Below are 55284 nucleotides of genomic sequence, written 5' to 3'. Positions count from 1 at the left end.
GGCCCGCCTTGTGGGCGAACGCTGACGTCCCGACGTATGCCTGATGGGTGTTCGGGGCGAGGTTGGCCAGCTCGGCCAACGCGTGCGAGGTGCGGGTCAGCTCGCCGAGCGCGCCGTCCGGTAGGACGGGCTTGCCCAGCTTGGTCACCAGGTTGCCGACGACGGCGAACAGATCGGCGTTGCCGGTCCGCTCGCCGTAGCCGTTGGCGGTGCACTGCACGTGCGTGGCGCCGGCCTGGACGGCGGTCACCGAGTTGGCGACCGCCGAGGACGTGTCGTCCTGGCAGTGGATGCCCAGGCGGAACCCGGTGCGGGCGGCCACGTCACCGACCACCTCCGCGATCCCCAGCGGCAGCATCCCGCCGTTGGTGTCGCAGAGCACGGCGACGTCCGCGCCCGCCGTGACGGCCGCGTCCAGCACCCGCAGCGCCGTGTCCGGGTCGAACCTGTAGCCGTCGAAGAAGTGCTCGGCGTCCAGGAACACCCGCCGGCCCTCCGCGCGCAGGAAGGCGACCGTGTCGGCGACCATCGCGCAGTTCTCGTCGACGTCGGTGCGCAGCGCCCGCTCGATGTGGCGCCGGTCGGACTTCGCCACCAGCGTCACCACCGGCGCCGCGCTGTCCAGCAGCGCCCGGACCTGCGCGTCGTCCTGGACCGCGACCCCCGCCTTGCGGGTCGAGCCGAACGCCACCAGCGCCGCGTGCCGCAGCTCCAGCTCCCCCGCCGCCGCCCGCGCGAAGAACTCGGTGTCCTTGGGCAGCGCCCCCGGCCACCCGCCCTCGATGAACCCCACCCCGAGCGCGTCCAGCTGCCGCGCGACCGCCAGCTTGTCGGCCACCGAGTAGCTGATGCCCTCGCTCTGCGCACCGTCCCGCAACGTCGTGTCGTAGACGTGGAAGGCGTCGCCGAGCGGGGTTCCGGCCGGTTCGGTACGGCTCATCGGGGGTGCTCCTGGTGTGGTGGGGCGTGATCGGGCAACAAAAAAGACCCCTCGCGGGTGCGAGAGGTCTGCGCGTCGGCCGTGGTGCTGGTTAGCCGACGCGCTCGTCGATAATGATCACGCAGAGGTGCTGCACGCCCCGAGTGTTGCACGGACGTTCCCACGCTGTCACACCGGCCTCCCAGGAAGTGGGACGGTCTGTTCAGACCGTTTCCGATCCACTAGGCATGGACCCGGAGTCCGCGGGCACCGGCGCCCGCGGGCCCGCAACCGGAGGGTGCCCGTGTACCAGCTCACCGTGCTCTACCACCACCCCGACGACGCCGCCGCGTTCGACAAGCACTACAACGAGGTCCACATCCCCCTGGCGTCGAAGATGCCCGGGCTGCGCCGCTACTCCGTCTCCCACCCGGCCCCCGGCCCCGACGGCAGCAAGCCCGCCTACCACCTCATCGCCGTGCTCGAGTGGGACGACGAGGCCGCCTTCGGCGCCGCCGTGACCAGCCCCGAGGGTGCCGCCGCCACCGGCGACGTGGCGAACTTCGCCACCAACGGCGCCACCATGCTCTCCGGCTCCGCCACCCTCGCCACCTGACCGCCCCTCCTCCCCTTCCCCCTTCCCGTCCCTCGCCGCCCCTCCCACGGGGGCGCCCCCACTCACCCGAATGTCAGGAAAGCCACCATCAGGACCTCTGGCGTCCTGATGGTGGCTTTCCTGACATGGGTTTGGTGGATCCGCCCACGACAGGGGTCGGGATGGCTCAACATGCTGGGCCATGACGCGCGTTCTCGGGGAGCGGCACGGTGAGTTGCGCAGGGCGTTCCCGACCGGGGTCGCCACAGCGCGGCAGTTGGCGATGTTCGGGTTCACCGAACGAACCGTCTACCGTCGCTGCCTGGACGGAGGGCCATGGCAGCGGATCCTCCCCGGGATCGTGCTGCTCTTCACCGGGACCCCGACCCGCGATCAGCTGGTCTTCGCGGCGCTGCTGCTGTGCGGAGCGGATTCGGTGATCACCGGCGTGGAGGCGTGCCGGCGCCACGGGATGCGACGCAGCCCGAGTCGGCTCCACGACGAGCTCGAGGTGCTCGTCCCGCACCACCGGCAGGTCCGGTCAGTGGGGTTCGTGCAGGTCCAGCGGACCGAGCGGCTACCGGCCCCGATCAGCAAGGGCGGGATCCCGCTGGCGCCGCTGCCCCGCGCTTGCATCGACGCGGTGCGCCGGCTGCGGTCCGGCTCCGACGTCGTGGAGCTGTTGTCCGAGCCGGTCCAGCGCGGCAGGTGCACCGTCGCGGAGCTGGGAGCTGAACTCGAAGCCGGTTCACGTCGGGGCACTGCGGTGCCCCGACGGGTGCTCGCTGACATGGGTGAAGGTATCCGATCCGCCGCGGAACGGGCCGCGCAGCGGCTCTGGCGATCAGCGGGTCTGCCGGAGCCCTGGTGGAACGCCGAGATCAGGACCGCCGACGGCGAGTTCCTCGGGATCGCCGACTGCTGGGTCGACGATGTGGCGATGGTGTGGGAGATCGAATCCACCGAATGGCACCTGAGCCCATCCGACCACGATCGGACGGTGCGCCGCGCAGCGGGCTTCACGGCAGCCGGCGCCGTCTACACCGCGACCAAGCCCAACCGGGTGCTCCGCGAGCCGGAAGCGGTCGCGGCTGTCCTGCGCGCGACCTACGAGCAGGCCAGGGCCCGTCCCCGGCCACCTCTCAGAGCGACACCCGCGCGCTCCTAGCCTCCAGGCCCCACCGGCCCCTCCACGGGCGCTGCGAACCCCGCGATCGATGTCAGGAAAGCCACCATCAGGACGCTAGAGGTCCTGATGGTGGCTTTCCTGACATTCGGGTTGGCGGTTGTGCGAGCGAGCGCCGCGGGTGCGGGGCGGGAGGGGTCAGGCGGTGGAGGGGGTGGGCGAGTTGGCGTGGGCGCTGACCAGGGCGGCCAGGCGGTCGCCGATGGACTGGGTGTGGCCGGTGGCGGCGTGGTCCCGGGTGGCCAGGTCGAACGCGACCGCGGCCTCGATCCGGCCGGCGGAGGCGCGGTCGCCGAGGTGGTCGAGGAGCAGGGCCACCGACAGAACCGCGGCGGTGGGGTCGGCGATGCCCTGGCCGGCGATGTCGGGCGCGCTGCCGTGCACCGGCTCGAACATGCTGGGGTTCTTCCGGCTGACGTCGAGGTTGCCGCTGGCGGCCAGGCCGATCCCGCCGGTCACGGCGGCGGCGAGGTCGGTGAGGATGTCGCCGAACAGGTTGTCGGTGACGATGACGTCGAAGCGTCCGGGGTCGGTGACCATGTGGATGGTCGTGGCGTCGATGTGCTGGTAGGCGACCGAGACCTCGGGGTGCTCCAGGGAGACCTCCTCCACCAGGCGCGACCACAGCCGCCCGGAGTAGGTGAGCACGTTGGTCTTGTGCACGAGCGTGAGGTGCTTGCGGGGGCGCCGCTCGGCGCGGTTGAACGCGTCGCGCACGACCCGCTCGACGCCGAAGGCGGTGTTGACGCTGACCTCGGTGGCGATCTCGTGCGGGGTGTCCTGGCGGAGCAGGCCGCCGGTGCCGACGTAGGGGCCCTCGGTGCCCTCCCGCACGACGACCATGTCGATCTCGTTCTGCCCGGTCAGCGGGCCGCGGACGCCCGGGTAGAGCCGGGCGGGGCGCAGGTTGACGTGGTGGTCGAGCTCGAAGCGCAGCCGCAGCAGCAGTCCGCGCTCCAGGATGCCGCTGGGCACCGACGGGTCGCCGACGGCGCCGAGCAGGATCGCGTCGTGCTGGCGCAGCTCGGTCAGCACGGACTCCGGCAGCAGTTCGCCGGTCGAGTGCCAGCGCGCGGCCCCGAGATCGTAGGTGGTGGTCTCCGCTCCGGGAGAGACCTCGGCGAGGACCTTCAGCGCCTCGTCGATGACCTCCGGCCCGATGCCGTCGCCGGGAATGACCGCAAGGCGCATTGCCGGTGTCCTCTCTCCAGTTGGCTGTGGCAGCCGCGCCGCACGCTACCGCCTGCCACTGCACCGATTACCTCGTCAGCCACCCGTACGGGCGCACCCGGGCGGGTGGTTCTGCCGCAGCGCCCGCTCCACCGGACGGCGGAGAGGCCCGCGAATGCCCCGAGCGGGGGCCATTGTGCCGCGCCGAGTGCCGGGACCCGACGCCGCCCCGCCGTTGCGCGACGGGGCGACTTCACTCAGTCGTCGAAGGAGATCAGCCGGACGGTGGTCGCGCCGACCGAGGCACCGATCGGTTCGAGCACGCCGGGGTCGACCGCGCGGTCGACGCGCAGCAGCATGAGCGAGTCGGCGCCGTCGGTCGTCTGGCTGATCTGGGCGGCCTCGATGTTGACCGCGGCCTCGCCGAGCAGCGAGCCGACCCGCCCCATGACGCCCGGGCGGTCGGCGTACTCCAGCAGCAGGACGTCGCCCTCGGCGCGCAGGTCGAAGTGGCGGCCGTTGACCTCGACGAGCTTCTCGACCTCGGCGCGGCCGGTGAGGGTGCCGGACACGGTGACGGCCTCGCCGTCGGGCATGGCGGCGCGCAGCTGCACGACGCTGCGGTGGTTGGGGCTCTCCGGGGCGGTGGTCAGCTCGACGGAGACACCGCGCTCGTGGGCCAGGCCCGGCACGTTGACGAAGGTCACCGGGTCTTCCACGACGTGGGTGAACAGCCCGCGCAGCGCGGCCAGCTGCAGCACCGACACGTCCTCGGCGGCCAGCTCGCCGGCCACGTCGACGGTCAGCGACGTCGGCACCCCGCCCGCCATCGCGTGCAGCATCATGCCGAGCTTGCGCACGAGCGCCAACCACGGCCGGACCTGCTCGCCCACCTTGCCGCTGAGCTGCACGTTGACCGCGTCCGGCACGAACTCGCCGGCCAGCGCCAGCTGCACGGAGCGGGCGACGTCGGTGCCCGCGCGGTCCTGTGCCTCGACGGTGGAGGCGCCCAGGTGCGGGGTGACCACGACCTGCGGGAGCTCGAACAGCGGGCTGGACGTGGTGGGCTCGGTGACGTAGACGTCGATGCCCGCGCCGCCGACGTGGCCGCTGCGCACGGCCTCGGCCAGCGCGTCCTCGTCGACCAGGCCGCCGCGGGCGGCGTTGACGACCAGCACGCCGGGCTTGGTCAGCGCCAGCTGGTCCTTGCCGATGAGGCCGAGGGTCTCGGCGGTCTTGGGCAGGTGGATGGTGATGATGTCGGCCCGGCCGAGCAGCTCGTCCAGGGAGACCAGCTCGATGCCCAGCTGGGCGGCCAGCGCGGGCGCGACGTACGGGTCGTAGGCGATGAGCTCGACCCCGAAGGCCTCCAGCCTGCGGGCCACCAGCTGGCCGATCTTGCCCAGGCCCACCACGCCGACGGTCTTGCCGTTCAGCTCGACGCCGGAGAAGGAGCTGCGCTTCCACTGCCCCGCGCGCAGGCTGGCGTCGGCGGCCGGGATCTGCCGCGCGGTGGCCAGCAGCAGGGCCAGGGCGTGCTCGGCGGCGGAGACGATGTTCGAGGTGGGCGCGTTGACCACCAGGACGCCGCGGGCGGTGGCCGCCGGGACGTCGACGTTGTCCAGGCCGACGCCGGCCCTGGCCACGATCTTGAGCCGGGTGCTCGCGGCGATCACCTCGGAGTCGACCCTGGTGGCCGAGCGCACGAGCAGCGCGTCGGCGTCGGCGACGGCGGCGAGCAGCGCCGGCCGGTCGGTGCCGTCGACGTGTCGGATCTCGACGTCGTCGCCGAGGAGCTGGACCGCGGACGGCGCGAGCTTCTCGGCGAGCAGGACGACTGGGCGGGTGGCGGCGTTGCTCACGACGGCTGCAGGGCTCCCGGATAGGTGGCTGTTACCCGCAATTCTAGGTCCGGGACACCACCGCGTTGCCGGGGGCGTGAGGACCGCGGCCGATTCGCCGGGAGGAAACGCCCATTCCTCGCCGGCGAAGGCCCACTGGTCGCGCCGTTCCCCAGGTTCAGGAAAGCCACGATGCTGCCCTCTGCGGGCAGCATCGTGGCTTTCCTGAACTCCGGGGCGGGCGCGGCACGGCACGGGGACCGCCGCGCAGAGGTGGGGCGGGTGGCTCAGGTGGCCTTGCTGCCCACCCAGCTCATCAGGCCGCGCAGCTTCTCCCCGACCTGCTCGATCGGGTGCTCGGTGCCCTCCTTCTGCAGCCGGGTGAAGTTCGGCCGGCCGGCGTCGTCCTCGGCCACCCATTCGCGGGCGAACGTCCCGTCCTGGATCTCGCCGAGGATCTTGCGCATCTCGTCCTTGGTCTGCGCGGTGATGACGCGCGGGCCGCGGGTGAGGTCGCCGTACTCGGCGGTGTCGGAGATGGAGAACCGCTCGTTGGCGATGCCGCCCTCGTACATGAGGTCGACGATCAGCTTGAGCTCGTGCAGGCACTCGAAGTAGGCCACCTCGGGCGCGTAGCCGGCCTCGGTGAGCACCTCGAACCCGGTCTGCACCAGCGCCGCGGCGCCGCCGCAGAGCACCGCCTGCTCGCCGAACAGGTCGGTCTCGGTCTCCTCCTTGAACGTGGTCTCGATGACGCCCGCGCGGGCGCCGCCGATCGCCGCGGCGTAGGAGAGCGCGAGCGCCTTGGCGCCGCCCGACGGGTCCTGCTCGACGGCGATCAGGCAGGGCACGCCCTTGCCGTCGACGAACTGGCGGCGCACCAGGTGGCCGGGGCCCTTGGGGGCGACCATCGCCACGTCGACGTCGGCCGGGGGCTTGATCAGCTCGTAGCGGATGTTGAAGCCGTGGCCGAAGAACAGCGCGTCGCCGGGCTTCAGGTTGGGCGCGATGTCGTCGGAGTAGATGTGGCGCTGCTTGGTGTCCGGCGCCAGGATCATGATCACGTCGGCCCAGGCCGACACCTCGGCCGGCGTGCCGATCTGCAGGCCCTCGTCGGCGGCCTTCTTGCGGCTCTTGGAGCCCTCGGGCAGGCCGATGCGCACCTCGACGCCGGAGTCGCGCAGCGAGAGGGAGTGCGCGTGGCCCTGGCTGCCGTAGCCGATCACGGCGACCTTGCGGCCCTGGATGATCGACAGGTCCGCGTCGTCGTCGTAGTAGATGTTCACGCTCATGAGGGGTTGCGGGTTCCTTCCGGGGTCGGACGGGGTCGTGCGCGGGACATGGTCACGCACGACCGGTGGTTGCGGTGATGGAGCGCGGTCCCCGACCGACGGCGATGGTGCCGGACTGCACCATCTCCCGGATCCCGAACGGCTCCAGGTTGCGCAGCAGCGCGCCGATCTTCTCCACGGTGCCGGTGGCCTCGATGGTGACGGCCTCCGGGGTGACGTCCACGGCCCGGGCCCGGAACAGCTCGATCACCTCGAGCACCTGGCTGCGCACCGTGGCGTCGGCGCGCACCTTGACCAGCAGCAGCTGGCGCTGCACCGAGGCGTTCGCGTCCAGCTCGACGATCTTGATCACGTGGACCAGCTTGTTGAGCTGCTTGGTGACCTGCTCGAGCGGCAGGTCGTCGACGGTGACGACGATCGTCATCCGGGAGATCTCGGAGTGCTCGGTCGGGCCGACGGCCAGCGACTCGATGTTGAACCCGCGCCGGGAGAACAGCCCGGACACCCGGGCCAGCACGCCGGGCTTGTCCTCCACGAGGACCGACAGGGTGTGCCGCTCGATCACTGCGCCGACTCCTCGTTGATCTCGGCGGTGACCGCGGCGATCTCGTCCACGCCCGCGACGAGCTCGTCGCCGTCGAACAGCGGGCGGATGTTGCGCGCCGCCATGATCTCGTCGTTGCCGGTGCCCGCGGCGACCATCGGCCACACCTGCGCGTCCGGGCCCACCACGAAGTCGATCACGACCGGCTGGTCGTCGATCTCCATCGCCTGCTTGATCACCCGATCGACGTCGTCGCGCGACTCGGCGCGCAGCCCGACGCAGCCCATCGCCTCGGCGAGGAGCTTGAAGTCGGGGATGCGGTGCTTGTGGGTACCGAGGTCGGTGTTGGAGTAGCGCTCGCCGTAGAACAGCTGCTGCCACTGCCGGACCATGCCCAGGTTGCCGTTGTTGATGATCGCGACCTTGATCGGGATGCCCTCGATCGCGCAGGTCGCCAGCTCCTGGTTGGTCATCTGGAAGCAGCCGTCGCCGTCGATCGCCCACACCACGGCGTCCGGGCGGCCCATCTTGGCGCCCATTGCGGCCGGCACGGCGTAGCCCATCGTGCCGAGACCACCGGAGTTCAGCCACGTCCGCGGCTTCTCGTAGCCGATGAACTGGGCCGCCCACATCTGGTGCTGGCCGACGCCCGCGGTGTAGACGGCGTCCGGCCCGGCGATCGCGCCGATCCGCTCGATCACGTACTGCGGCGACAGCGAACCGTCCGGCGGCCAGGTGTAGCCCAGCGGGAACGTGCCGCGCAGCTCGTCGAGCTGGGCCCACCACGCGGCCAGGTCGGCCTGTCCGCGCTCGGCGCGCTCGGTGCGCACCGCGTCGAGCAGCTCGACGATGACCTCCTTGCAGTCGCCGACGATCGGCACGTCGGCGCGGCGGTTCTTGGAGATCTCGGCCGGGTCGATGTCGGCGTGCACGACCTTCGCCGTCGGGGCGAAGCTCGCCAGCACCCCGGTGACCCGGTCGTCGAACCGGGCGCCCAGCGCGATGAGCAGGTCGGACTTCTGCATCGCGGCCACCGCGGCCACCGTGCCGTGCATGCCGGGCATGCCCAGGTGCTGCGGGTGGCTGTCGGGGAAGGCCCCGCGCGCCATCAGCGTCGTGACCACCGGGATCCCGGTCAGCTCGGCCAGCTCCCGCAGCTGGTCCGACGCCTCCGCCTTCAGCACGCCGCCGCCGACGTAGAGCACGGGCCGGTGGGCCGCCGAGATCAGCCGGGCGGCCTCGCGGATCTGCTTGCCGTGCGGCCGGGTCGTCGGCCGGTAGCCGGGCAGCTTCATCTCCGGGGGCCAGGTGAACGTCGTCTGCTCCTGCAGGACGTCCTTCGGGATGTCCACCAGGACCGGGCCGGGTCGGCCCGTGCTCGCCAGGTGGAACGCCTCCACGATCGCCCTCGGGATCTCCGTGGCGTCCGTGACCAGCGTGTTGTGCTTCGTCACCGGCATGGTGATGCCGGTGATGTCGGCCTCCTGGAACGCGTCGGTGCCGATCAGCGGGCGCGACTGCTGCCCGGTGATGGCCACGATCGGCACCGAGTCCATGTAGGCGTCGGCGATCGGGGTGACCAGGTTGGTCGCGCCCGGGCCGGAGGTGGCCATGCACACCCCGACCTCGCCGGTGGCCTGCGCGTACCCGGTGGCCGCGTGGCCGGCGCCCTGCTCGTGGCGGACGAGCACGTGCCGCACGCGGGTGGAGTCGAGGAGCGGGTCGTACGCCGGGAGGATGGTGCCGCCGGGGATGCCGAACACCACCTCGCAGCCCACCTCCTCCAGCGAGCGCACGAGCGACTGCGCGCCGGTCATCGGGACGGCGTCGAAGCGCCGGCCGGGCTGCGCCTGGTGGGCGCTGCCCTCGGTGCGGCTGCCACCGGTCTGGTGGCCAGGCCGACCCGGCGGCGGTGCCGGTTTCGGTCCCGACGGTCCGGGGACCGGGCCGGGACGGGGCGTGGCGGTGGTCATGGGCTCCTCAGCTCACCTGCGACTGCGTGCGACTAAGACGGGTCCGAACATGAAAAAACCCCCGACCGCCCGGCGGGCGGAACGAGGGTGGCGCGTCGACGACCGAGACTCACTCAGGCGTGGACGCGCCCGGTAAGTACGAGGATGTCGACGGAGGACATGGCCCCGACGGTAGAGGCCGGGCGGCCCGGCCGTCAAACCTGTGGGACGCGTGTCCCACATCCTGAGCGGACGGGACACCCGATCGGCGGCCCGCACGACCACTGCGAGTGTCAGGAAAGCCACCATCAGGACGTCTGGCGTCCTGATGGTGGCTTTCCTGACACGGGACGAGGCGGGGCGGGGCGGGGTGGGTGGGGTGGGTGGGGTGGGGTGGGGTGGGCGTCGGTCAGAGGCCCTTGCCGATGACCGGGGTCAGCATCGTCAGCTCGGGGCGCCCGGCCGCGAACTCGCGCAGCGTGGCCCCGATCTCCTTGAACCGGTCGCTGGACCCGTGCGCGGTCAGCGCGTCCTGGTCGGCGTAGAGCTCGTAGAAGAGCACCGCGTCGGGGTCCTTCGGGTCGGTGTGCAGGATGTAGAGCAGGGTGCCGGCCTCGGTGTTGGCGTTGTCGATCGCCGCCTGCAGCGCCTCGACCAGCGCGTCGCGCTTGCCGGGCTGGGCGGGGATGCGGGCGAGGACGGCGACCTTGCCGCCGGTGGGTGCGCTCATGGTCAGCAACGTAAGCGGTCGTGAGCGGGTTTCATGGCCGGAGCCGTGAAACTCACTCACGACCCCGGCGGTGGGACGATGGTCCGGTGAGCTCCACTCCCCCCGAGCCGGCGCCGCGCGCGGTGTTCCGCCCGTCGTCGCTGCAGGTGCTGGCGGCGGTGGCGGTCGCCTTCTGCGCAACCCCGTTCGCGTTCGGCGCGCCGCTGTTCTTCCTGGTCTACCTGGTCCCGCTGGGCTTCGTCGTGTGGACGCTGCGGGTGCGCACGGTCGTCGACGCCGAGTCGCTGACCGTGCGCCGCCTCCTGGGCGGGCGGCGCGTACCGTGGTCGGAGATCAGTTCACTGCGGCTCGTCCGCGGGAGCCGGCACACCAGCTCCCGGGTGAGCGCGGTGCTGACCGACGGCGCCGAGCTACCGCTGCCTGCCGTGACCGTCCGCGATCTTCCCCAGCTGGCCGCCGTCAGCGGTGGTCGGCTGCCCGACCCGGCTGGAGAGTGAGCCGATGCCGGCCCTCCGTTCCCGCGTGACCACCCACGGCCGCAACGCCGCCGGAGCCCGTTCGCTCTGGCGCGCCACCGGCATGGGCGACGACGACTTCGGCAAGCCGATCGTGGCCATCGCCAACTCCTACACCCAGTTCGTGCCCGGTCACGTGCACCTCAAGGACCTCGGCGACATCGTGGCCGAGGCCATCCGCGAGGCGGGCGGGGTGGCGCGCGAGTTCCACACGATCGCCGTCGACGACGGCATCGCCATGGGCCACGGCGGGATGCTCTACTCGCTGCCCTCGCGCGAGGTGATCGCCGACGCCGTCGAGTACATGGTCAACGGGCACGCCGCGGACGCCCTGGTCTGCATCTCCAACTGCGACAAGATCACCCCGGGCATGCTGAACGCCGCGATGCGGCTCAACATCCCGACGGTGTTCGTGTCCGGCGGGCCGATGGAGGCGGGCAAGGCGGTCGTGGTCGGCGGGGTCGCCCAGGCGCCCACCGACCTGATCACCGCGATCTCCGCGTCGGCGTCGCCGGACGTGGACGAGGCCGGGCTCAGCGCCGTCGAGCGCTCCGCCTGCCCCACCTGCGGCTCGTGCTCGGGCATGTTCACCGCGAACTCGATGAACTGCCTCACCGAGGCACTCGGGCTGGCGCTGCCGGGCAACGGCTCCACGCTGGCCACGCACGCCGCGCGGCGCGAGCTGTTCGCGCAGGCCGGGCGCACGGTGATGGACCTGGCGAAGCGCTGGTACGAGGACGACGACGCGAGCGCGCTGCCGCGCTCGATCGCCACCCGCGCCGCGTTCGAGAACGCGATGGCGCTCGACGTCGCCATGGGCGGCTCGACGAACACCGTGCTGCACGTCCTGGCCGCCGCCCAGGAGGGCGAGGTCGACTTCGACCTGGCCGCCATCGACGCGGTGTCCCGCCGCGTGCCGTGCCTGGCCAAGGTCTCGCCGAACTCCGACTACCACATGGAGGACGTGCACCGGGCCGGCGGCATCCCGGCCATCCTCGGCGAGCTGTGGCGGGCCGGGCTGCTCCACACCGACGTCCACACGGTGCACTCGCCGTCGATCGAGTCCTGGCTGGGCGAGTGGGACATCCGGGCGGAGTCGCCGTCGGCGACGGCGGTCGAGCTGTTCCACGCCGCGCCCGGCGGGGTGCGCACCACGCGGGCCTTCTCCACCGAGAACCGCTGGTCCTCGCTCGACACCGACAGCGCGGGCGGCTGCATCCGCGACGTCGAGCACGCCTACACCAAGGACGGCGGGCTCGCCGTGCTGCGCGGCAACATCGCCCCGGACGGCGCGGTCATCAAGGCCGCGGGCATCCCCGAGGAGCTGTGGCACTTCGAGGGCCCGGCGCGGGTCGTGGAGAGCCAGGAGCAGGCCGTCTCGGTCATCCTCACCAAGCAGATCCAGCCCGGCGACGTGCTGGTCGTGCGCTACGAGGGCCCGTCCGGCGGGCCCGGCATGCAGGAGATGCTGCACCCGACGGCGTTCCTCAAGGGCGCCGGTCTGGGCAAGGTCTGCGCGCTGATCACCGACGGCCGGTTCTCCGGCGGCTCCAGCGGCATCTCGGTCGGGCACATCTCCCCCGAGGCCGCGGCGGGCGGCGTCATCGGGCTCGTCGAGGACGGCGACCGCGTCGTCATCGACGTGCACGAGCGGACGCTGCGGCTCGACGTGCCCGACGACGTGCTGGCCGAGCGGCGGCAGAAGATGGACGCGCGCGAGCGGCCATGGCAGCCGGTCGACCGCGAGCGCCCGGTCTCCAAGGCGCTGCGCGCGTACGCGGCATTGGCCACCAGCGCCGACAAGGGGGCTGTCCGCCGGGTCCCGTAGCTGCGACCATGGCGGGATGACGACCGACCGAAAGGGCGATGCGGCCTGAGCCGCGCGGGCGCGGGCGCGCCCGCCGCACTGGGCACTGCTCGTCCCGCGGCCCTACCTGGACCGGCGGTCGGGCCGCGGGGTCCTCGTCGCGATGCGGATCGCGCGCGAGCACACGTGGCCGCTCGGCCTGCCGCGGGCCCTGCGCGCGCGGCGGATCCCGGTCGAGGAGCGGTGCGGCGGTCCGACGTCGGCCACGGCTGCCGGCTGAGGCGCGCGCCGCACCACCGGCGGCCGGTGGTGGCCGATGAGCCGCAGGCCACCCGGGCGCGTGCGCGCCGACGCCCCGCTGCGACGCGACCAGGGCGACGGGCTCCTCCGCGGTGAGGCGCCCGACTGGCTCTCCGCCCGTGGCGCGCTCGCCCTCGCCCGCCTGCACCGCGACCAGCCGCGGCCGTACGGCCTGCGCACGGCCCTGCGCAGCTGGGAGCACCTCCTGCGCAACCCCTTCCACCGCCTGATCGAGCCGGGCAGTGGCTGCGGCCACCCGCAGTGCTGCCCGGAGGTGACCCGGCTGCGGGCGTACCTGCTGTCGGTCGCCGCGGTCCTCCCGCCCCGGGACGCCCGCCACCTGCGCCGGCTCGTGGCCGACCTGGAGAGCCGCTGGTGACCCGCGCCGAGCGGCCGGGACACCCGCTCACCACCCCAGGCGAACGAGAGCGGCGGAGGCGGTGGCGGCCATCTCCGCCACCCGGGCGGGACCGAGGTGCTCGGCGGCGAAGCCCATGTACTGGACGTGCACCTGCAGCGTGGCCCAGGCCGACTCGAGCGGGCCGGGGGCGCTGCGGGTCGCGGTATAGGCGGCGGGCGTGGCGGCGCCCTGCGCGTCCAGAACGGCGAGGTCGAGGCCGGCGGGAGCGGCCCGGGCGTTGCCCCAGTCGATGATCACGGTGCCGTCCGGACCGGCCAGCAGGTTGCCGCGGTGGGGGTCGCCGTGGACGAGGGTGCGTGGTAGCGCCTCCAACGCGGCGGCCACCCGCCGGTCGTCGCGCCAGCGCTGCAGGGCCCGGGCGGTGTCGACGAACCGGGCGTCGCCGGTGCGGGCCGACCCGCTCCGCACGGCGATCACGATGTGGTCGCACAGCCCCGCCCACCACGCCGCGTCGACGACCGGGACACCGGGCGGGAGGCGCCCGGCCCAGTGCGCGTGCACCCGGGCCAGGGTGGCGAACACCTCGTCGTCCACCGGCTCGTCGTCGGCGGGCGGGCTGCCCGGGTAGAACGGCGTGACGATCCAGTCCGGACCGGCGGCCAGCAGCCGGGGCCGCGCGACCCCGCGCACCTCGTCGAGGGCGCGCATGGCGGCGACCTCGACGGGCCCCGCCGCCTTGACCACGACGGCCAGCACGCGCCCGGCGGACTCGAGGTCGACCCGCTGCACCGCGTCGGCGACGAACCCGCCGGCCAGCCGGTGGCGACCCCGTACGACGACCGGCCCGCCCGCCCACCGCCGCACGGCGGGCAGCCACGCCCCGTCGGCCGGCGGGGCCGGCGCGCTCACCCGCGAAGCAGGTAGTACACCACCGCCGCGATCCCGACCGCGATCACCAGGCAGAGCCAGGAGTAGGGCAGCGGCCGGCGCTGCCAGGTGCGGCCGCGGTCGAGCGCGACGCGCCCGGCCCCGGTGAACAGCAGCGCCAGCGCACCACCGCCGAGCAGCAGGTCGATCTCCAGCGCGTCCGGGGCCGCGGCCGCGTACAGCGGCACGGTGCCCCACTTGACCGCCACCGCGACGATCTTGATGGACACCAGCCCGGCCGCGGCCAACGGCGTGAGCAACCCGAGCACGACGAACGCCCCGGCGGCCATCTCCGCGATGCCGAGCGCCCAGGCGAGCGCGTCGGCCTGAGCGACGAACCCGTAGCCGCGCAGGTTCTCCGCGGTGGCGGCAGGCCCGAGCCCGCCCCACATCCCGATGACCTTCTGCGCGCCGTGGGCGAAGAACAACCCGCCGATGACGAACCGCAGCACCAGCAGCCCGATGTCGGCGCTACCGTTCCAGGCGACCGGGCGGCGCCCGTCGGCGCGGTCGCGGTCGGGGATCACCGGCGGTTCGGCACCGCCGAGCGAACCGATGTCGAACGGACGGGTCTGGCCGGTGCTGCTCATGACGACGCCCCCGGATCGCTCGTGCTCGCGCTGCCTGCCCCCATGCTCGGACGATAGCGCTGCCGGAGCCCACCGCGCCGGGATCGGACCGGTTCAGTAGCCGTTCTGCACCAGGTTGGGGGGCATGCCCCCGCAGGCGAAGTGGGCCAGCTGCCCGGCGGCCACCCGGTAGGCCCTACCCAGCGCGAGCGGCACGGCGCCGCCCACGTGCGGGGTCAGCAGCAGACCCGGCGCCGTCCACAGCGGGTGCCCGGCCGGCAGCGGCTCCGGATCGGTGACGTCGAGCGCGGCCCGCAGCCGTCCGGCGACCAGTTCGGCGGTGAGCGCGTCGGTGTCGACCACGGGCCCGCGGGCCGCGTTGACCAGCAGCGCGCCGTCGGGCATCGCGGCCAGGAACCGGGCGTCGACCAGGCCGCGGGTGGCGTCGGTCAGCGGGACGAGCAGGACGCAGGCGTCGAAGCCCGGCAGCAGGTCGTGCACCTCGTCGATGCCGTGCACCCCGGCCCTCGGCCGGCTCGCGACCAGCGCCGTCGTCACCTCGAACGGCTCCAACCTGCGCACCGCGTGCTCGGCGACGTCACCGGCACCGACGATGAGGATCCGTTTGCCCGCCAGCTCCTCGGTCCGGCTGTAGTCCCACCGGGCCCGCGCCTGGGCGGCCGCGAAGCGCGGGAAGTGCCGGTACACCGACAGCAGGGCGGCCACGACCCACTCGGCGGTCGCCCCGCTGTGCGCCCCGCGGCAGTCCGAGAGCAGGACGCCCTCGGGCAGCCTGCCGATCCAGCGGTCCGCCCCGGCGCTGAGCAGCTGCACCAGCCGCAGCCCCGGCAGCCGCCCGGCCGGCGCGACCAGCTCGTCGGGGCTCTGGAACGGCGGGACGAACACCTGCGCGGCGTCCGCTCCGTCGGGGAGCTCGCCGGTCGCGCCGCGGCGGCCGGGTCGTACACCAGCGGCGCGAGGCCGGGAACCGCGGCCAGCGGCCCGACCCCCTCCTCGTGCGGGACCAGGACACCGATGTCGACCACGGGCCGACCGTACTCACCGGCCGCTCACTCGGCCGCGCCTAACCTGGCGACCGTGGCAGGACGGATGCGGCGCGCGCTCGCGGCGGCCGCGTTGGGCGTGCTGCTCGCCGGGTGCGCCGAGTTCCCCGACTCCGGGCCGCGGGAGTGGCGCGACAAGGTCGAGGGCAGCGGCGAGCTCGGCGGCCCGCCGCTGGTGCCCACCCCGAACCCGCCGAGCCCCCAGCAGCCGCCGCAGAGCGCGCCCGGCCCCAGCGGGGCCCCGCAGCCGCCGTCGGGCTGCGTCGACCCCGATCCGCAGGTCGTCGCCACCTGCCTGAACCCGGTGGGCGCGATCGCGGTCCTGCCCGACAGCGTCACCGCACTGGTCGCGGAGCGCGCCACCGGCCGCGTCCTGCAGGTGCGCCGCGGCGTCGCCCCGGTGCTGGTCACCACGGTCCCCACCGACACGAGCGGCGGCGGCGGGCTGACCGGGCTCGTGCTCTCCCCGTCCTACGTCGAGGACCAGCTGCTCTACGCCTACGTGACCACCCCCACCGACAACCGGGTCGTGCGGATCGCCGCCGGTGAGCCGCCCAAGCCGGTGCTCACCGGCATCCCGCGCGGCGCGACGAACAACATGGGGGCGCTGAGCGTCGACGTGGACGGCTCGCTGCTGGTGGCCACCGGCGACGCCGGCCGCCCGGCCGACCCCGCCTCACTGGCCGGCAAGGTGCTGCGGATCGACACCCTCGGCCGACCGGCCCGCGGCAACCCCGACCCGGCCTCGCCCGTGCTGAGCTCCGGAGTGCGGGCCCCCGGCGGCATCTGCACCGACCCGGCCACCACGATGACCTGGGTCACCGACCGCACCGCCACCCAGGACGTGCTGCACCTGCTGGTGCCCGGCCCGCTCCCGGCCCCCGCCTGGACCTGGCCCGACCGCCCCGGCGTCGCCGGCTGCATGGCCCAACCCGGGGTCGTGACGATCGCCCAGGTGAACGCGGCCTCGTTGTTCGTGCTGCGCCCCTCGGACAACGGCGCCTTCACCGGCGCCCCGGAGACGATCCTGCGGGGCACCTACGGCCGGCTCTGGGCCGCCGCCCTCGCCCCGGACGGGCTCCTGTGGCTGGGCACGGTCAACAAGGACGGCGGCAACCCCGTCCCCGCCGACGACCGCGTCATCCGCATCCAACCTCCCTCCGGCGGCGGCGAGAGCCGGGCTTGATCCCAGGTCGTGAGTGGAGAACGGTGCTCTGACCCGGTTTCCCACTCACGACGGTTATCCACAGATCCAGATCTCGGCACCAACCGCGGTGGGCTCGCCTCCACTGTTGCGCATCCCTTCCTCGATGCGAGCGGTGCCCGCCGCCCTGCCGGTCGAGCGGACGAGCACGTGGCGACGGATCTGCCAGCGGCGGTCCGGAGCGGTCACGCTCAAGCAGGCCCTGCAGTGCGGGTTCACCGCTGACGCCGTGTCGGCCCAGGTCACCGCCGGGTGGTGGCAACACCCCGGCCGCAGCGTGTGCACGGGCGCCGCGGAGGTCGTCACGGTGCTCCCGCGCTGGGGATGGGAGGGCGTTCCCACCCGGTGCGGCCGCTGCCCGGGTCGTGAGTGGAGAACAGGGCTACGACCCTGTTCTCCACTCACGCGGTGGTGTGGTGTGCCCCACGGGCCACCCCCCGGCCCCCCCCCCCCCGACTTCCTACGCCCGCTCCAGGATCAGCTCGCGGACCCGCTTGGCGTCGGCCTTGCCGCCGGTGGCCTTCATGACCGCGCCGACGATCGCGCCCGCGGCCTGGACCTTGCCGCCGCGGATCTTCTCCACGACGTCGGGCTGGGCGGCGAGGGCCTCGTCGACGGCGGCGACGAGGGCGCCCTCGTCGGAGACGACGACCAGGCCGCGGGCGGCGACGACGTCGTCGGGCGAGCCCTCGCCGGCCAGGACGCCGTCGACGACCTGGCGGGCGAGCTTGTTGTTCAGCTCCCCGGAGCCGACCAGCGCGATCACCCGGGCGACCTGCTCGGGGGTGATCGGCAGGGCGGCCAGCTCGACGCCCCGGGTGTTGGCCTGCTGGGACAGGTAGGCGACCCACCAGGAGCGGGCCTCACCCGCGGGGGCGCCGGCGGCGACCGTGGCCTCGACCAGGTCGAGGGCGCCCGCGTTGACCAGGTCGCGCAGCTCCTCCGGGGACAGCCCCCACTCGCCGGTGATCCGCCTGCGGCGCTCCCACGGCAGCTCGGGGAGGGTGGCGCGCAGCTCCTCGACCCACGCCGCGGACGGCGCGATCGGGGTCAGGTCGGGCTCGGGGAAGTAGCGGTAGTCCTCCGAGGTCTCCTTGCGCCGCCCGGCGCGGGTGGTGCCGCCCTGCTCCTCGAAGTGCCGGGTCTCCTGGACGATCGCGCCGCCGTCCAGCAGCACCCCGGCCTGCCGGGACATCTCGTGGCGGACGGCCCGCTCGACCGAGCGCAGCGAGTTGACGTTCTTGGTCTCGGTGCGGGTGCCCAGCTCGCCGGAGCCCTTCGGGGCCAGCGACAGGTTGACGTCGCAGCGCAGCGAGCCCTGCTCCATGCGCACGTCGGAGACGCCGAGCGCGCGCAGCAGGTCGCGCAGGGCGGTGACGTAGGCGCGGGCGACCTCGGGCGCGCGGGCCCCGGTGCCCGGGATCGTCTTGGTGACGATCTCGATCAGCGGCACGCCGGCCCGGTTGTAGTCCAGCAGGGAGTACTCGGCGCCGTGGATGCGCCCGGTGGCCCCGCCGACGTGCAGCGACTTGCCGGTGTCCTCCTCCATGTGGGCGCGCTCGATCTCCACCCGCACGGTGCTGCCGTCCTCCAGCTCGACGTCGAGCCAGCCGTCGACGGCGATCGGCTCGTCGTACTGGGAGGTCTGGAAGTTCTTCGGCATGTCCGGGTAGAAGTAGTTCTTCCGAGCGAACCGGCCCCACGGGGCGATCGAGCAGTTCAGCGCCAGGCCGATGCGGATGGCCGACTCCACCGCGGTGCGGTTGACCACCGGCAGCGCCCCGGGCAGGCCCAGGCACACCGGGCAGACCTGGGTGTTGGGCTCGGCGCCGAACTCGGTCGGGCAGCCGCAGAACATCTTGGTGTTGGTGTTGAGCTCGACGTGCACCTCGAGCCCGAGCGTCGGGTCGAAGCGCTCGACGACCTCGTCGAAGTCCACGAGCGTAGGAGCACTCATCGCTCTCCCTCGCTTCGCTCGGTCGGCGCTTCGCGCAAAGGGCGCTGTGTCGATGATTCGCTCGCGAGCTCGCTCATGCGGTCACCTCCGGAACGCGGTGGATCAGCGGGCCGCCGTCCTCGGCGTCGCGCGCGGCCTCGTAGGCCGCGGCCACCCGGTACATCGCGGCCTCGCCGAGGGCGGGCGCCATGACCTGCAGCCCGACCGGGAGCCCGTCGGCCAGGCCGGTGGGCACCGAGATGCCGGCCGTGCCGGCCAGGTTGGTCGGGATGGTGGCCAGGTCGTTGAGGTACATGGCCAGCGGGTCGTCGACCTTCTCCCCGATGGGGAAGGCGGTCGTCGGGGTCGTGGGCGAGACGAGCACGTCGGCCTTGGCGTAGGCGGCGGCGAAGTCGCGCGCGATGAGCGTGCGGACCTTCTGCGCCTGGCCGTAGTAGGCGTCGTAGTAGCCGGCGGACAGCGCGTAGGTGCCCAGGATGATCCGGCGCTTGACCTCGGGGCCGAACCCGGCCTCGCGGGTGGCCGCCATGACCTCCTCGGCGCCGGCGCCGGAGTCGACGCGCAGGCCGTAGCGCATCGCGTCGAAGCGGGCCAGGTTGGACGAGACCTCGCTGGGCAGGATCAGGTAGTACGCGGCCATGCCGTACTGGAAGTGCGGGCAGCTGACCTCGACCAGCTCGGCACCCAGCTTCTCCAGCCGGCGCAGCGCGGCCTCGTAGGACGCCTGCACGCCGGGCTGGTAGCCCTCGCCGCCCATCTCCCGCACGACGCCGACCCGCACGCCGGTCAGGTCGCCGGTGGCGCCCGACCGGGCGGCCTCCACGACCGAGGGCACCGGGGCGTCGATCGAGGTGGAGTCCATCGGGTCGTAGCCGCCGATGACCTCGTGCAGCAGGGCCGCGTCGAGCACGGTGCGCGCGCACGGGCCGGCCTGGTCGAGCGAGGACGCGCAGGCGATCAGCCCGTAGCGGGAGACGCCGCCGTAGGTGGGCTTGACGCCGACGGTGCCGGTGAACGCGGCCGGCTGGCGGATCGAGCCGCCGGTGTCGGTGCCGATGGCCAGCGGGGCCTCGAACGCGGCCAGGGACGCGGCCGATCCCCCGCCGGACCCGCCGGGCACGCGGGCGGTGTCCCACGGGTTGCGGGTGGGCCCGTAGGCCGAGTACTCGGTGGACGAGCCCATGGCGAACTCGTCCATGTTGGTCTTGCCCAGGATCGTGATCCCGGCCGCCCGCAGCCGGGAGGTGACCGTGGCGTCGTAGGGCGGGCGCCACCCCTCGAGGATCCTGGACCCGGCCGTGGTGGGCATGTCCGTGGTGGTGAACACGTCCTTGAGCGCCAGCGGCACCCCGGCCAGCGGGGACGCCGGCGCGGTGCCGGCGTCCAGCGAGGCGTCCACCAGCGAGGCGGACTCCAGCGCGGACTCCCCCGCCACGTGCAGGAACGCGTGGACCGTGTCGTCGACGGCGGCGATCCGGTCCAGATGGGCGCGGGTCACCTCGACGGCGGAGACCTCGCGGGTGCGGATCCTCTCGGCCAGCTCGGCCGCGGTCAGCCTGGTCAGCTCGTCCATCACGCCTCCTCGCCCAGGATCCGCGGGACCCGGAAGCGCCCGTCCTCGGCGGCGGGCGCGCCGGCCAGCGCCTGCTGCTGGCTCAGGCCGGGGCGGCGCTCGTCGGCGCGGAACACGTTCTCCAGCGGCACGGCGTGGGACATGGGCGGGATGTCGTCGGCGGCGACCTCGCCGACGCTGGCGACCGCGCCGAGGATGACCTCGAGCTGGCCCGCGAGCACGTCGAGCTCGTCGTCGGTGACGGCGAGCCGGGCCAACCGGGCGAGGTGCGCGACCTCGTCCCTGGTCAGGCCCGACGTATCGGCGGGCCCTTCGGTGGAACTCAAGAAGTCCTCCAGGCGAGAAGGGCAGGAGCCTGCGATGGGGGGCCGGCCGGTCGGGTCCCGCGACGGACACGCCATGGAGCCGGCTCCTGTCGAGTCTAGGGAACCGCCGCGGACCGGTCGCGCGGGTATCCACAGCCCGGACGCGCCCGGTCTCGACGATGTTGGGCCTTCGGGCCCCCGGGCTGACACAATCGCGAACCGGGGTGCCACGTCGGCCCGGCCGGCGCGCCGTCGGCCGTCCGATCGGGGTGGACGCGCCGTGGGTGTGCTGGGATCGGTCGAGGAGGCTTGGCGCGTGTCGTTCCTGCTCCGGGTCGTGCTGCCGGACAAGCCGGGCAGTCTCGGGGCGGTGGCCACCGCGCTGGGCAACGCCGGGGCCGACATCCTCGGCATGGACGTCGTCGAGCGCGCGCACGGGCTCGCCGTGGACGACCTCGCCGTCGAGCTGCCGCCGGGCCGCCCACCGGACGTGCTGATCACCGCGGCCGAGTCGGTGCCCGGCGTCGAGGTCGAGTCCGTGCGCCCGCACTCGGGCCGGCTCGACACCAGCCACGAGCTGGAGCTGATCGAGGAGATCACCGGCGACCCCGAGCACGGCATGCAGCTGCTGGCCGAGCAGGTGCCGCGGATCTTCCGGGCCGGCTGGGCGCTGATCGCCGTGCGCGAGGGCTCGCGGTCCTACCGGCTCGCCGAGAGCTCCGCCGCCCCCGAGACCAGGGCGGGCGACCTGCCCTGGCTGCCGCTGGCCAAGGCCGTGGTGATCGACCCCGCCGTGCACTGGGTGCCCGAGCCGTGGAGCGCGCTGGACACCGAGCTGGCCGCGGCGCCGTTCGGCCCGAACGCCACGGCGCTGGTGGTCGGCCGGCCCGGTGGACCGGCGTTCCGGCCGTCCGAGCTGGCCAGGCTGACCCACCTGACGGGGATCGTGACGACCGTGCTGGGCGGCTGACCGGTGGGGCACCCGTGGACCAGCGTGCCCGACTGGGTGGGCGCGGCGCTCCGCCCCGAGTTGGAGGGCGCGACCGACGACATCATCACCGCCGTCCGGGCCGAGGTGCCCGACTACGCCCGGCCGCTGACCGGCCGCTTCGGCATGCGGATCACCGAGGGGGTCTCCGCGGCGCTGGGTCAGTTCCTGGACCTGCTCGGGCGCGACGAGCCGCTCGGCGACGACCGGGTCTACCGCGCGCTGGGCCTGCTGGAGCACCGGGAGGGGCGCACGCTGGCCGCGCTGCAGTCGGCCTACCAGGTGGGGGCGCGGACCCTGTGGCGGCGGATGTCGAGCACCACCACGGCCCGCACGCTGGGCCCGGAGGCGATCTTCAGCCTGGCCGAGGCGGTGTTCGGCTACATCGAGCGGCTGTCGGCGGCCTCGGTGGCCGGCTGGGCCGACGAGGAGGCCAACCGGGCGGGATCGCTGCAGGCGCGCCGGCACGCCCTGGTCGAGGTGCTGGCCCGGTTCCCCCCGGCCTCGGCGATCGAGGTGGAGCGGGTGGCCGCGGCGGCGGGCTGGCCGCTGCCGCCGCGGCTGGCGGCGCTGGTCGTCGACGAGGCCGTGGCGGTCGCGTCGCGGCTGCCCACGACGATCGCCGCCGACCTGGACCCCGTCGGGGTGGCGCTGGTCGCGGTGCCCGACCGCACGGGGTGGCTCGACCGCGTGCGGACCGGGCTGGCCGGGCGCACCGCGGTGCTCGGGCCCGTCGTCGAGCCGGGCCAGGCCCACCGCTCCATCGCCAGGGCGCGGGCCGCGTGGCCCCTGCACCAGGCCGGGTTGCTGCAGCAGCCCGGCTCGACCGAGAACCTGGTGCGCGCCGAGGAGCACCTGCTCACGCTGCTGCTGGCGGCCGAGCCCGAGCTGACCGCCGACCTCTGCGGGCGCGCGCTGGCCCCGCTGCGGGCCATGCCGGAGGGTGCCGCGGGGCGGGCCGAGGAGACGCTGCGGGCCTGGCTGGACGCGCACGGCGACGTCACCGCGGCCGCGGCGACGCTGCACGTGCACCCGCAGACCGTCCGCTACCGACTGGCCGGGCTGCGTGAGGCCCTCGGCGGCGCCCTCGACGACCCCGACCAGCGCCTGGAGCTGACGATCGCGCTGCGCGCCGGGCGGCCGACCAGCTGAGCCGTGCGCCCGCTCCCCCGTTCGGGGAGGCTGGGCCCGTGGCCGATGCGATCATCGAAGACGACACCGACGACGGCACGTACGACCTGGACGCCGGGTGGGACCTCGACGCCCTCCGCGCGCAGACCCCCGGGTGCGCGCACCGGACCCACCTCAACAACGCGGGCGCGGCCCTGATGAGCACCGCGACGCTGACCGCGATGACCGGCCAGCTGCAGCTGGAGGCCACGATCGGCGGCTACGAGGCCGCCGCGCACGCCCGCGAGCACATCGACGCCACCTACTCCGCGCTCGCCGAGCTGGTGGGCGGGCGGCCCGACGAGATCGCGCTGTTCGACAACTCCACGCACGCCTGGAACGCGGCCTTCTACTCGCTGCCCCTGCGCCCCGGCGACCGCATCCTGACCGGGCGCGCCGAGTACGGCAGCAGCGTGCTCGCCTACCTGCAGGTGGCCCGGCGCACGGGGGCCGAGCTCGTGGTGGTGCCCGACGACGCCGACGGGCGGATCGACCTCGACGCGCTGGCCGGCCTCGTCGACGAGCGCACGAAGCTGATCGGCCTGACCTGGGTGCCGACCTCGGGCGGCCTGGTCAACCCGGCCGCCGAGGTCGGCCGGATCGCCCGCGACGCCGGTGCGCTCTACCTGCTCGACGCCACCCAGGTCGTGGGGCAGCTCCCCGTCGACGTGGCCGCGCTGGGCTGCGACGTGCTGACCGGCACGGGGCGCAAGTTCCTGCGGGGCCCGCGCGGCACCGGTTTCGCCTGGTTCGGTCCCGGGGCGCTGCAGCGGCTCGACCCGCACGTCGTCGAGATCAGCGCGGCCACCTGGGACGGGGGCCGCGGGTTCCGCTGGGCCGAGGGCGCGCGCCGGTTCGAGACCTGGGAGAACAGCTACGTCAACGTGGTGGGGCTGGGCAGCGCCGTGCGCCAGGCCATCGACCTCGGGCTCGACGCCGTCGCGCGCCGGGCCGTCGCGCTGGGCGAGCGGCTGCGCCGCGGCCTCGACGACGTGCCCGGGGTGCGGACCCACGACCGGGAAGCCGAGCGCTGCGCCATCGTCACGGCCGACGTGCGGGGCCGGGACACCGCCGACGTCGCCGCGGCGCTGGGCGCCGAGGGCATCAACGTCAGCACGACCGTGCCCGGGCACAACCAGCTCGACGAGCGCGGGGTCCACCCGCTCGTGCGCTTCTCCCCGCACTACTACAACACGGTCGAGGAGCTGGACCGGGCGGTCGCCGCGGTCGCGGCGATCGCCCGGTCCGCGGGCTGAGCGCGGTCAGCCGGCCAGGCGGACCGGTGCGCCGTTGACCGGGCGGGCCGGGCCGGTCTGCACCGGGAGCGCGGTGACCGGCGCGCCCTTCTTCTTGCCGCCGCCGGGGAAGGCCAGCCGGCAGATGGTGCGCACGACCTTGCCGTACTGCTTGGGCAGCGAGCCCGCGGTGTAGGTCAGGCCGTAGCGGTCGCAGATCTCGCGGATCCGCGGGGCGATCTCGGCGTAGCGGTTGCTCGGCATGTCCGGGAACAGGTGGTGCTCGATCTGGTGGCTGAGGTTGCCGGTCATGATGTGGAACAGCGGGCTGCCGGTGAGGTTGGCCGAGCCCAGCATCTGCCGGACGTACCACTCGCCCTTGGTCTCGCCCTCGAGCCGGTCCTCCTCGAAGGTCTCGGTGCCGTCGGGGAAGTGCCCGCAGAAGATCACCGCGTGCGACCAGACGTTGCGGATCACGTTGGCGGTCAGGTTCGCCAGCGCCGTGCGCAGGAAGTTCGGCCCGGACAGCGCCGGGAACAGCAGGTAGTCCTTGGCGAGCTGGCGGCGCAGCTTGCGCCAGAGGACCTTGAGGTCGGCCTGCAGCTCCGCCTTGGTCTTGGTGCCCTCCTGGACCCGGTCGAACTCCAGGTCGTAGAGCGTGATGCCCCACTCGAAGATCAGCGACAGGCCGACGTTGGTCAGCGGCTGGATCAGGTCGACGGGCCGCCAGTCCTGCTCCGGGGTGATCCGCATGATCGAGTAGCCCAGGTCGCGGTCCTTGCCGCGCACGTTGGTGAACGTGTGGTGCTCGTAGTTGTGCGTCTTCTTCCAGGCCTCGGCCGGGGTGGTGTGGTCCCACTCCCAGGTCGTGGAGTGGATCCGCGGGTCGCGCATCCAGTCCCACTGCCCGTGCAGGACGTTGTGGCCGATCTCCATGTTGTCCAGGATCTTGGCCACGGCCAGTGCGAGCGTGCCGGCCACGAAGGCCGGGGGGAACCGGGAGAACAGCAGGGCTCCGCGCCCGGCCATCTCCAGGCCGCGCTGCACCGCGATCACCTTGTGGATGTAGGCGGCGTCGGCCTCGCCGCGGCTGTCCATGACCTCGGCGCGGATCGCGTCGAGCTCGGCGCCGAGGGCCTCGACCTGCTCGGCCGTCAGGTGGGCGGCGGCGCTGGGCTTGATCTGGGGGCTGAAGGTGATGGGGGTGGGGGGCACGGGGGTCTCCTCAGAGCTCGATCTCGACGTCGCCTGCGGCACCGGATACACAGGTGCGCACGGCGAGGCCGGGTGTGTCGGTCAGGTCACCGGTGTGCAGGTTGCGGATCGCGCCGGAGCGCAGCTTCCCGACACAGGTGTGGCAGATGCCCATGCGGCAGCCGTTGGGCAGCAGCGCTCCGGCTGCCTCCCCGGCCGCCATGAGCGGGGTTCCCGGGCCGGCGTCGGCGGAGATCCCGCTGGTCGTGAACGAGACGCGCCCACCGGTGAGGCCGTCGGCGACCGGGGTGGGCGGCACGAACCGCTCCAGGTGCAGCGCGTCCGGGTCGCCGGCGCGCGCCCAGTGCTCGGTGAGGGCGTCCAGCATGGCCGTCGGCCCGCAGGCCCAGGTCTGGCGGGCGGTCCAGTCGGGCACCACGTCGGTGAGCGTCTCCGGCGTCAGCCGGCCCTCCAGCGCCGTGTGCCGCTCGATCAGGGTGAGGCCGGTGGCCGCGGCCAGTGCGCGCAGCTCGGGCCCGAAGACGAGGTCGGCGGGCGTGCGGTCGCAGTGCACCAGCACCGCGCCCGACAGCGACTCGGACCGCCCGGCCAGGTCGCGCAGCATGCTCATCACCGGGGTGATGCCGCTGCCCGCGGTGAGGAACAGCAGCTTCTCGGGCACCGGGTTCGGTAGCACGAACTCGCCGGCAGGCGGCCCGATCCGCAGCAGGGCGCCGACCGGGGTGCGGTGCGCGAGCGCCCCGGAGACGGTGCCCCCGGGCAGCGCGGTCACGGTCACCGCGAGCAGGCGGTCGCCGGGGGCGGAGGTCACCGAGTAGGTGCGCCACTGCCACACGCCGTCGATCCGCAGACCGACGCCGACGAACTGGCCGGCGACGTGCTCGGGGTGCGAGGGGCCGGGCTGCAGCAGCAGGGTGGTGGTATCCGCGGTCTCCCTGCGGACACCGACGACGCGGGCGTGCGGCTCGCGCCGCGACCACATCGGGTTCAGGGTGCCGAGCAGGTCGTCTGGCAGCAACGGCTGGGTGAACCACCCCGCCACGTGCCGTGCGCGCTGTCCGATCGAGCCGAGAACTCCCATGACTCGACGCTATGGCCCGGTCCCGATCGACGCCCACGCTCTCGCACACGTTCGCGGCCGGGTTTCTTTGGCCTCAGCCACAATCGCCGGACACGCCGGATTCGACCCGCCGATCAGGTGGGGATGCCCCCACCAGCGGGTACCCGGTAGTCCCGACCATGCGACGGCGGGCCTCAGACGCGGATGGCCAAGGCCGCGCGGGCGAGGTCGTCGTTGCCGGTCGCGAGCCACCCGTCGGGCCGGTTGAGCACGTCCTCGAAGCCGATGCGGGTGTCCATGCCCATGCGCAGCGCGTACTCCAGGACGGGCCAGGCGCCGTCCTCCTCGCCGTGCAGCAGGATCGGGACGCGCAGCGTGCCCAGCGCGCGCAGGATGCGGATGGCCTCGGCGACCGAGGTCTCCGGGTCGGAGACGGTGGACTCGGCCAGCACCCTGGTGGTGCCCGGCGGGATGCCGTGCTTGGTGAGGGTGACCGCGTCGCCGCTGGTCCAGACGCCGAGCTCGACGCCGATGCGGGCCTGGTAGGCCGCGGCGCAGACCTTCTCCCAGCCGCTCTCGTGCACGTTGACCGAGCACACGTCGGGTTTGCCGACCCCGAGGCGCCCCCAGGACAGCACCGCCTCGACCCGCTTCTCCGGGTCGGGCTGGATCCACCGCCCGGTGGCCACGCCGATCTCCATGTTCGGCACCTCGGCGCGGATCGCCGCGACTGCGTCGCCGACGTGCATCGGGTCGAGCGTCTCCTGGGCCTTGGCGTCGCGCGGGTGCACGTGCACCGCGGAGATCCCGAGCCGGGCCACGGCGCGCGCGTCGCGGGCGAGGTGGCGGGCCAGGACGGGGAGGGCCGGGTGGGCGTCCTCCGGGCGGGATCCATTCAGAACCGCCTGCAGCACGGACCCGCCCCCTTCGTCGAACCTTCAATGAAGATCATACGTGCGACCAGTGGGGCACCCGTGCGGCGTCACCCGCGGGTGACCCGGCTCACCCGTTCAGCCTGCGCCGACCGTGGCGATCTGCCGCGCCGCATCCGGGCCCTGCTCCAACAGGACGCCGAAACCGGCCTCGTCGAGCACCGGGACCCCGATCTCGATGGCCTTGTCGAACTTGGAGCCGGGTGCTTCGCCCGCGACCACGAACGCCGTCTTCTTCGAGACCGAGCCGGCCGCCCGACCGCCGCGCGCCATGATGGCCTCCTTGGCCTCGTCCCGGGACCAGCCTTCCATCGAGCCGGTGACCACGATGGAGAGCCCTTCCAGTGTGCGGGGGACGGAGGAGTCCTGCTCGTCGACCATGCGCACGCCCGCGCGGCGCCACTTGGCCACGACCTCACGGTGCCAGTCGACGGTGAACCAGTCGCGCACGGCGGCGGCGATCGTCGGGCCGACCCCCTCGACGCCCGCGATCGGGGCCAGCGCCTCGGCCAGCGCCTTCGCCTTGGCGCGGGCCGCGGCGCGGGCCGCCTTCTCCGCCGCCGCGACCCGGGCCTCCTCGGCGGCGGCGCGCTCCTCCTCGGACGGCTCCGCGGAGCCGGCGGGCTCGGCGGAACCGGCCGGCCCGGCGCTCTCGGCGGCCTCGGCCGACCCGGCGCCCTCCGGCACCTCCCCCGCCGCCACGGCGTCGGCCGCCGCGGCGTCCGGGTCGGCCGCCGAGCCGTCGGAGATGATGGCGACGCCGGCGGCCTCGGTGGCCCGCGCGGCCTCGGCGGCGGCCGCCTCGATGGCGTCCATCGAGCGGAACTCCCTGGCCAGCGCCTGGGCAGCGGTCGGGCCCACGTGCCGGATGGACAGCCCCACCAGCACCCGCCACAGCGGGCGCTCCTTGGCCGACTCGAGGTTGGCCAGCAGCTTGCGGGCGTTGGCCGAGAGCTCGCCCGCCTTCGTGCGGAACAGCTCGACGCGCAGCAGGTCGTCCTCGGTGAGGCCGAAGACGTCGCCCTCGTCCTGAACGACGCCGGAGGTGAGCAGCGCGACCGCGGCCTCGTAGCCCAGGACCTCGATGTCGAACGCGCCCCGGCCGGCCACGTGGAACAGCCGCTCGCGCAGCTGCGCGGGGCAGGACCGGGCGTTCGGGCAGCGCTGGTCGACGTCGCCCGCCTTCTGCCGGACGAGCGCCGTGCCGCACTCGGGGCAGTGCGTGGGCATGACGAACTCGCGCTCGGTGCCGTCGCGCAGGTCGACGACGGGCCCGAGGACCTCCGGGATGACGTCGCCCGCCTTGCGGATGACGACCCGGTCGCCGATGAGCACGCCCTTGCGACGCACCTCGTCGGCGTTGTGCAGGGTGGCCAGCGCGACCGTCGACCCGGCCACGACCACCGGCTCCATCTGCGCGAACGGCGTGACCCGACCCGTGCGCCCGACGTTGACCTGGATGTCGAGGAGCTTGGTGGTGGCCTCCTCCGGCGGGTACTTGAACGCGATGGCCCAGCGCGGGGCCCGCGAGGTGGACCCCAGCCTGCGCTGCAGGGCGACCTCGTCGACCTTGACGACCACGCCGTCGATCTCGTGCTCGATGTCGTGGCGGTGCTCGCCCCAGTGCTCGACGTGGGCGACGACGTCGTCGACGCCGGTGAGGACCTTCGTGCGCTCGGAGACCGGCAGCCCCCAGGCGCGCAGCGCGTCGTAGCCCTGCGACTGGCGCTCCAGCGCGAACCCGCTGCGCTTGCCGAAGCCGTGGCAGATGAGCCGCAGGTGGCGCGAGGCGGTGACCCGGGGGTCCTTCTGGCGCAGCGAGCCCGCCGCGGTGTTGCGCGGGTTGGCGAAGGGCGGCTTGCCCGCCTCCACCAGCGAGGCGTTGAGGGCCTCGAAGTCGGCCAGCCGGAAGTACACCTCGCCGCGGATCTCGACCAGCTTCGGCACCGGGAACTCGTCGGTGCCGGTGAGGCGCTGGGGCACCTCCTCCAGCGTGCGCATGTTGAGCGTGATGTCCTCGCCGGTGCGGCCGTCGCCGCGGGTGAGGGCCCGGGTGAGCGCGCCGTCCTCGTAGAGGAGGTTGACGGCCAACCCGTCGATCTTGAGCTCGCACAGGTAGTGCAGCTCGCCCTCGCCGACCTCCTTGGCCATGCGCTCGGCCCAGCCGCGCAGCTCGTCGGTGGTGAACGCGTTGTCCAGGCTGAGCATGCGCTCGAGGTGGTCGTGGGCGGTGAAGTCGGTGTTGAACCGGCTGCCGACGTTCTGCGAGGGCGACTCCGGGGTGACCAGCTCCGGGAAGCGCTCCTCCAGCGCCAGCAGCTCCCGCCACAGCTCGTCGAACTGGCCGTCGGAGACGACCGGGGCGTCCAGCACGTAGTACCGGAAGCGGTGCCCGTTGATCTCCTGGGCCAGCTGGGCGTGCCGCTGGGCGGCCTGCTCCGGCGATGTGGCCTGCGACGATGTCGAACTCACGCGGGTGAGGTTACCGAGCGGGACCGACAGCCGGGCGACGTCAGCGCGCGTCCGGCTCCAGGTGGCCCAGCAGGACGCGCAGCAGCCGGTCCAGCTCGACCCGGTCGGCCGGGGTGAGCGGGTCGAGCAGCCGCTGCTCGTTGGCCACGTGCTCGGCCACCGCCGCGTCCACGGCTCGCCGCCCGTCGGCCGTGAGCTCCACCCGCATGCTGCGCCGGTTAGCCGGATCGAGCGAACGCGCGATCATCCCGGCCGCCTCCAGCCGGTCCAGCCGGTTGGTCATCGCCGCGGGCGAGAGCATCATCGTCCGGGCCAGCACGCCGGGGGTGAGGACGAACGGGTGGCCCGCCCGGCGCAGCGCGGCCAGCACGTCGAACTCGCCGGTGGTCAGCCGGTGGCGGGCGAACACCGCCTCGATCGCCGGGCCCACGAGCCCGACCAGCCTGCCGAGCCTGCCGAACAGCGCCATCGCGGCCAGGCCCTCCTCGGGGAGGTCCGGTCGCTCCGTCCGCCACTGCTCGATGTGCCGGTCGACTGCGTCCACCGGGAGATCCTACATCGTCGAACTCCTTGACCTCATACATTTCGATGTCGTACTTTTCGTCCATGACCGTAGACAACTTCTGGAAGGCCGTCGTCCGATGATCGGGTTGCGGGTGGAGACCGAGGTGGACGGGCCGGCCGCACGGGTGTGGGAGCTGCTCGGCGACTACCGGCGCGACCCGGAGTGGCGGGCGGGGGTGACCACGATGGACCCGTCCCCGGCCGGACCGGCCGCGCCGGGCCAGACCACCGACGAGCAGATGCGGTTCGCCGGCCGGGCCTACCGCAACGGGGGCCGGGTGGAGTCCGTGGGGCCGGGCCGGACGCTGTCCTGGCGGACCACGTCGGGCATCGACGCCGACGGCAGCCGCACCGTCGAGGAGCTGCCCGGCGGGCGCAGCCGGGTCCGGGTGCAGACGAACGTCCGCCCGGACGGCGTCAACCGGCTGCTCGCGCCGGTGCTGGGGGTGCTGCTGCGCCGGCAGCTGGTGGGCGACCTGCGGCGGCTGCGGGCGCTGGTCGAGCGGGCGACCGCGGGGTGACGGGGGGGCGGCCGCGGGGACGGCCGGTCGGCGCGGGCGCATCGGGGGTGCGCCCGCGCCGTCAGGACTGCTCGTCGGGCGGGTCGGTGAACAGCACGGCGATCTCGCGGGTCAGGGTGAGCGCCCGACGGGCCCACTCCGGGGACGCCCCGGCCAGGCCGCAGGTCGGGGTGGGCACGGCCAGGGTGGCCAGCCGGTGCCGGTCGAAGCCGAGGCGGTCGGCCAGGTCGAGGGCGGGCCGGGCCAGGGACTTGTCGCTGACCCGCCCGCGCGGGGCGGTGCTGGGCACCAGCCCCAGCAGCAGTGGGGTGCCGGCGTCCCACGTCTCGCCGATGGCGTCGAGCTGAGCGGTCTCGGCGGTCCGCCCGGCCACCCCGGGCAGCGTGGCGTCGATGCCCACGGCCGCGGCGCCGACGTCGGCCAGCAGCCGCAGCGGCGGGCGGTCCGCGCAGCAGTGCAGCACCACGGGCACGCCGACCGCGGCGATGATCTCCCGCAGCAGGTCCTTGGCGGCCGGTTCGGCCACCACGCGCACGGTGCCGTAGCCGGAGGGGGTGGGCAGCGAGCCGGCCAGCACGGCGGGCAGCGTGGGCTCGTCGAGCTGCAGCAGCACCTGCGCCCCGGTGCGGGAGGCCACCTCGGCCACGTGCGCCCGCAGCCCCTCGGCCAGGCTGGTCGCGAACTCCCGCACGGCGCCCCGGTCGGTGAGCACGCGGTGGCCCGTGCGCAGCTCCACCGCGGCCGCGAGGGTCCACGGGCCGGCCGCCTGCACCTTCACCCAGCCCGGGCGGACGGGGTCGCAGGCCTCCTGGAAGGCGTCCAGGTCGCGGCGCATGAAGTCGACGGCCCGGCGGTGCTCGTGGCCGGGCCGGGCGGCCACCCGGTAGCCCGACGGCCGCACCTCCACGGCCAGGTCGACCAGCAGCCCGGCGGCGCGGCCGATCATGTCGGCGCCGACGCCGCGGTCGGGCAGCTCGGGCAGGTGCGGCAGCAGCGGCAGCTCGCCCACGACGACAGCGGCGGCTTCCAGGGGCTGGGTGCCGGGCATCGAGCCGACGCCGGTGGCCGCGCCGTCGGGCCAGCGCGGGGCGGGCCCGGTCTCCTCCCGGTCGGGCTCCGCGGTCTCGGGGACGGTCAGGGGCCCGCTTCCGACCGTCTCCCCTGGCCGCGCGCCGGCCAGTCCGGCCGCGGCCAGTGCCGCCGCGATGGGGTCGTCGGTGCTCACCCGCGGTGTGTACCAGGTGCGGGCCGGGTCGGCGGGGCCGGGCCGGGTGCTAGTGGTCGCAGGTGCCGCCGCAGTGCCGGTCGTGTGCCTGTCCCCGACGGCCGTGCCCGGGTTTGCTGCGGTCGCACCACGCGGCGGCCGACCGGTCGCCGCGCACGACCGAAGGGACACCGCACCGATGTCGACCCTCGCCCGCCGGGCCGCCCGCGCCGCCGCCGTGATGGGCGGGCCGGGATGGTGTCGGTGGACGGCTGCTCCGGCGAGTGCAACCCGCTCGCGCACGACGTCGGGACCGACACCGACCGGATCGTCAGCGGCCAGACCGGCCTGGCCAAGGGCACCGGGTACTGCACGGCCAACGCCAGCTGGGTGGACGACCGCGGCAACCGGCACCTGGGCGTCACCGACTGAGCACCCGGCGGGCGGGCGCGCCGGGGTGACGTCCCGGCCGGGCCGGCGGTGGCGCCGCCGGCCCGGTCAGTCCTCGCGGTAGCGCGCGTCCACCAAGCAGTAGACACCGAAGGCGACCAGGCCGGCGGCCAGCGCCACCAGCACGGGGGCGCCGAAGGGCTGGCGGCCCAGCGCCTGCAGGCCGGCGTCCAGCCCGACCGGCTCCTTCGGGTCGTACTGCAGTCCGGCGACCACCAGCAGCGCGCCGGGCAGCCCGTAGACCACGCCGAGGGCGCACCAGCCGACCTGCCCCAGCCGGGTGATCAGCCGCCGGCGGCGCGCACCCTCGCCGCTGAGCTGCAGGTCGCGCAGGAACTCCTTCTTCACCCCGCGGTAGACGGCGTAGGCGCCGCCCGCGACCAGGGCGAGCCCGCCCAGCGCCACCAGGTACCGGCCGCCGGGCAGGTCGAACACGGCCGCGGCGAACGATTTGGACAGCGACGGGGCCCCGCCGGTGGCCGCGATCGAACCGGCCGAGTAGGCCAGCACGGCGAAGAGGGCCGCCTCGGCCGCGTTGATGGCCCGCCGCACCGCCTGCTCGCGGGCCGGGACCCCGCGGTGGCCCCAGATCGCCTCGGCGAGCTGCCAGAGCACCAGTGCGGCCAGCCCGGCGGTGATCACCCAGAGCAGGACGGCGCCTGCCGGGGTGGACGCGACCTGCCCGAGCGCACCCTTCTTGTCGGCCTGCTCGGGCTCGCCGAACGGCACCTGCACCACCAGCCCGGCGATCAGCAGGTGCACCACGCCGTAGGCCACCAGCCCGACCCTGGCGAGCAGCTTGACGGGCTTGCTGTCGGCGACGTCGTGGACGGCGTCGACCGGCTGCGACAGAGCGGACAAGGCGCACCTCCTGGGGCGGACGCCGCAGAGTGCCCGATTCCCCCGGGGACTACTCCCTGCAACCGGCCGCCCGCCGTACCCGCGCTACCGGGTGGCGCTGATGGTGGCCGAGCCCAGCACGACGTCGCCGTCCGGGTCGGGCCGGTAGAGGGCGATCGCCTGACCGGGCGCGACCCCGCGCAGCGGCTCGTCCAGCTCGACGACGACGCCGTCGCCGTCCACGACGGCCGTGGCGGCGGCCAGGCCGCCGTGCGCGCGGACCTGGGCCACGCAGGCGAACCGGTCGCCAGGGGCCTCGCCCGCCGACCACACCGGGCGCCGGGCCTCGACCGTGCGGACGTCCAGCGCGGACGCCGGGCCCACCCGGACCGTGCCCGAGACCGGCTCGATGCCCAGCACGTAGCGCGGGCGGCCGTCGGGGGCCGGGGCGTCGATGCCCAGGCCCTTGCGCTGCCCGACGGTGAACCCGTGGATGCCGTCGTGGCGGGCCAGCTCGGCGCCGGTCTCGGCGTCCACCACCGCGCCGGGCCGGGGGCCCAGCCGGGCCCCGAGGAAGGTGCGGGTGTCGCCGGAGGGGATGAAGCAGATGTCGTGGCTGTCGGGCTTGTCGGCCACCCGCAGCCCGCGCTCGGCCGCCTCGGCCCGCACCCCGGGCTTGGGGGTGTCGCCGATCGGGAACACGGCGTGCGCCAGCTGGTCCCGGGTCAGCACGGCCAGCACGTAGGACTGGTCCTTGTCGGCGTCGACGGCCCGGCGCAGCTCGCCGCCGAGGTTGCGGGCGTAGTGGCCGGTGCACACCGCGTCGAAGCCCAGGGCCAGCGCGCGGTCCAGCAGCGCCGAGAACTTGATCTTCTCGTTGCACCGCAGGCAGGGGTTCGGGGTCTGGCCCTGCGCGTAGGCGGCCACGAAGTCGTCGACGACGTCGGCGCTGAACCGGGCCGCGAAGTCCCACACGTAGAACGGGATGTCGAGCACGTCGGCGGCGCGGCGGGCGTCGGCGGCGTCCTCGCGGGAGCAGCAGCCGCGCGAACCGGAGCGCAGCGCGTCGGGCGTCTCGGACAGCGCCAGGTGCACCCCGACGACGTCGTGGCCGGCGTCCACGGCCCGGGCCGCGGCCACCGCCGAGTCGACACCGCCGCTCATCGCGGCCAGTACGCGCACGGCTAGTGCCTGCCCGCGGTGACGTGCTGGCCCGCGCGCCGGGCCCGCTCGACGACCTGTCCGATCACCGCGGCGACGGCGTCCACGTCGGCGTGCGTGGAGGTGTGGCCGAAGGAGAACCGCAGCGAGCCGCGGGCGGTGGCCTCGTCGGCGCCCATCGCCAGCAGGACGTGGCTGGGCTGGGCCACCCCGGCCGTGCAGGCCGAGCCGGTGGAGCACTCGATGCCGTGCGCGTCGAGCAGCATGAGCAGGCTGTCGCCCTCGCATCCGGGGAACGACAGGTGGGCGTTGCCGGGCAGCCGCGACGGGCCGCCGTCGATGACGGCGGTGCCCGGGTCGCCGTTGAGGGTGGCGTCGGGCACCGAGGCCAGCACCTTGCCGATGAGGTCGTCGCGCAGGCCCGACAGGGTGGCGGCCCGGCGCGGCATGTCGGCCACGGCGACCTCGACGGCCTTGGCCAGCGCCACGACCGAGGGGGTGTCCAGGGTGCCGGAGCGGACGTCGCGCTCCTGGCCGCCGCCGTGCAGCAGCGGCGTGAGCGCGATCTCCCGGCCGAGCAGCAGCACCCCGGCCCCGTACGGGCCGCCCAGCTTGTGCCCGGTGAGGGTGAGGGCGTCGACCTCCGACGCGGCGAAGTCGACGGGCAGCACGCCGACGGCCTGCACCGCGTCGGTGTGGATGGGCACGCCGAACTCGTGGGCGACGGCGGCCAGCTCGCGGACCGGGTTGACCGTGCCGACCTCGTTGTTGGCCCACATCACCGAGACCAGCGCGGCCGAGGCGGGGTCGCGGGCCAGTGCGGCGCGCAGCGCGGCCGGGCTCACCCGGCCCAGCTCGTCGACGCCCAGCAGCTCGACCTCGGCGTCCTCGTGCTCGCTGAGCCAGGTGGCCGCGTCCAGCACGGCGTGGTGCTCGATGGCGGAGACCAGGACCCGGCGGCGGCGCCGGTCGGCCGAGCGGCGCGCCCAGTACAGGCCCTTCACGGCGAGGTTGTCGCTCTCGGTGCCGCCGGTGGTGAGCACCACCTCCGACGGCCGGGCGCCGACGGCGGCCGCGATGCGCTCGCGGGCCTCCTCGACGTCGCGGCGGGCCCGCCTGCCCGACGTGTGCAGCGAGGACGCGTTGCCGGTGCGCCGCATGGCGTCGGCCATCGCCAGCACCACCTCGTCGAGCACCGGCGTGGTGGCGGCGTGGTCGAGGTAGGTCGTCTGCCCTGGGGAGGTCACGTCCGTCGTTGCCATCAGCCGCCATCTGTCGAACCACCCGTCCGGTGAACCCGGTCCGGTCGCCGTGGCCAAGGGTAGACGCGCGACTTCTCAGGCGGCGAGCGCTGCCTCCCGCGGGGCGCTCCGGCGGGTGGCCCCGGTCACGGGCGGCGCCCGCCCACCAGCCGGCGCAGGTAGCGGGGGTCGATGTGGTCCAGGCCGAGCAGCACCAGGAAGTCGGCGCAGTGCGACTCCGCGTCGTAGGCGGGCGGTCCGCAGACCCAGGCGCCCAGGCGCAGGTAGCCGTGCAGCAGCGGCGGCGGCTGGGCGCGCAGGCGGCGGCGCACGCCCCGGGGGTCCCACGGGCGCACCGGCTGGGCCACGTACTCCGGCGGCGCCAGGTGGCGGGCCAGCACCCGGTCGTACACGCTCGCCGCGGCCCGGCCGCCGTCGTCGAGCGGGATGCCGACGCGGCCGGTGACCCAGCGGTGGCCGCTGAGCACCAGGTAGCCGGCGATGCCTGCCCACACCATCTCGACCACCGACGCGTCGCGGTGGTCGGGGTGCACGCAGGCGCGCCCCACCTCGACCAGCGACGAGCGCAGCGGGGCGAGCGCGGTCAGGTCGAACCCGCCGTCGGAGTGCAGGCCCCCGGCCAGGGCCGCGCGCTCCGGCGGGAGCAGCCGGCAGGTCCCGACGACCTCGCCGGTGGCGTCCTCGCGGACCAGCAGGTGGTCGCAGTGCGCGTCGAAGCGGTCGACGTCCAGCCCGGGGACCGGCGCGCGCGGGGCGGCCCCGCGCTCGTCGGCGAAGACCCGGTGGCGCAGCCGCTGGGCGGCCCGCACCTCGTCCGGGTCGTCGGTCAGCAGCATCGAGTAGCGGGAGGCGGCTGCGCCCGGGGTGCGGACCAGTACCTGGGCTGAGCTCACGCGAGATGGATACGGGCCGGCGGCGACGGTTCCGCTCACGCCGACCGACGCCATCATGGCGCCGGGGTGAACTTCGCGCTCCGAGCCCGCCCCGAACGCCAGGAAAGCCACGATGCCGCCCTCTGCGGGCGGCATCGTGGCTTTCCTGGACCAGCGGCCCGGGGAGATCAGCCCTTGCGCTTGGCGATCTCTTCCTTCAGCTGCGGGGCGACCTGGAACAGGTCGCCCACGACGCCGAAGTCGGCGATCTCGAAGATCGGCGCCTCGGCGTCCTTGTTGACCGCGATGATCGTCTTCGAGGTCTGCATGCCGGCCCGGTGCTGGATCGCCCCGGAGATGCCCAGCGCGATGTAGAGCTGCGGCGACACCGTCTTGCCGGTCTGCCCGACCTGGAACTGGTGCGGGTAGAAGCCGGAGTCGACCGCCGCCCGGGACGCGCCGACGGCCGCGCCGAGCGAGTCGGCCAGGCCCTCGATGATCGAGAAGTCGTCGGCGGAGCCCACGCCGCGCCCGCCGGAGACCACCACGCTGGCCTCGGTGAGCTCGGGGCGGTCGCCGCCGGTGATCGGCTCGGTGCTCTGCACCGTGGCGCCGCGACCGGCGGCCGCGGGCACCTCGACCCGCTCCTCGGTGCCGGCGCCCGCGACGGCCTCGACGTCGATCGCGCCCGCCCGGACGGTGACGACCGGGTGCTCGGTCTTCGCCTCGGCCTGGGCGATGTAGGCGCCGCCGAACACCGAGTGCGTGGCGCCGACCCGCCCGTTCGCCGACACCGCGACGACGTCGTTGAGCCAGGCGGAGTCGGTCCGCACGGCCAGCCGGCCGGCGATCTCCTTGCCGTCCGCGCTGGCGTTGATCAGCACCGCGACCGGAGACGCCGACTCGACCAGCGCGGCCAGCACGTCGACCTGCGGGCTCAGGAAGTCGGTGCGGTCGGTCTCCGCGACGTAGATCTTCTCGGCGCCGTTGGCGGCCAGCGCGGACGACAGCCCCTGCGCGGTGCCGGGGGCGCCGACGACGACCGCGGACGGCTCGCCGAGCGCGCGCGCCGCCGTCAGCAGCTCGAACGTGCTCTTCCTGACCTCACCCTCGACGTGGTCGACGAGGACCAGAACTTCGGCCATGGGTCTTCTCCTTCGCTCGTCGGACCGGGTCAGATCAGCTTCTGGGACACCAGGAACGCGGCGATCCTCTGGCCGCCGTCGCCCTCGTCGGTGACCTTCTCGCCCGCGCTCTTGGGCGGCTTGGGCTGCGCGGAGGTGACGCTGCTCAGCGCACCGGCCGCACCCACCTCCCCGGCGTCGATCCCGGCGTCGGCCAGCGACAGGGTGGTCACCGGCTTCTTCTTGGCCGCCATGATCCCCTTGAAGGAGGGGTAGCGCGGCTCGTTGATCTTCTCGCCGACCGAGACGACGGCAGGCAGCTCCGCGGTCAGCACGGTGACGCCGTCGTCGGTCTCGCGGCGCACGGTCACCGATGAGCCCTCAACGGTGATCTCGCGGGCGTGCGTGAGCGCCGGGACGCCCAGCAGGTCGGCCACCATCGCCGGGGTGGCACCGCCGCGCCCGTCGGAGGCCTCGTTGCCGGCCAGCACCAGGTCGAACCCGTCGACCGTGCCGATGACCTTGGCCAGCGCCTTGGCGGTGGACACCGCGTCGGAGCCGGCGAGCGCGCCGTCGCTGAGGTGCACGGCCTTGTCGGCGCCCATGGACAGCGCCTTGCGGATGGCCTCGGTGGCGCGGTCGGGGCCCATCGTCACGACGGTCACCGCGGAGCCGTCGTTGGCTTCCTTGATCTGCAGCGCGGCCTCGACCGCACGCTCGTTGATCTCGTCGAGGACGGCGTCGGTGGCGTCCCTGTCCAACGTCCCGTCCGACGCGTCGAGCTTGCGTTCCGAATAGGTGTCCGGCACCTGCTTGACCAGCACGACGATGTTCATCGGACCTCTTCGACCTCCTGCCGGTGCGGGCGACCCGCGATGGACCCCGCCGGCCGGCGCGGCTGCCGTCCACGGCGCCGACGCCGGAATCGATCGGGGACTTCCAGGACCTGCTGCTGGGACCTTCACATGCGACTCCGCCGCCCGCGACCGCGGTCCCGCACGCCGGGCGACCCAACCCGGTCATTGTTACCAGGGGGTATACGACCGGCAATCGGCGCACGGGTGAAACCGGTCACTCCGGTGTCACGAACCGGTCGACCGGTCCCCGCAGTCCTGTTGGCGCGCGAGCGGCGCCGCTGATCGGCTGCCCGGTGGACGACCGGCCCGCGCGGGATCCGCGCCGCTAAGGTCGCCGCCGCCCCCCTCGACCCCGAGCCCTGCCCCGGAGCCGCCGATGCCCACCCTGGTCCGAGCCCGCATGCGGACAGTGGGTGCCGTGTTGGCGCTCTCGTTGAGCGCTTCGGCGTGCGGGGCGCTGGACGGCGGCTCCGGCGCCACGCTCCGCGCGGCCCTGGTCCCCGGCCAACCGGCCGGCTCGGTCACGGTGGCCGCCGACGGCGACCCGGCCGCGCTCGCCCAGCGCCTGCAGGACGCGATCACCAGCGGCGGCGGGCGGGTGGCCGCGGTCGTCGACCACGCCGCCGCGGCCCGCGAGGCCGGCGTGCAGATCCCGCCGAACACGGTGGTCATCGGCGGCCCCGACGCCGCCAACACCGGCATGGCCCTGTTCGACCCCCGGGCCGGTGGCGTGCTGCCCTCACCGTTCCAGGTGCGCCAGGACGACGCGGGGACGACGGTGCTGAGCTTCGACAGCCTGGACTACCTCGCCGCGCTGTCCGGCGTCTCCGACGTCGCCGTGAGCCAGCCGCTGGCCGAGGCCAACGCGGCGATCCTGGGCGCGGTCGCCCCCGGGGCGGTGGACGCCACCGCGGCCCCGCTGATCGGGGTCACGCCGGTCGACTACCTGCTGACCGTGATCAGCGACGGGACGATCGCCGCCGCGGTCGCCGACCTGCAGCGCGCAGGCGCCCGGGGCGGCAACAACGTGCTGGCCACGCTCGAGTTCGTCCCCGACACCGGCCGGCCCCGCCCCGGGCAGCCGCCCGGCACCCCCGCCCCGCCGCGGGCGAGCACCGCGGTGCTGATCACGCGTCCGGCCGTGGAGGCCCCGCTGCTGGCCGCGGCCCCGACCATCGGCCTGGACCTGCCGCTGCGCTTCGTCGTGTTCATCAACGAGCGGAACGAGACGGCGGTCGGCTACCCCGACATCCGGCGGATCGCGCTGCGCCACGGCATCCCCGCCGACTCCCCCGATGTGGTCGCTCTCGCGGCGGAGGCCGACAAGATCGCCCGCACCGGCGCCGGACTCGAACCCTGAGCGGCAGGCTGGACGGGCAACGCCGGACGAGCACGGGGGAACGCGCACATGGTGGTGACCGGATACGACGATCGGCAGGGCTGCGGTTACGTGCTCAGCACGGGCCCGGACGCCGCCGACGCCGCGCCCGGGTCGCAGGCGGTCAGCCACGAGGGCGTCATCGTGCTGGCCACCCCGGAGCTGGCCGCGACCCTGCGCGACGCGCTCGCCCACCGCCCCACGGCGCTGTTGAGCTGGTCGGGCCCGCGGGTCCCGCTGACCCTGGAGGACCGCGTCCTGCTGGCCTGGCTGCGCTACGACATCGGTGGCGTGCTGACCGTGGAGAACGCTCCCGACGCCTGACGCGCACCCCCGGCCGCGCGGTCGCGGCGGTTCGCCCGTTCGAGTGGTGGGTGCGCGATAGGGTCTGCCCCGGTTCGGGGGAATCGAGCGGCTGGGGGGCAAAGATGATCTTCAAGCGGATCAAGGCGAGGTTCGGCGGCGGCACGACCGTCGACACGATCGTGCACACGCCGGTGGCGCAGCCGGGCGGCCGGCTCGACGGCGTGGTCGAGGTCGTCGGCGGGGAGTTCGAGCAGGAGATCAAGTACCTGGCGCTGACCCTGGTGTGCCGGGTCGAGGTGGAGACCGACGACAGCGAGCACCAGTCCGACTCGACGTTCGCCCGCCAGGTCGTCGAGGGCGAGTTCACCCTGCACCCCGGCCAGCGCCGCAGCGTGCCGTTCTCGATGGACGTGCCGCTGGAGACGCCGTTCAACGTCGTCAACGGCGGCGACCTGCGCGGCGTCCGGCTGGGCGTGCGCACCGAGCTGGAGATCGCCAAGTCGTTCGACAAGGGCGACTACGACCCGATCCGCGTCGAGCCGCTGCCCGCCCAGCAGCGCATCCTGGGCGCGCTGGAGCGGATCGGCTGCCGGTTCAAGAGCTCCGACGTCGAGCGGGGCCAGATCCGCGGGTCGACGCTGCCGTTCTACCAGGAGCTGGAGTTCTACCCGCCGGCGTCGCTGTCGCGCTCGCTGAACGAGGTCGAGGTGACGTTCCTGACCCGACCGCACGAGATCGAGGTGGTCCTCGAGGGCGACAAGAAGGCCGGGCTGCTCACCGAGGGCGACGACCGCGTCCGCAGGCTGCCGCTGCCCTACGACTTCATCGACTCCGGCGACCTCGACCGCTTCCTCGACGAGCAGCTGCACGAGCTGGCCCGCCGCCGCGGCCTCTTCGGCTGACCGAACCCCGTCGAGAACGAACTTGTCGTCATTTTGGACCGGTCCAACCGACCGCAACTTCGTTCTCGACGGCTACGGGCGGGGCAGGACCGGGGCGTCGACGGGGACCGTGTCGGGGTAGAGCAGGCCGGCACCGGTGTTGAGGACGACGACCTCCTCGTCGCCCGCCAGCCAACCCGACTCCCGCAGCCGCCCGACGGCGGCGAAGCAGGCCGCCCCCTCGGGGCAGACCCAGGCGCCCTCGTCGCGGGCCAGCGCGGACTGCGCGGCCAGCAGCTCCTCGTCGGTCACGGCGATCGCCGTCCCGCCGGTGGCCCGGACGGCGTCGAGCACCAGGAAGTCGCCCAGCGCCTTGGGCACGGTGATCCCGAACGCGACCGTGCGCGGGTCGGCGGGCGGCGTGCTCTCGGCGAGGCCCGCGGCGAAGGCGTCGACGATCGGCGCGCAGCCCGTGGCCTGCACCGCGACCAGCCGCGGCAGCTCGCCGCGCAGCCAGCCCAGCTCCCGCATCTCCCGCAGCGCCTTGTGGATGCCGATGATCCCGACGCCACCGCCGGTCGGGTAGAGGATGACGTCGGGGGCCCGCCAGCCGAGCTGCTCGACGATCTCGTAGCCCATCGTCTTCTTGCCCTCGATGCGGTACGGCTCGCGCAGCGTGGAGGTGTCCTGCCAGCCGGGCCGCTCCCCCACCGCGGCCTTCACCAGCGCCCCGGCGTCGCCGATCAGGCCGTCGACCAGGTACAGCTCGGCGCCGGTGACCGCGCAGCCGCGGCGGGTGATCTGCGGGGCGTCCACCGGCATCGCGACCAGCGCCCCGATCCCCGCCCGCGCCGCGTAGGCGGCCCACGCGGCGCCGGCGTTGCCGTTGGTCGGCATCGCGATCCCGGCCACCCCCAGCTCGACCGCCCGGGAGACCCCGACGGCCGCGCCGCGGGCCTTGAACGAGCCGGTCGGCACCAACCCCTCGTCCTTCATCCGCAGCGCGGGCACGCCCAGCCGGGCGCCGTGGCGGGGCAGGTCGACCATCGGCGTCATGCCCTCACCGAGGCTGACCACCCGCGCGGGATCGCGGACGGGCAGCACCTCGTGGTAGCGCCACAGCGTCGGCGGGCGCCCGGCGATGTCGGCCGGGGTCACCGCGGCCGCGACCCGGTCCAGGTCGTAGCGGGCCAGCAGCGGCGCCCCGACGGGTGACGTGCCCTGCACCACGTCGGCGTCGTGGGGGGTGCCCTCGCGAGAACACTCCAGGTGGGACAGCAGCGAGTAGGCGGTCACGCGTCGATCATGCGCGCCCGCGGGCCCGGGGGCACCGCGGCCGACTGGCCGCGCTCGTCGCCGGTGTGCTCGCGCGGGCACGCTGGGCGAGGATGGCGGCATGCGACTACCCGGGGGTGAGCCCGACCGCGGCCCGTGGCGGGCGGTGCCCGTCACCGAGGTGCTGGGCCTGCTGACCGCCGGGCGGCCGGTCCCTCCCACGCGGCCGTGGGTCGTCGCCGTCGACGGCCGCGGCGGGAGCGGCAAGTCCACGCTGGCCGGGGCGCTCGCCGCCGCGGCAGGCCCGCGCGCCACCGTCCTGCACACCGACGACGCCGCCTGGCACCACAGCTTCTTCGACTGGGACCCGATGCTGGTCGAGCACGTGCTGGAACCGGCGAGGGCCGGGCGCGCCGTGCGGTTCACCCCGCCGGCCTGGCGCGAGCGGGGCCGCGAAGGCGCGATCGAGGTGCCGGCCGGCTGCGAGTTGCTGCTGGTCGAGGGGTGCGCGGCGGCCCGCAGGCGGCTGGAGCCGCACCTGGACGCCGCGGTCTGGGTGCAGTCCGACATGGACGTGGCCGACGGCCGCATGCACCACCGCGACAGCGACGACGCGGAGGCGATGGCGGTGATGGCCGAGTGGAACGCCGCCGAGCTGACGCTGCTGACCGCGGAGCGGGCGTGGGAACGGGCCACCGTCGTCGTCGCGGGCACCCCGCCGACGCCCCCGCCGCCCGGTCACGTCGTGGTGGGTGCGGTCAGCGGGCGCGGCGCCCGAGGGTGAAGTAGGCGATCGGGCCGACGAAGTTCAGCAGCGAGACCAGCGCCCACACCCAGCGCGGTCCCCGGACCAGCGCCGCGTCCCGGCGGCGCAGGTCGGCGAGGGCCGCGGCGAGCAGGCCCAGCTGGACGCCGCCGCCCACCACCACCCCCGCCCGGGCGCGGGGTGGCAGGTCGACCCATCGGCGATGTTCGAGCAGAGACACGGACCCCACCTCCGCGGTCCAGGTTGCCGCATCCCGGGCCGGCGCGGAAGCGCCGCCGGGACCCGGAACCCGTCCCGGGCGGTCAGTCCGCGAACTGCGGGGCCCGGCGCTCGAACCGGGCCGTGACCGCCTCGACCTGGTTCGGGCTGCCGATCAGCGCGCCGATCTCGCGCTGCTCGGCGGCCAGCCCCTCGGCCAGGTCGACGCGCCCGGCCATCTCGATCAGCCGCTTGGTCCCGCGCACGGCGTGCGGGTTCATCCCGGCGATCGTGCGGGCCGTCTGCAGCGCCTCGGCCAGCGGGTCGTCGGCCACCCGGGTGGCCAGCCCCAGCCGCGCCGCCTCGGTGCCCGACACCCGCCGCCCGGTGAACGCCAGCTCCTTGGCCACGTCGCGGCCGACCAGCTCGGGCAGCACCTGGGTGCCGGTCATGTCGGGCACCAGGCCCCACTGGACCTCCAGCACCGACAGCACCGCGTCGGGGGCGACGATCCGGATGTCGGCGCCCAGCGCGACCTGCAGGCCGCCGCCGAGCGCGTTGCCCCGGATCGCGGCGATCACCGGTACGGGCAGCTCGGTCCACACGTGGACGGCGCGTTGGCCCGTCGCCCGGGCCGGGCCGGTCGGCTCCGGCAGCTCCGCCCGCGCCGAGAGCCGCTCCCCGGACGCCATCGCGCGGAACGAGCCGAAGTCGAGCCCCGCGCAGAAGTCGGGCCCCTCCCCGGACAGCACGACCGCGCGCAGCGAGGTGTCCGCCGCCAGCTCGGTCCCGGTGAGCACCAGCGCCTCGAACATCGCGGGATCGAGCGCGTTGCGCTTGTCCGGGCGGTTCAGCCGCACGTCCGCGACCCCGCCCTCGATCGTGACCCGCACCCGGTCCTCGTGCCCCATCGCACCCCTTCCGCCTGCCGACGCCGCGATGCTACGTGCCGGGCGCGCCGCCGCCACCCGTCCGAGATCAACGGCTCACCGTCGGCCCAGCGCGGGCCCGGACGAGCACGAGCGGTGACGGTGGGTGCGAGCCTGATGACTGATTGCGATGGCGGCGTCCCGGGGCGAGACTCGTCGCACCGTCGGGGAGGAGGGGCCGTGCCGCTGCCGGGCCCGCTCGCGTCCCCGACGGAGATCACGCTGAGCGTCGCAGGCGCGGCGGTGGGCCTGGTCGCCATGCTCCTGTGCCTGGCCGCGGCGCTGCACTGCCTGCGCCGCGACCGCCCGATGGCCGGGCTCGGGCTGCTGTTCACCGGTCCGGCCCTGCTGCTGGCCGCGCAGGTCGTGGGCCCCGTGCAGGTGGCGGTGGCCCTGGCCGTGGTCGTCCCGGTCGGCGCGGTGGCCCGGCTGCGCGCGTCCCGCTGACCCCGCGACCCGGAGCGCCGGAATACCGGAGGCGCCTCCGGTCGTTCTCCCGCCCGGAAGCACCACACCACCGCGAAGGGCAGTTCGATGACGGAGAAGGTCTGGTTCATCACCGGCGCGTCGCGCGGCTTCGGCCGCGAATGGACGGTCGCCGCGCTGGAGCGCGGCGACCGCGTGGCCGCCACGGCGCGCGACACAGCCACCCTCGACGACCTCGTGGAGCGCTACGGCGAGCGGATCCTGCCGCTGCGCCTGGACGTCACCGACCGCGCCGCCGACTTCGCCGCGGTCGCCGCGGCCCACGAGCGGTTCGGCCGGCTCGACGTCGTGGTCAACAACGCCGGTTACGGGCACTTCGGGTTCGTCGAGGAGCTCAGCGAGTCCGACGCCCGCGACCAGATGGAGACCAACCTGTTCGGGGCGCTCTGGGTCACCCAGGCCGCCCTGCCGATCCTGCGGGCCCAGGGCTCCGGGCACATCCTGCAGGTCTCCTCGATCGGCGGGATCAGCGCGTTCCCGCTGGTCGGGATGTACCACGCGTCCAAGTGGGCGCTGGAGGGCCTCAGCCAGGCGCTGGCCCAGGAGGTCGCCGGCTTCGGCGTCCGCGTCACCCTGATCGAGCCCGGCGGCTTCGCCACCGACTGGAGCGGCGCCTCCGCCCGCCACTCCGCCGCGCTGCCCGAGTACGCCGAGCTGCACGAGCAGGTCCAGGCGGCGCGCCGGCAGCGGATCGGCACCCCGGGCGACCCCACGGCCTCGGCGAGCGCCGTGCTGGCCGTGGTCGACGCCGACGAGCCGCCGCTGCGGATCTTCCTGGGGACGGCGCCGCTGGGCATCGCGACGGCGGACTACGAGTCGCGGCTGGCCACCTGGCGCGAGTGGCAGGACGTCGCGGCGAAGGCGCAGGGCGAGTAGGCGGTTGACGGGAGTTCGCGCCGGGGCGCGAACTCCCGCGCCCGACCCCTTGGACCGGCCGCGCCGGGTCTGGAACGGTCGGGGGCGTGGCTCCCCGCTCCCCCGCCTCCACGGCCCACGCCCCTGCGCCCCCGCTGACGGGGCGGAGAGCGCGGGGCACCGCGCGGGAGCACGACGGATGAGCGGGTCGCTGAGCGTGGGCCCCGGCGACGCCGTCGCGCTCGTCTCCCCGGCCAGCGCCTCGCCCCCGGAGGCGATCGCCCGCGCCCACCGGCTGCTGCGCAGCTGGGGCCTGCACGTCGTGCGCGAGGCCCACGGGCCCGGCAACGGTGCCCCCGCCCGCCCGCTGAGCTACCTGGCGGCGCCGGACGCCGACCGCCTCGCCGAGTTCCAGGCCGCGTGGGACGACCCCGACGTCCGGGCGGTGGTGTGCCTGCGCGGCGGGTACGGCACCCAGCGCATCGTCGACGGCATCGACTGGGACCGCGGGCGCAAGCTGCTGGTCGGGTTCAGCGACATCACCGCGCTGCACCTCGCGCTGTGGACCGCGACCGGCCTGCCGAGCCTGCACGGCCCGGCCGTCGGCGGGCGCGCCGCCGGCCCGACAGCGGCGGCTGCCGAGTCGCTGCGCCGGGCGATGGCGTCGTTCGGCACCAGCGCCACGGTCCGCGCGGTGCCGACCGAGCCGACGTTCGCCCTGCGCAACGGCACCGGGACGGTGCAGGGGGTGCTGCTGGGCGGGAACCTCGCGGTGCTGGCCACGAGCCTGGTCGAGCCGCGCTCCTGGACCGGCACCGTGCTGCTGCTGGAGGACGTGGACGAGCCGCCGTACCGGGTCGACCGCTGGCTGACGTTCCTGGGGCGCTCGGGCGTGCTCGGGCAGGTGTCGGGGGTGGCGCTGGGGCGGTTCAACGGCAGCGCCTACAGCGGGGAGACCACCCGCAGGGTGCTCGCCGTGCTCGACGACCGGCTGCGCCACTTCGGGGTGCCGTTCGTCGGCGGGTTCCCGGTGGGGCACGGGCCCGGCGCCGTCACCGTGCCGCTCGGCCAGCCCGCGACGCTCGACCTCGACCGCGGCGCGCTGCGGCTGGCCGGCGGGTCGGGCTGATCCACCGCGGCGGTACCGTCGCGACCCGTTCCGGTGGAGGGGTCCGGCCGTGCGCGTGCTGATGGTGTCGTGGGAGTACCCGCCGGTCGTCGTCGGCGGGCTGGGGCGGCACGTCCACGCGCTCGCCACCGAGCTCGCCGCGGCCGGGCACGAGGTCGTCGTGCTGTCGCGGCAGCCGTCGGGCAGCGACGCCGGGACCCACCCCACCACCGACGCGGCCGTCGAGGGCGTCCGGGTGCTGCGCGTGGCCGAGGACCCGGCCCACCTGGAGTTCGGGGCCGACCTGGTGGCCTGGACCCTGGCCATGGGCCACGCGCTGGTGCGCGCCGCGCTCACCCGGCTCGGCGACTGGCGGCCCGACGTCGTGCACGCCCACGACTGGCTGGTCGCCCACCCGGCCATCGCCCTGTCCGACGTGCTCGACGTGCCGCTCGTGGCCACGATCCACGCCACCGAGGCCGGGCGCCACGCCGGCTGGCTGTCGGCCGCGCTGAGCCGGCAGGTGCACTCGGTGGAGTGGTGGCTCGCGCACAGCGCCGACGCGCTGATCACCTGCTCGCGGGCCATGCGGGCGGAGGTGGCCCAGCTGTTCGACCTCGACCCGGAGCCGATCGCGGTGCTGCGCAACGGCATCTCCCCGCGCCGCTGGCGGGTGCCGGCCGCGCGGGTGGCCGCGGCGCGGGCGCGCTTCGCTCCGGACGGGCGGCCGTTCCTGCTCTACTTCGGCCGCCTGGAGCACGAGAAGGGCGTGCAGGACCTGGTCGCCGCGCTGCCCCGCATCCGCGCCGCGCACCCGGGCGCGCGGCTGGTGGTCGCCGGCACCGGGTCGATGGCCGACCGGCTCGTCGAGGTCGCCCGCCGCGGCCGGGTGCGGCGAAGCGTGCTCTTCCCGGGGTACCTGCCCGACGCCGAGCTGGCAGCGGCCGTCGCCGCCGCCGACGCGGTGGTGCTGCCCAGCCGCTACGAGCCGTTCGGGATCGTCGCGCTGGAGGCCGCCGCCGCGGGCGCGCCGCTGGTGGCCTCCAGCGCGGGCGGGCTGGGCGAGGTGGTGCGGGAGGGGGAGACCGGGGTGTCGTTCCCGCCGGGGGACGTCGGGGAGCTGGCCCGGGCGGTGGGCCGGGTGCTGGGCGATCCGGCGGCGGCGGCGCGGCGGGCCCGACGGGCGCGGGCGAGCCTGGGGACCGACTTCGACTGGGGGCGGATCGCCGCGGACACGGCCGCTGTCTACGCGTCGACCGGCCGGGGCACCCGCGTGGAGCTGCCCCGGCCCAAGATCCCGACGGGCAACGCGTTCACCGTCGGGCGGGGCTGACAGGCCCCTGTGACGTGCTCAGCTCAGGCCGCGTCCTCGGCGAGGATGATCTTGGCGGCGGCGTCGGGGTACTCGTCCGCGAGCTCGGCCACGAGGTCGTCGCGGTCCTCGGCGATCGCGGAGTTGACCGCGGCGGTGTACTCCTGGTCGAGTGCGAGCAGGCGGCGCACGGTGGTGTCCTTCACGGTTGACCTTCCTCAGTCGGTACTACGGGTGTGCCCGGCGTCCAGTAGAACGTTGTCGATCTCACCGCTGTTACCGATCTTGGCGCAGCTCACATCGATTCCGAGCGGTTTAAGGTGCGGTTCACCTCGGCTTGGTCCCCGTCGGGCGATCGGGTGCGCGAACGCGTGGTCGTCCTCTCCGTTGTACCGCTCCGGGCGTGTGCCGGAGCGGCCCGACGGGTAGCCGGGCGCATGCGCATCGAGGAGTCCCGCGACGGCGGTCCGGAGCCCAGGTCCCAGTCCGAGGAGGACCGCGTCGTGTCCCGTCGCGTGGACAACCCGACGCAGGCGACCGAGGAGGACGAGCGCGCCTACGCCGCCGCCGACCCCGGCTCCCGCCCCGACCCCAACCACCCGGCGCCCGACGGTGCCGGCACCACCGAGCGCGCCGACCGCGACCTGGCCACCGAGTCCGACGAGCCCACCCGCAGCGAGTGACCCCGTCGAGAACGAGGTTGCCGCCGTTTTGGACCGGTCCAAACGACAACAGCTTCGTTCTCGACGGGGTTAGGGTCGGGGGGTGCCGGGGCTGATCATCGACACCGACCCGGGCGTCGACGACGCCGTGGCGATCATGCTGGCGCTGGCCTCGCCGGAGGTCGAGCTGCTGGCGGTGTGCACGGTGTTCGGCAACGTCGCGCTGCCCGACACCACGGCCAACGCCGGGCGGGTCCTCGCGCTGTGCGACCGCGAGGACGTGCCGGTCGGCGCCGGGGCCGCGCGCCCGCTGGTGCACCCGCAGCGCGAGCGGGCCGCCCGCTGGCACGGCGACGACGGGCTGGGCGGGCGGGCCGCCGCGCTGCCGCCGCCGCGGAGCGCACCCGATCCGCGCGGCGCCCTCGGGCTGGCCGCCGACGTGCTGCGCGCCGCCGACGAGCCGGTGACGATCGCCGCGATCGGGCCGCTGACCAACGTGGCCCTGCTGCTGGCCGTGCACCCCGACCTCGCCGAGCGGATCGCGCGCATCGTGGTGATGGGCGGCGCGCTCGGCGCGGGCAACACCTCCGGCGTGGCCGAGTTCAACGTGCACTGCGACCCGGAGGCCGCCCACCGGGTGCTCACCCAGACCGACGTGCCGGTGACGATGGTCCCGCTGGACATCACGCTACGCTGCCCGGCCGAGCCGGCCTGGCTGGCCGAGCTGGCCGCGTCCGGGCGGCGCGGGCACGAGCTCGACGAGATCATCACGCACTACCGCGCGGCCTTCCGGGCCCGCTACGGCCGCGACGCCGTCGCCGTGCACGACGCCGTGGCCGTGCTGGAGGCCATCCGCCCCGGCTCGCTGAGCACGACGCCGCTGCGGATCGACGTGGCCTGCGACCTGGGCCCGGCCCGCGGCGCCACCGTGCCGAGCCCGCCGGCGGCCGAGGGGGCCGCCGTCGACGTCGCCACCGACGTCGACCCGCCCGCCGTCCTGGGCGAGATCCTGGCCCGCCTGCGCACCCTCGGCTGACGCCCGTCAGCGGCGGTCGTCGCGGTGCCCGCGGGCGCGGCGCACGGCCACCGCCAGCGCGCCGGCCACCAGCCCCCACAGCGCGTTGACCGCCAGCACCGGCACGATCGCGATCGGCACGGCCAGCGGGCCCCGCAGCTCGCCGGTGAGGACCGGGGACAGGACCGCGGACAGCAGGATCGACAGCACCGCGTAGGTGAGGCCGACCATCACCAGGGTCAGCACCGGGTGGGCCACCCCGGTGAGCCCGACGACGGCGATCCAGACCAGGGAGATCGCGAGGGTGGCCGCGATGGCGACCGCGGGCGGCTCCTCGATCCCGGTCTGCGTGCCGATGATCCGGATCAGCGGCCGGAGCAGGGCGAGCGCGCCCAGCCCGAGCACCAGCGGCCAGTGCAGGCTCCTGAGGTTCTCCACGACCCCGACGCTAGGAACCGGGGGGCGCCCGGCGGATCGGCCGGGGCTCTCGACCTCGGTCGAGCGCGCACGGCGACGGCGTACGTCGAGAGGCGACAGCGCCCGGTGCACCGGGCCGATGTCCGGCGCGCGGATCGGCTCTAGCCTCGGGGCATGGGTGCTGGTGGGGCCGTCGCGACCGGCGGCGGCGAGCGGGTGCCGCCGCTCGTCGTGGACGCGCTGCTGGGCGCAGCGGTGGCCATGGCGATCGCGCTGATCGTCGCCGCGGACCAGGGTGGCGACCGCCCGCCCGACGCCGTGGCCTACCTGTTCGCGCTCGGCTTCGGCGCGCTGGTGCCGTGGCGGCGGCGGGCGCCGCTGGTCGTGCTGTGGGTGACCGTCCTGGCGATGTTCGCGTACTACACCTTCGAGTACCCGCCGATCGGCGTCGCGCTGCCGGTGGCCGCCGCGCTGTTCTCGGCGGCCGACGCCGGGCGCACCGGCTGGGCGGTCGTGGCCGGGGTGGTGGTCCTGGTCGTCTCGATCGTGTTCCGGCTCGAGGAGGGCACCCCGGTGGGGCTGCTGCTGGGCTACGAGGCCGTGTCGAACACGGCGCTGATCGCCGCGGCCACCGCGCTGGGCTCCAGCGTGCGCGGGCGCCGCATCCAGGCCGCGCAGCAGGCCGAGATCACCAGGCTGACCGCGCAGGCCGTGGCCCGCGAGACCGAGGCGCGGATGCGGCGCGAGCGCGAGCGCATCTCGCGCGACCTGCACGACACCGTCGGCCACACCATGGCGGTGATCTCGCTGCAGGCCGGGGTGGCGGCCGAGGCGATCGGCGACGGGCACCCGGTGGCGGGCGAGGCGGTCGAGAAGATCCGCACGGCGGCCGGGCACACCCTGCGCGAGGTCCGGTCGATGGTGCGCGTGCTGCGTGCCGCGACCGGGTCGGAGCCGGCCCCGGCGCCCCCGGTGCTCTCCCTGGCCGCGCTGCCCGACCTGGTCGGCCCGGTCCGGGAGGCGGGCGTCGCGGTGACGACGCTGGTCGACGTCGACCCGGCGGCGCTGCCCCCACCGGTCGACGCGGCCGCGTACCGGGTGCTGCAGGAGGCGCTCACCAACGTGGTGCGCCACTCCGGGGCGCGGCGGGCGCGGGTGCGCGCCCGGCTCCGCGGCGGGGAGCTGCACCTGACCGTCGTCGACGACGGGCGCGGCGCCTCCGAGTCCGCTCCCGTCGCCGGGCACGGGCTGACGGGCATGGGCGAGCGGGTGCGGCTGCTCGGCGGCGTCCTGCGCACGCGCTCGGGCCCGGGGTTCGCCGTGCACGCCCGCATCCCGGTCGGGGAGGCCGGATGATCCGGATCGTGGTGGTCGACGACCAGGAGCTCGTGCGCACCGGCCTGCGCGCGCTCGCCGAGCACGAGGGCGACATCGAGGTCGTCGCCGAGGCCGCCGACGGGCGCGGCGGGCTCGCCGCCGTGCGCCGGCACCGGCCCGACGTCGTGCTGATGGACATCCGCATGCCCGTCATGGACGGGCTCGACGCCACCGCGGCGATCGTCGCGGACCCGGCCCTGTCCGGCGTGCGGGTGGTCGTGCTGACGACCTTCGACGACGACGAGGACGTCCTGCGGGCGGTCCGCACCGGCGCCTCGGGCTACCTGCTCAAGGACATCACCCCCACCGACCTGCGCAAGGCCGTGCGCACCGTGGCCGCGGGCGACTCCCTGCTCGACCCGGCGATCACCGGGCGGGTGCTGGCCGAGCTGGCCGACCGCCTGCACCACCGCCCCCGGCCCGACCTGCTCGACGGGCTGACCGGGCGGGAGCGCGACGTGCTGCGCCGGGTCGGGCTCGGCGAGTCGAACGCCGAGGTCGGCGCGAGCCTGCACCTGAGCCCGGCCACCGCGCGGACCTACGTCAGCAGGCTGCTGACCAAGCTGGGCGCCCGCGACCGCTCCCGCCTGGTGGTGATCGCCTACGAGTCGGGCCTGGTGGCACCCGGGCGCGACGACGGCTGAGCCGGCCTCAGGCCAGGCCGTTCTCGATGGCGTAGCGGACCAGCGCGGCGCGCCCGGTCAGGCGCAGCTTGCGCAGCATGTTCTGCACGTGGTTCTCCACCGTGCGCTGCGAGAGCACCAGCCGGGCGGCGATCTGCTTGGCGGTCAGGCCGTCGACGACGAGGCGCAGGACATCGGCCTCGCGGTCGGTGAGCCGGGCGGCCGCGTCGTCGTCGGACGAGCTGACCGACTGCAGGACCAGCTCGGCCAGCCCGGGGCTGAACACCGCCGCCCCGGCCACCGTGCGGAGCGCGGCGTCGGCCAGCTCGCCCGCGTCCAGCACGACGCTCGTGGCGCCCGCCCCCACCGCGGCCAGCACCGCGGCGTGCCGCTCGGCGTCGGGCCCGACCGGGCCGACCAGCGCCAGCACCGGCACCCGCGGAGCCGCCTCGACGACCGCGGCCACCGCGGACGGCCCGGCCGCCAGCGCGACGACCACCAGGTCGGGCGGGTCGGCGACGACGGCGGCGGCCGCCTCGTCGGGTGTCGTGGCCCGGTGCACGGGCTCCAGGCCTGCGGCCGTCAGCGCGGCGACGGCGCCACCGGCGGCGCCGTCGGACGCCCCGGCGACCATCAGCAAGCGGCAGTCCCCCATTCCTCGGATACTGCCAAGTCACCGGGCCGGGGACACGACCCTCACCCGTTCAGCCGTGGATGGCTACTCGTCGGTCAGCCCCTGCTCGATGGCGTAGCGGACCAGCTGGGCCCGGTTGTGCAGCTGCAGCTTGCGCAGCGTGTTCTGCACGTGGCTCTCCACGGTGCGGTGCGAGACCACCAGCCGCTCGCCGATCTGCTTGGCCGTCAGGCCCTTGGCCACCAGGCGCAGCACGTCGGTCTCGCGCTCGGTGAGCACCGGGGCGGCCCCGGCCGGGCCCTCCGGCTCGTCGGCGAGCCTGCGGTACTCGCCCAGCACCAGCCCGGCCAGGCCCGGGGTGAAGACCGGGTAGCCCTCGGCCGTGCGGCGCACGGCGTCGATCAGCTCCTGCACGCTGGCCGACTTGACCAGGTAGCCGGTGGCGCCCGCCTTGACCGCCTGCAGCACGTCGGCGTGCTCGCCGCTGGCCGAGAGCACCAGCACCTTCGTGTCGGGCAGCTTGTCCAGGATGGCCTCGGTGGCGTGCACGCCGGAGCGGGCGCCGAGGTTGAGGTCCATCAGCACCACCCGGGGGCGCACGGCCAGCGCGATCCGCACCGCGGCGTCGGCGTCGGGCGCGGTGGCCACGACCTTGAGCCCCCGCTCGTCGAGGTCGCGCGCGACCCCTTCGCGCCACATCGGATGGTCGTCGACGACCATCACGGTGATCGCGTCACCGCCGGTGGACGACTGTTCGCTCATTCCGTGCCACTCCCGCCCGTGGAACCCTGATGATCCAGTCCGTGCCGCGCCCCGGCGCGGTGTCGCAGGAGATCGTGCCACCCAGGTCCATCACCCGACCGCGCATGGACTTGGCCACCCCGAGCCTGCCCTCCGAGGCCGCCGCCTCGAGCCTGCCCGCGGGGATGCCGGGGCCCTCGTCGCGGACGCTGATCTCCACGCCATGGCCGACGTCCTCCAGCAGCACCCAGGCCGGCGCGTCCGGCCCGACGTGCAGGGCCACGTTGGCCAGCGCCGCGCCGACCACCCCGACGAGCTCGTCGACCACCCGGGCGGGCAGCTCGACCTTGTGCGCCGGGGTGGAGACGCTGATCCGCGCGGTGCTGAGCATGCGCAGGGCGGCGGCCAGGTCGCGCCGGCCCTGGGCGTCGGTCATGACCGGGCCGGTGGTCAGCAGCGTGCGCAGCGCGAACTCCTGCTCGCCCGCCAACCTGCCCAGCTCGCCGGCCTGCCCGCCCACCTCGGCGCCGCGCCGCTTGACGTAGCCGAGCACCTGCAGGACGCCGTCGTGCACCTCGCGGGCCAGCCGCTCCCGCTCGGCCATCGACGCCTCGTGCGTGATGGCCTCGCGCAGCCGCTCGCCGGAGCGGCGCAGGACGGTCGCCGCGTAGCCGACCGTGAGCCCGGCCAGGATCATCAGCTGGATGTCGCCCAGCTCGGTCTCCATCCGGGCCTGGAACGCCACCAGCGCCCCGGCCACCGCCACCGCCGAGAGCAGCCCGCCGCGCACCCCGTAGGCCAGCGCGCACGCCAGCACCGCGCCGGACGTCCAGATCGAGCCCATCACCGGGGCGTCGGCCGCCAGCTGCTGCGGCGACTGGACCAGCGGGGTCGTGGCCATCACGGCCACCGTGACCAGCACGTCGGCGATGGCGACCAGGCGCCGGTCGGGTCGGCCGCCGACGTACCAGATGCTGGTCAGCAGGGTCCAGCCGGCCATCGCCACCAGCACCGCGACCGCACCGGCCGGGGAGGCGAAGTCGTCGAGCCGCCACACCGTCACCGCGGCCGTGCTGGCCAGCGTCAGCGTCCGGTAGACGAGCATGCCGCGCCACAGCGGTTCGACGGGCCGCTGCATGTCGACCGCGGACGGCATGCCGGGGGCCGGGGCGGAGGTCGATGCGCTCACCCCCACATAGTGGCTGGTCGGCCCGCGCGGTGGATCGGTAGGACTACGCCTGTTGACGCGAACCCGTCACCCCGGGCCCCGCACCCGCAATCCGGTTGCCCCGCCGGGTCCACCGGACAGGTTCTGGCCGTGGTGATCGAGCTCCCCCCGCCGTACGACGACCTCACCTCATGGCGTCGCTGTCCGAGGAGCGCGCCGCGCGGCTGGTCCGGTTCCTGGCCCGCGGCCTGCGCGGCACCGTCCTCGACGTCGGCTGCGGGTGGGCCGAGCTGCTGCTGCGGGCGGGCGAGGCGGCCCCCGGCGCGCGCGGCGTCGGAGTCGACAGCGACGCCGCGACGATCGGCCACGGGCGCCGGCTGGCCCCGACCCGAGCGAACGGCGCGTTCGCCCAGCC

Annotated in this window: 57 protein-coding genes (1 of these 57 only partly in view); 24 read left to right on the top strand and 33 right to left on the bottom strand. The window is 74.7% G+C overall.

Features of this window, described 5'->3' with window-relative positions; genetic code table 11:
* Positions 1-940, bottom strand: partial view of a citramalate synthase gene (gene cimA, locus KDL28_RS35130; protein WP_252445683.1) — the 5' portion only. It extends 689 nt beyond the left edge of the window; 940 of the gene's 1629 nt are visible here — the first part of the coding sequence; the start codon lies at positions 938-940; the stop codon falls past the left edge of the window.
* Between the two features lie 283 nt (positions 941-1223).
* Here cimA and KDL28_RS35125 point away from each other — a divergent pair, with 283 nt between their 5' ends.
* Together KDL28_RS35125 and KDL28_RS35120 are read left to right on the top strand one after the other, a co-directional pair.
* Entirely contained in the window at positions 1224-1535 is a 312-nt protein-coding gene (locus KDL28_RS35125) for an EthD family reductase (RefSeq protein WP_252445681.1), read from the top strand.
* Between the two features lie 181 nt (positions 1536-1716).
* Entirely contained in the window at positions 1717-2682 is a 966-nt protein-coding gene (locus tag KDL28_RS35120; protein WP_252445679.1) for a hypothetical protein, read from the top strand.
* A 156-nt stretch (positions 2683-2838) separates the two neighbouring features.
* On the opposite strand, the gene KDL28_RS35115 is transcribed toward KDL28_RS35120, so the two are convergent.
* The 6 genes from KDL28_RS35115 to KDL28_RS35090 all read right to left on the bottom strand — a co-directional run bounded on the left by KDL28_RS35115 (position 2839) and on the right by KDL28_RS35090 (position 10229).
* A complete protein-coding gene (locus KDL28_RS35115) occupies positions 2839-3891 on the bottom strand; it encodes a 3-isopropylmalate dehydrogenase (RefSeq protein WP_252445677.1) in 1053 nt (350 codons plus the stop codon).
* Positions 3892-4127: 236 nt separating this feature from the next.
* Positions 4128-5732: a phosphoglycerate dehydrogenase gene (gene serA, locus KDL28_RS35110; RefSeq protein ID WP_252445674.1), complete on the bottom strand. Its 1605-nt coding sequence runs from the start codon at positions 5730-5732 to the stop codon at positions 4128-4130.
* Positions 5733-5998: 266 nt separating this feature from the next.
* Positions 5999-7003, bottom strand: a complete 1005-nt coding sequence (gene ilvC, locus KDL28_RS35105; protein WP_252445666.1) for a ketol-acid reductoisomerase — start codon at positions 7001-7003, stop codon at positions 5999-6001.
* Positions 7004-7055: 52 nt separating this feature from the next.
* Complete coding sequence (ilvN, locus tag KDL28_RS35100) at positions 7056-7565, bottom strand: acetolactate synthase small subunit (protein WP_252445713.1); 510 nt, start codon at positions 7563-7565, stop codon at positions 7056-7058.
* Positions 7565-9520, bottom strand: a complete 1956-nt coding sequence (locus KDL28_RS35095) for an acetolactate synthase large subunit (protein ID WP_252445665.1) — start codon at positions 9518-9520, stop codon at positions 7565-7567. The genes ilvN and KDL28_RS35095 overlap by 1 nt, the downstream gene beginning before the upstream one ends.
* A 388-nt stretch (positions 9521-9908) precedes the next feature.
* Positions 9909-10229, bottom strand: coding sequence for a putative quinol monooxygenase (locus tag KDL28_RS35090; RefSeq protein ID WP_252445663.1), 321 nt, complete (start codon positions 10227-10229; stop codon positions 9909-9911).
* An 86-nt stretch (positions 10230-10315) separates the two neighbouring features.
* Here KDL28_RS35090 and KDL28_RS41850 point away from each other — a divergent pair, with 86 nt between their 5' ends.
* From KDL28_RS41850 to KDL28_RS35075, 3 genes are all read left to right on the top strand, one after another.
* Complete coding sequence (locus KDL28_RS41850; RefSeq protein WP_252445661.1) at positions 10316-10726, top strand: PH domain-containing protein; 411 nt, start codon at positions 10316-10318, stop codon at positions 10724-10726.
* A gap of 4 nt (positions 10727-10730) precedes the next feature.
* Complete coding sequence (gene ilvD, locus KDL28_RS35080; protein ID WP_252445659.1) at positions 10731-12572, top strand: dihydroxy-acid dehydratase; 1842 nt, start codon at positions 10731-10733, stop codon at positions 12570-12572.
* 295 nt (positions 12573-12867) lie between these two features.
* On the top strand, positions 12868-13230 hold the full coding sequence (locus KDL28_RS35075; protein ID WP_252445657.1) for a hypothetical protein: 363 nt from the start codon (positions 12868-12870) through the stop codon (positions 13228-13230).
* Between the two features lie 27 nt (positions 13231-13257).
* Here the strand turns inward: KDL28_RS35075 and KDL28_RS35070 are convergent, their stop codons facing one another.
* The 3 genes from KDL28_RS35070 to KDL28_RS35060 all read right to left on the bottom strand — a co-directional run bounded on the left by KDL28_RS35070 (position 13258) and on the right by KDL28_RS35060 (position 15614).
* Positions 13258-14121 (bottom strand): phosphotransferase, encoded by an 864-nt coding sequence (locus KDL28_RS35070; RefSeq protein WP_252445656.1) that lies wholly within the window; start codon positions 14119-14121, stop codon positions 13258-13260.
* Positions 14118-14729: a DoxX family protein gene (locus KDL28_RS35065; protein ID WP_252445653.1), complete on the bottom strand. Its 612-nt coding sequence runs from the start codon at positions 14727-14729 to the stop codon at positions 14118-14120. The genes KDL28_RS35070 and KDL28_RS35065 overlap by 4 nt, the downstream gene beginning before the upstream one ends.
* A 93-nt stretch (positions 14730-14822) precedes the next feature.
* Positions 14823-15614, bottom strand: coding sequence for an NAD(P)-dependent oxidoreductase (locus KDL28_RS35060; RefSeq protein WP_308216107.1), 792 nt, complete (start codon positions 15612-15614; stop codon positions 14823-14825).
* 192 nt (positions 15615-15806) lie between these two features.
* Here KDL28_RS35060 and KDL28_RS35055 point away from each other — a divergent pair, with 192 nt between their 5' ends.
* Complete coding sequence (locus KDL28_RS35055; protein WP_252445651.1) at positions 15807-16958, top strand: PQQ-dependent sugar dehydrogenase; 1152 nt, start codon at positions 15807-15809, stop codon at positions 16956-16958.
* A 478-nt stretch (positions 16959-17436) separates the two neighbouring features.
* On the opposite strand, the gene gatB is transcribed toward KDL28_RS35055, so the two are convergent.
* The 3 genes from gatB to gatC form a co-directional block, all read right to left on the bottom strand.
* Positions 17437-18933, bottom strand: a complete 1497-nt coding sequence (gene gatB / locus KDL28_RS35050) for an Asp-tRNA(Asn)/Glu-tRNA(Gln) amidotransferase subunit GatB (protein ID WP_252445646.1) — start codon at positions 18931-18933, stop codon at positions 17437-17439.
* A gap of 73 nt (positions 18934-19006) precedes the next feature.
* A complete protein-coding gene (gene gatA, locus KDL28_RS35045) occupies positions 19007-20506 on the bottom strand; it encodes an Asp-tRNA(Asn)/Glu-tRNA(Gln) amidotransferase subunit GatA (RefSeq protein WP_252445644.1) in 1500 nt (499 codons plus the stop codon).
* Entirely contained in the window at positions 20506-20832 is a 327-nt protein-coding gene (gene gatC / locus KDL28_RS35040; RefSeq protein WP_252445641.1) for an Asp-tRNA(Asn)/Glu-tRNA(Gln) amidotransferase subunit GatC, read from the bottom strand. Before gatC ends, gatA begins: the two co-directional genes overlap by 1 nt.
* Positions 20833-21127: 295 nt before the next feature.
* Here gatC and KDL28_RS35035 point away from each other — a divergent pair, with 295 nt between their 5' ends.
* From KDL28_RS35035 to KDL28_RS35025, 3 genes are read left to right on the top strand one after another with little or no spacing between them, the layout of a single operon-like run.
* Positions 21128-21781, top strand: coding sequence for an ACT domain-containing protein (locus KDL28_RS35035; protein ID WP_252445638.1), 654 nt, complete (start codon positions 21128-21130; stop codon positions 21779-21781).
* Between the two features lie 24 nt (positions 21782-21805).
* Positions 21806-22951 carry a PucR family transcriptional regulator gene (locus KDL28_RS41845; protein WP_252445637.1) on the top strand — a complete coding sequence of 382 codons (1146 nt, stop codon included), beginning with the start codon at positions 21806-21808 and terminating at the stop codon, positions 22949-22951.
* A 38-nt stretch (positions 22952-22989) separates the two neighbouring features.
* The gene (locus KDL28_RS35025) at positions 22990-24225 is read left to right on the top strand and encodes an aminotransferase class V-fold PLP-dependent enzyme (RefSeq protein ID WP_252445636.1); all 1236 of its coding nucleotides are present in this window, start codon (positions 22990-22992) and stop codon (positions 24223-24225) included.
* A gap of 6 nt (positions 24226-24231) precedes the next feature.
* Here KDL28_RS35025 and KDL28_RS35020 read toward each other — a convergent pair whose 3' ends face one another.
* From KDL28_RS35020 to KDL28_RS35000, 5 genes are all read right to left on the bottom strand, one after another.
* The gene (locus tag KDL28_RS35020) at positions 24232-25419 is read right to left on the bottom strand and encodes a fatty acid desaturase family protein (RefSeq protein ID WP_252445631.1); all 1188 of its coding nucleotides are present in this window, start codon (positions 25417-25419) and stop codon (positions 24232-24234) included.
* A 10-nt stretch (positions 25420-25429) separates the two neighbouring features.
* Complete coding sequence (locus KDL28_RS35015; protein ID WP_252445628.1) at positions 25430-26500, bottom strand: ferredoxin reductase; 1071 nt, start codon at positions 26498-26500, stop codon at positions 25430-25432.
* 173 nt (positions 26501-26673) lie between these two features.
* The gene (locus tag KDL28_RS35010; protein ID WP_252445625.1) at positions 26674-27393 is read right to left on the bottom strand and encodes a 3-keto-5-aminohexanoate cleavage protein; all 720 of its coding nucleotides are present in this window, start codon (positions 27391-27393) and stop codon (positions 26674-26676) included.
* A gap of 96 nt (positions 27394-27489) precedes the next feature.
* On the bottom strand, positions 27490-29883 hold the full coding sequence (gene ligA, locus KDL28_RS35005) for an NAD-dependent DNA ligase LigA (RefSeq protein ID WP_252445622.1): 2394 nt from the start codon (positions 29881-29883) through the stop codon (positions 27490-27492).
* Between the two features lie 40 nt (positions 29884-29923).
* Positions 29924-30427: a MarR family winged helix-turn-helix transcriptional regulator gene (locus tag KDL28_RS35000; RefSeq protein WP_252445620.1), complete on the bottom strand. Its 504-nt coding sequence runs from the start codon at positions 30425-30427 to the stop codon at positions 29924-29926.
* A gap of 97 nt (positions 30428-30524) precedes the next feature.
* On the opposite strand from KDL28_RS35000, the gene KDL28_RS34995 reads away from it, so the two are divergent.
* Complete coding sequence (locus KDL28_RS34995; RefSeq protein WP_252445618.1) at positions 30525-30968, top strand: SRPBCC family protein; 444 nt, start codon at positions 30525-30527, stop codon at positions 30966-30968.
* A gap of 61 nt (positions 30969-31029) precedes the next feature.
* Here KDL28_RS34995 and KDL28_RS34990 read toward each other — a convergent pair whose 3' ends face one another.
* Positions 31030-32106: a uroporphyrinogen decarboxylase/cobalamine-independent methonine synthase family protein gene (locus tag KDL28_RS34990; RefSeq protein WP_256503359.1), complete on the bottom strand. Its 1077-nt coding sequence runs from the start codon at positions 32104-32106 to the stop codon at positions 31030-31032.
* 321 nt (positions 32107-32427) lie between these two features.
* On the opposite strand from KDL28_RS34990, the gene KDL28_RS34985 reads away from it, so the two are divergent.
* Positions 32428-32604, top strand: coding sequence for a hypothetical protein (locus tag KDL28_RS34985; RefSeq protein ID WP_252445616.1), 177 nt, complete (start codon positions 32428-32430; stop codon positions 32602-32604).
* 66 nt (positions 32605-32670) lie between these two features.
* Here KDL28_RS34985 and KDL28_RS34980 read toward each other — a convergent pair whose 3' ends face one another.
* The 6 genes from KDL28_RS34980 to KDL28_RS34955 form a co-directional block, all read right to left on the bottom strand.
* Entirely contained in the window at positions 32671-33483 is an 813-nt protein-coding gene (locus KDL28_RS34980; RefSeq protein ID WP_252445614.1) for a DUF1206 domain-containing protein, read from the bottom strand.
* Between the two features lie 84 nt (positions 33484-33567).
* A complete protein-coding gene (gene mnmA / locus KDL28_RS34975) occupies positions 33568-34644 on the bottom strand; it encodes a tRNA 2-thiouridine(34) synthase MnmA (protein ID WP_252445613.1) in 1077 nt (358 codons plus the stop codon).
* A gap of 2 nt (positions 34645-34646) precedes the next feature.
* Entirely contained in the window at positions 34647-35885 is a 1239-nt protein-coding gene (locus KDL28_RS34970) for a cysteine desulfurase family protein (protein WP_252445609.1), read from the bottom strand.
* Between the two features lie 125 nt (positions 35886-36010).
* Positions 36011-36778, bottom strand: a complete 768-nt coding sequence (locus tag KDL28_RS34965; RefSeq protein WP_252445603.1) for a GNAT family N-acetyltransferase — start codon at positions 36776-36778, stop codon at positions 36011-36013.
* Between the two features lie 167 nt (positions 36779-36945).
* Positions 36946-37902: an electron transfer flavoprotein subunit alpha/FixB family protein gene (locus tag KDL28_RS34960; RefSeq protein WP_252445602.1), complete on the bottom strand. Its 957-nt coding sequence runs from the start codon at positions 37900-37902 to the stop codon at positions 36946-36948.
* A 29-nt stretch (positions 37903-37931) separates the two neighbouring features.
* On the bottom strand, positions 37932-38717 hold the full coding sequence (locus tag KDL28_RS34955) for an electron transfer flavoprotein subunit beta/FixA family protein (RefSeq protein ID WP_252445599.1): 786 nt from the start codon (positions 38715-38717) through the stop codon (positions 37932-37934).
* 421 nt (positions 38718-39138) lie between these two features.
* Between KDL28_RS34955 and KDL28_RS34950 the strand changes: the two genes are divergently transcribed.
* From KDL28_RS34950 to KDL28_RS34940, 3 genes are all read left to right on the top strand, one after another.
* On the top strand, positions 39139-40098 hold the full coding sequence (locus KDL28_RS34950) for a DUF302 domain-containing protein (RefSeq protein ID WP_252445597.1): 960 nt from the start codon (positions 39139-39141) through the stop codon (positions 40096-40098).
* A gap of 48 nt (positions 40099-40146) precedes the next feature.
* Positions 40147-40440 (top strand): hypothetical protein, encoded by a 294-nt coding sequence (locus KDL28_RS34945; RefSeq protein ID WP_252445595.1) that lies wholly within the window; start codon positions 40147-40149, stop codon positions 40438-40440.
* 104 nt (positions 40441-40544) lie between these two features.
* Entirely contained in the window at positions 40545-41324 is a 780-nt protein-coding gene (locus KDL28_RS34940; RefSeq protein WP_252445594.1) for a sporulation protein, read from the top strand.
* Between the two features lie 72 nt (positions 41325-41396).
* On the opposite strand, the gene KDL28_RS34935 is transcribed toward KDL28_RS34940, so the two are convergent.
* A complete protein-coding gene (locus tag KDL28_RS34935; RefSeq protein ID WP_252445592.1) occupies positions 41397-42599 on the bottom strand; it encodes a threonine synthase in 1203 nt (400 codons plus the stop codon).
* Positions 42600-42699: 100 nt separating this feature from the next.
* Here KDL28_RS34935 and KDL28_RS34930 point away from each other — a divergent pair, with 100 nt between their 5' ends.
* Complete coding sequence (locus tag KDL28_RS34930; RefSeq protein WP_252445590.1) at positions 42700-43362, top strand: nucleoside/nucleotide kinase family protein; 663 nt, start codon at positions 42700-42702, stop codon at positions 43360-43362.
* Here KDL28_RS34930 and KDL28_RS34925 read toward each other — a convergent pair.
* On the bottom strand, positions 43337-43564 hold the full coding sequence (locus tag KDL28_RS34925; protein WP_252445588.1) for a PLDc N-terminal domain-containing protein: 228 nt from the start codon (positions 43562-43564) through the stop codon (positions 43337-43339). The two genes, KDL28_RS34930 and KDL28_RS34925, sit on opposite strands and share 26 nt — an antisense overlap.
* An 82-nt stretch (positions 43565-43646) precedes the next feature.
* On the bottom strand, positions 43647-44453 hold the full coding sequence (locus KDL28_RS34920; RefSeq protein WP_252445587.1) for a crotonase/enoyl-CoA hydratase family protein: 807 nt from the start codon (positions 44451-44453) through the stop codon (positions 43647-43649).
* Positions 44454-44651: 198 nt separating this feature from the next.
* Between KDL28_RS34920 and KDL28_RS34915 the strand changes: the two genes are divergently transcribed.
* The 4 genes from KDL28_RS34915 to KDL28_RS34900 all read left to right on the top strand — a co-directional run bounded on the left by KDL28_RS34915 (position 44652) and on the right by KDL28_RS34900 (position 48253).
* Positions 44652-44918: a hypothetical protein gene (locus KDL28_RS34915; protein WP_252445585.1), complete on the top strand. Its 267-nt coding sequence runs from the start codon at positions 44652-44654 to the stop codon at positions 44916-44918.
* Between the two features lie 87 nt (positions 44919-45005).
* Positions 45006-45833, top strand: coding sequence for an SDR family oxidoreductase (locus tag KDL28_RS34910; protein ID WP_252445584.1), 828 nt, complete (start codon positions 45006-45008; stop codon positions 45831-45833).
* A 178-nt stretch (positions 45834-46011) separates the two neighbouring features.
* The gene (locus KDL28_RS34905) at positions 46012-46941 is read left to right on the top strand and encodes a S66 peptidase family protein (RefSeq protein ID WP_252445583.1); all 930 of its coding nucleotides are present in this window, start codon (positions 46012-46014) and stop codon (positions 46939-46941) included.
* A 49-nt stretch (positions 46942-46990) separates the two neighbouring features.
* The gene (locus tag KDL28_RS34900) at positions 46991-48253 is read left to right on the top strand and encodes a glycosyltransferase family 4 protein (RefSeq protein ID WP_252445582.1); all 1263 of its coding nucleotides are present in this window, start codon (positions 46991-46993) and stop codon (positions 48251-48253) included.
* 23 nt (positions 48254-48276) lie between these two features.
* Here the strand turns inward: KDL28_RS34900 and KDL28_RS34895 are convergent, their stop codons facing one another.
* Positions 48277-48438, bottom strand: coding sequence for a hypothetical protein (locus tag KDL28_RS34895; RefSeq protein ID WP_252445580.1), 162 nt, complete (start codon positions 48436-48438; stop codon positions 48277-48279).
* A gap of 297 nt (positions 48439-48735) precedes the next feature.
* Here KDL28_RS34895 and KDL28_RS34890 point away from each other — a divergent pair, with 297 nt between their 5' ends.
* The gene (locus KDL28_RS34890) at positions 48736-48915 is read left to right on the top strand and encodes a hypothetical protein (protein WP_252445579.1); all 180 of its coding nucleotides are present in this window, start codon (positions 48736-48738) and stop codon (positions 48913-48915) included.
* A gap of 82 nt (positions 48916-48997) precedes the next feature.
* Positions 48998-49930: a nucleoside hydrolase gene (locus tag KDL28_RS34885; RefSeq protein ID WP_252445578.1), complete on the top strand. Its 933-nt coding sequence runs from the start codon at positions 48998-49000 to the stop codon at positions 49928-49930.
* Positions 49931-49936: 6 nt separating this feature from the next.
* Here the strand turns inward: KDL28_RS34885 and KDL28_RS34880 are convergent, their stop codons facing one another.
* Complete coding sequence (locus KDL28_RS34880) at positions 49937-50347, bottom strand: hypothetical protein (protein WP_252445577.1); 411 nt, start codon at positions 50345-50347, stop codon at positions 49937-49939.
* A 153-nt stretch (positions 50348-50500) separates the two neighbouring features.
* On the opposite strand from KDL28_RS34880, the gene KDL28_RS34875 reads away from it, so the two are divergent.
* Both KDL28_RS34875 and KDL28_RS34870 read left to right on the top strand, forming a co-directional pair.
* On the top strand, positions 50501-51682 hold the full coding sequence (locus tag KDL28_RS34875) for a sensor histidine kinase (protein ID WP_252445576.1): 1182 nt from the start codon (positions 50501-50503) through the stop codon (positions 51680-51682).
* Positions 51679-52347 (top strand): response regulator, encoded by a 669-nt coding sequence (locus tag KDL28_RS34870; RefSeq protein WP_252445574.1) that lies wholly within the window; start codon positions 51679-51681, stop codon positions 52345-52347. Before KDL28_RS34875 ends, KDL28_RS34870 begins: the two co-directional genes overlap by 4 nt.
* Before the next feature lie 7 nt (positions 52348-52354).
* Here the strand turns inward: KDL28_RS34870 and KDL28_RS34865 are convergent, their stop codons facing one another.
* From KDL28_RS34865 to macS, 3 genes are all read right to left on the bottom strand, one after another.
* Positions 52355-52960, bottom strand: coding sequence for a helix-turn-helix domain-containing protein (locus tag KDL28_RS34865; RefSeq protein ID WP_252445708.1), 606 nt, complete (start codon positions 52958-52960; stop codon positions 52355-52357).
* Between the two features lie 84 nt (positions 52961-53044).
* Positions 53045-53722 (bottom strand): response regulator, encoded by a 678-nt coding sequence (locus KDL28_RS34860; protein WP_252445573.1) that lies wholly within the window; start codon positions 53720-53722, stop codon positions 53045-53047.
* Positions 53694-54890 carry a MacS family sensor histidine kinase gene (gene macS, locus KDL28_RS34855; protein WP_252445571.1) on the bottom strand — a complete coding sequence of 399 codons (1197 nt, stop codon included), beginning with the start codon at positions 54888-54890 and terminating at the stop codon, positions 53694-53696. Before macS ends, KDL28_RS34860 begins: the two co-directional genes overlap by 29 nt.
* A gap of 170 nt (positions 54891-55060) precedes the next feature.
* Between macS and KDL28_RS34850 the strand changes: the two genes are divergently transcribed.
* Positions 55061-55284 (top strand): SAM-dependent methyltransferase (locus tag KDL28_RS34850; protein WP_372497164.1); only part of this gene is annotated, 224 nt, incomplete at its 3' end.

Source organism: Pseudonocardia humida (assembly GCF_023898865.1).
GTDB classification, from domain to species: domain Bacteria; phylum Actinomycetota; class Actinomycetes; order Mycobacteriales; family Pseudonocardiaceae; genus Pseudonocardia; species Pseudonocardia humida.
The sequence above is the reverse complement of the archived record's forward strand: the minus strand, read 5'-3'. Positions and strand labels throughout refer to the sequence as shown.

Bases quoted from the DNA above. Each gene is read 5' to 3' on its own strand.
- KDL28_RS34875 (WP_252445576.1), top strand. From the start codon at position 50,501: ATGGGTGCTGGTGGGGCCGTCGCGACCGGCGGCGGCGAGCGGGTGCCG.
- KDL28_RS34940 (WP_252445594.1), top strand. From the start codon at position 40,545: ATGATCTTCAAGCGGATCAAGGCGAGGTTCGGCGGCGGCACGACCGTC.
- KDL28_RS35015 (WP_252445628.1), bottom strand. From the start codon at position 26,500: ATGGGAGTTCTCGGCTCGATCGGACAGCGCGCACGGCACGTGGCGGGG.
- KDL28_RS34905 (WP_252445583.1), top strand. From the start codon at position 46,012: ATGAGCGGGTCGCTGAGCGTGGGCCCCGGCGACGCCGTCGCGCTCGTC.
- KDL28_RS34920 (WP_252445587.1), bottom strand. From the start codon at position 44,453: ATGGGGCACGAGGACCGGGTGCGGGTCACGATCGAGGGCGGGGTCGCG.
- KDL28_RS34865 (WP_252445708.1), bottom strand. From the start codon at position 52,960: ATGGTCGCCGGGGCGTCCGACGGCGCCGCCGGTGGCGCCGTCGCCGCG.
- KDL28_RS34950 (WP_252445597.1), top strand. From the start codon at position 39,139: ATGCGGACAGTGGGTGCCGTGTTGGCGCTCTCGTTGAGCGCTTCGGCG.
- KDL28_RS35120 (WP_252445679.1), top strand. From the start codon at position 1,717: ATGACGCGCGTTCTCGGGGAGCGGCACGGTGAGTTGCGCAGGGCGTTC.
- ilvC (WP_252445666.1), bottom strand. From the start codon at position 7,003: ATGAGCGTGAACATCTACTACGACGACGACGCGGACCTGTCGATCATC.
- KDL28_RS34870 (WP_252445574.1), top strand. From the start codon at position 51,679: ATGATCCGGATCGTGGTGGTCGACGACCAGGAGCTCGTGCGCACCGGC.
- KDL28_RS34955 (WP_252445599.1), bottom strand. From the start codon at position 38,717: ATGAACATCGTCGTGCTGGTCAAGCAGGTGCCGGACACCTATTCGGAA.
- KDL28_RS34985 (WP_252445616.1), top strand. From the start codon at position 32,428: ATGGTGTCGGTGGACGGCTGCTCCGGCGAGTGCAACCCGCTCGCGCAC.
- KDL28_RS35075 (WP_252445657.1), top strand. From the start codon at position 12,868: ATGAGCCGCAGGCCACCCGGGCGCGTGCGCGCCGACGCCCCGCTGCGA.
- KDL28_RS34945 (WP_252445595.1), top strand. From the start codon at position 40,147: ATGGTGGTGACCGGATACGACGATCGGCAGGGCTGCGGTTACGTGCTC.
- KDL28_RS34995 (WP_252445618.1), top strand. From the start codon at position 30,525: ATGATCGGGTTGCGGGTGGAGACCGAGGTGGACGGGCCGGCCGCACGG.
- KDL28_RS35090 (WP_252445663.1), bottom strand. From the start codon at position 10,229: ATGAGCGCACCCACCGGCGGCAAGGTCGCCGTCCTCGCCCGCATCCCC.
- ilvD (WP_252445659.1), top strand. From the start codon at position 10,731: ATGCCGGCCCTCCGTTCCCGCGTGACCACCCACGGCCGCAACGCCGCC.
- KDL28_RS34910 (WP_252445584.1), top strand. From the start codon at position 45,006: ATGACGGAGAAGGTCTGGTTCATCACCGGCGCGTCGCGCGGCTTCGGC.
- KDL28_RS34960 (WP_252445602.1), bottom strand. From the start codon at position 37,902: ATGGCCGAAGTTCTGGTCCTCGTCGACCACGTCGAGGGTGAGGTCAGG.
- KDL28_RS34930 (WP_252445590.1), top strand. From the start codon at position 42,700: ATGCGACTACCCGGGGGTGAGCCCGACCGCGGCCCGTGGCGGGCGGTG.
- KDL28_RS35065 (WP_252445653.1), bottom strand. From the start codon at position 14,729: ATGAGCAGCACCGGCCAGACCCGTCCGTTCGACATCGGTTCGCTCGGC.
- KDL28_RS35095 (WP_252445665.1), bottom strand. From the start codon at position 9,520: ATGACCACCGCCACGCCCCGTCCCGGCCCGGTCCCCGGACCGTCGGGA.
- KDL28_RS34970 (WP_252445609.1), bottom strand. From the start codon at position 35,885: ATGGCAACGACGGACGTGACCTCCCCAGGGCAGACGACCTACCTCGAC.
- gatA (WP_252445644.1), bottom strand. From the start codon at position 20,506: ATGGACGAGCTGACCAGGCTGACCGCGGCCGAGCTGGCCGAGAGGATC.
- gatB (WP_252445646.1), bottom strand. From the start codon at position 18,933: ATGAGTGCTCCTACGCTCGTGGACTTCGACGAGGTCGTCGAGCGCTTC.
- KDL28_RS34860 (WP_252445573.1), bottom strand. From the start codon at position 53,722: ATGAGCGAACAGTCGTCCACCGGCGGTGACGCGATCACCGTGATGGTC.
- KDL28_RS35115 (WP_252445677.1), bottom strand. From the start codon at position 3,891: ATGCGCCTTGCGGTCATTCCCGGCGACGGCATCGGGCCGGAGGTCATC.